Origin of the sequence: Lutimaribacter degradans (assembly GCF_023703375.1) — a bacterium.
Taxonomy (GTDB): Bacteria; Pseudomonadota; Alphaproteobacteria; order Rhodobacterales; family Rhodobacteraceae; genus Lutimaribacter; species Lutimaribacter degradans.
The window spans coordinates 1-57671 of sequence record NZ_JAMQGO010000013.1 but is presented as its reverse complement, the minus strand read 5'-3'; the positions used below and the strand labels follow the sequence as shown (position 1 = coordinate 57671).

The following is a 57671-nucleotide window of genomic DNA, read 5'->3' as shown; positions in this document are numbered from 1 at the left end:
CACGGCAAAACATACTTGATGCGGCTGCCGTGGTTGTGGGTCGGTACGGATACGGCAAAGCCTCGATAGGGCGCATCGCCGAAGAAGCAGGCGTGGCCCACGGTCTGATCTACCTGTATTTCAAGAACCAGCAGGATCTGTTCGACCAGTTGCTGCCTCATGTCGGCGAAGCCATGCTGCGTTTCATCGCCGAAGTGACGCTGGATGCCTCGACTTTCGCCGAGCGTGAACGCAAGGGCCTGGATGCCAACTTTGAATTCCTTCAACGGCATCCCGCCCTGCATCGTATCCTGAACGAAGCGGCTTTTTTCGCGCCTGCAGCCCACCAGCAATATCTGCGCCGCATGGCGGGCGGGTATACGCGGTCGCTGCAGCGCGGCTGGGCAACAGGCGAAATCCAAGGGTACGATGAGAGCGAGCTTGAAGTCATCGCCTACATGATGATCGGGGCGCGCGAATACTTGCTGGAACGCTATGCGGTCCAGGGCACCGTGATCACTGATCTGCCCGCCGAGGTTAAGAAAACATATCTGCGGATCGTGGCGCGAAGCCTTGGGTTGGATGACAGTTTGATGTTCCCAGACAGGGGCGCCCACTCCAAGTCGGCGCCACGCGCACAGCCATGACAAACAGGAATCTTCACTACCAGGGCCGTTTGGAGGATCAGGTTGATCATGATGGTTTGAGCGTTCCTGCGCTTTTGGACTTGCAGGCCCGCACGCGTGGCGACGCGCTGGCGCTGTCGGCGATGACATGCGGGGCCGAACGCCGACGCCTGACTTATGCTGAACTGAACACGGCAGGCCGACGCGCTGCCACGCGGTTGCAAGACACGGGGATGAAACCGGGCGATCGGCTCGGGATCTATCTGACCAATGACTGGGCGCTGGAGTGTTTCGTGGCCGCCCTTGGCGCACTGAGTTTCGGAGCAGTGGTGGTGCCGTTGAACACCCGCGGTTCGGTAGCGGAGCTGTCGCACGCGGTCGCTTTGACCGCACCATTCGCCATCCTCAGCAACGCCGATGGTCGCGCGCCCTTGGACGCGGCAGTTGCCAAGGCAAAAGCACGGGGCGCCATGTTACCCGCCAGGATGGATGCCAGGCACATCACGGCCCCCGGGGACGAACAGCCTCAGGTGCCGCCGGACGATCCGGGGGCAGATGCGCTGGGATGTCTGTTGTTCACGTCCGGCACCACGGGAAAGGCCAAGGCGGTGATGCACAGTCATCGCACGATGATCGCGACGGGCCACTGTAGCGGCGGTGCGTTGGGCCTGCGTTCGGATGACGTATACCAGGGCGCTTTCCCTTTCTTCACCAGTTCAGCGCTCAATCTTGCGGGCATGTCATGTTGGGTTGCCGGGGCCGGCCTGGTGATCGAAGATCAGATTGACACTGCCTCTCGGCTTGACCTGATCCGTAGCGAAGGCACGAGTTTCTACCACGGTGTGCCCTCGATCCTGAATTTCATGATACAGGCCCATGATACGGCGCGGCATGACCTGCGCGGGTTGCGCGTCATCGCGAATGGCGGCGCGACAATGCCGGGCGAGCTGACCGAGCGGATTGCGCGAACATGGCCCTGGGTGGATCAGGTTCAGATTTATGGCATGACCGAAAGTGGCCCGGCAGGCACGGTTCTGCCGTCTGATCGCCTTGCCGAAAAGGGCGGGTCCGTCGGGCGGGCCATGGCGGGAATGAACGTGGAAATACTGGATGACGCGGGCCGCACCTTGCCGGCAGGCACGATGGGCGAGATTGCCTTGACAGGTTCGCCCGTAGCCTTGGGGTATTACCGCAACGTGGCCGCCACCGCCGCGGCCTTTGATGGGCGGCGCATTCGCACGGGTGATGTCGGGCAGCTCGACCGCGACGGTTTCCTTTGGTTCGGGGATCGCAAGAAAGACCTGATCAACCGGGGCGGGTTGAAGATAGCCTCGGTCGCGGTCGAGAACGCGCTTTATCGCCACCCCGATGTGCTGGAGGCCGCGGCAATCGCCGTGCCGCATCCTGATCTGGGCGAAGATGTCGCCGCCGTTGTCACGGCGCGACCCGGGACGGAGGGCGATGCACTGGCGGTCGCCTTGCAGGATATGTGCCGCGAGGAACTGGCCGACTACGCCGTGCCGCGTCGTATCCTGTTTCGGGACAGCCTGCCACGCAATCCGATGGGCAAGATCCTGAAGGCCGATCTGCGCCGCATCGTGGCGGATGAAGTGGCAGCGCGCGATGCGACGGACCGGGCGAAAGACGATGGAAAAGAGGGCGGCACATGACCCCGGACGGGCAGGGTGCTATCCGCACGTCACTTGCGTTTCCCTTCACGGACCCGCCTGACTGCGGCGCCATTGTTACGGTGCGCGACGACATTCTTTGGGCGCGGGTGCCATTGCCGTATCAACTGGATCACGTGAACATCTATTTCCTGCGCGATGGCAACGGTTGGGCCGTCATCGACACGGGAATCCAGACAGACGAGGCCATTTCGGCGTGGGACATGCTGCTGAACGGTCCGATCCGCGGGGCAAGGATCACACGGGTGATCGTGACCCACTATCATCCCGATCATATCGGTCTGGCCGGGTGGCTGTGCCGACGGTTCGATGCGCCTCTTCTGACCAGCCTGTCTACCTACATGAGCAGCAAGGTCATTTCGCTGGCCCATGACGAAAAGGCCCTGCGCCAGCATTTCGATTTCTACATCAGCCACGGAATGACTGCCGAACTGGCAGGGGTTGTTGCAATTCAGGGCACGGAATACCTGAAAAGGGTGGCTGATCTGCCCCATGCATTCTTGCGTCTGCTGATGCCCGACACTCTTGAGATCGGCGGACGTATTTTTCGCGTTCTCAGCGGGGATGGCCATGCCCCCGAACAGATCATGCTATATAACGAAGAGGAGCGGCTTCTGTTTGCAGCCGACCAGGTGATCGAGAAGATATCGCCCAATGTAAGTGTCTATGCCGATGAGCCGCATGGCGACCCGTTGGGGCATTTCCTCCGATCCTTGCGGATGCTGCGCACCGAGATCCCGGATGACGTGCTGGTGTTACCGGGGCATCGCAGGCCCTTTATTGGCTTGCACCGGCGCTGCGCCGAGCTTGAGGCGCATCACGAAGACAGATGTGATCTGATCCGTTCTGCCTGCGCCGATGGTCCACGCTCGGCGGCCGATCTGGTGCCCATTCTGTTTCCTCGACCACTGGACCCGCACCAGATGAGCTTTGCCTTTACCGAGACATTGGCCCATGTGAACCGTCTTGTCAGACGCGGCGAGATCAGCACGATACGCAAGGATGAACGCGTGTTGCATATCACCGGCAGCCCGACCGATTAGCGCGGAATGGGCTGCGGCCTTATGCCCGCAGCCAATGGGTGGCCTTGTCGTTCGACCCCGGCCTCGCCGCGAAAGCGCGGATTGTCGATAATTCTTGAATGGCTGTCTCCATGATCGTCAGGGCGCGACGACGACCCGCGTTCCCCATGACTGACAGGCCGCTGCCAGATCTGGCGGCAGCGGTTCGTCGGTAAAGAATGTATCGATATTGGCAAGCGACGCGATGCATGCGGGCGCCGTTCGGGTCAGCTTGCTTTGGTCGGCGACCAGGAAGGTCTTGCGGGATTGGCGCAAGATTGCCCGGCTGACGCCGACTTCCTGAATGTCGAAATCCAGCAGGTCACCATCTTCGTCAAGCGCGGAGCAGCCGATCACGGCCAGATCGAACTTGAACTGCCGGATGGTCTCGGTGGCCAGCGTACCAACCAACCCGCCATCCGCGCGGCGCAGCTGGCCGCCGGTCAGGATGACATCGCAGCCTGCGTTCGCGGCAAGAATATTGGCAACGTTCATGTTGTTCGTGACCACCATGAGGTTCTCGTGCTGCAGCAATTCCATCGCTACCGCCTCGGTCGAGGTTCCGATATTCAGGAATAACGAGATATTGCCGGGAATCTCCGCCGCACAGGCGCGCGCGATTGCGCGCTTGGCCCCGGATTTCAGCGATCGGCGCTCTTTGTAGCCTATGTTGGTGGTCCCCGAGGACAAGACCGCCCCGCCATGCACCCGCTCCAGCCGCCCGCTTTCGGCCAGGTCGGTAAGATCGCGCCGGATGGTCTGAAGGGTGACGCCGAAATACTCGGCGAGCCCTTCAACGGTTACCTTGCCTTCACGCCGCGCGATTTCGAGTATTTCTGGGTGGCGAAACGTTTGAGACATGGTCGCCCCTTTGGAATGGCTGCGTGTTTTTGTTTCGACGGGTCTGTGCCTCGTGCGAAGTTATCGAAAACGAACGAAAAAGTAACCCGGAACCACCCGCCGCGCCGGAGTTTTGCGCAATTCTAGTGGTTCAATGCGAATAAAACGCACAAACACGCGTGAAAATCACCAGAAACGAATAAAAAAGAAAGTATGCCTTGCAAAACGCTGCGCCAATCGTCATGGAGCGGCCATCGCTCTTCGGGAGGGCCCGCATGGAACGTACGGCAAACGATGCGACAGTCGACCTTTTCATTATCGGCGGGGGTATCAACGGGTGTGGCATAGCGCGGGACGCGGCGGGCCGCGGAGTGTCAGTTGCTCTTGCTGAAATGAATGATCTTGCGTCTGCCACCTCCTCGGCGTCGACCAAGCTGTTTCACGGTGGGCTGCGGTATCTCGAGTATTTCGAGTTTCGCCTGGTCCGCGAGGCCCTGATCGAGCGCGAGACCCTTTTGAAGGCCATGCCGCATATCAGTTGGCCCATGCGCTTTGTTCTTCCCTATCATCAGGATATGCGGTTCGAGGCGGACACGCCGACCTCAAAGCTGCTTGGTCTTTTCATGCCTTGGATGAAGGGGCGCCGACCGGCATGGCTGATCCGGCTGGGGCTTTTCCTGTATGATCATCTTGGGGGACGAAAGATATTGCCCGGAACCAGAACACTTGATCTGGCAGGGAGTGAGGAGGGCGCACCTCTACAGGATCGCTTTGTCAAAGCCTATGAATATTCCGATTGCTGGGTCGAGGATTCACGGCTTGTCATCCTGAACGCCCGCGATGCCGAAGCGCGCGGTGCGCAGATCATGACCCGGACCAAGGTGGTCAGTGCATCATGCGAGAATGGGCTGTGGCGCGTGGAAACGCGCAATACCGAAACCGACCAGACGAAAACCTTTTACGCGCGGATGCTGGTCAATGCCGGTGGCCCCTGGGTGGGCGACATCATTCAAGCCAGGATCCGGCTCAATTCGCGTGACGGCGTTCGGCTGGTACGTGGCAGCCATATCGTGACGCGCAGGCTGTATGATCATGACAAGTGCTATTTCTTCCAGGGAACGGATGGACGCATCATCTTTGCCATTCCGTATGAAACCGATTTCACGCTGATCGGCACCACAGATGCCGAACACGGTGACCCGTCGCAAAAGCCCGAATGCACGCCCGAAGAACGCGATTACCTGCTGAACTTTGCCAACCAGTATTTCAAGCAACAGCTGACAGTCGACGATGTTGTCTGGACGTATTCCGGCGTTCGCCCGCTTCATGATGACGGGGCCAGCAGCGCCACGGCAGCCACCCGTGACTATACACTCAAGGTTGATACCAGCACTGGCGCGCCTTTGCTGAACATTTTCGGTGGCAAGATCACGACCTATCGCCGCCTGGCCGAAAGCGCGATGGAACAGGTGGGCGCCCATCTGTCGCTTGGCAAGGGTAACTGGACCGCCGGCGTGCCATTGCCGGGCGGCGATTTCCCGGTGGATGGCGTGCCGTCCCTGATCTCCGATCTGCGGGCGCGGTACCCGTTCCTGACGGAAGGCTGGGCCAGGCGACTTGTCCGCGCCTACGGCACTGAAAGTGGCAACATCCTGGGCGATGCCAGAGCCTCCGGCGATCTGGGCCAGGATTTCGGCGCGACCTTGACCGAAAGCGAGGTTGGCTGGCTGATGGCCAACGAGTATGCCCGCGTGGCAGAAGACGTGATCTGGCGACGCAACAAACTTGGCCTGCGGCTGAACGCCGACCAAGTCCGCGCGCTGGATGACTGGATGGCGCAACATCGGCTTTGACCATCCGGTTACGTTCTGGCAGCAAGGCTTGGGTCGGGGTGGCCGCTGGAAGGCCCGGACCGTCTTGTGTTTTCGTAGCCGATAAGCGCGTAATGAGCGCCACCGTGGTTCGATTTTAGGAGAGGCGATCATGACGCATATTCTTGCCATTGATCAGGGAACAACATCGACACGGGCCATTATTTTCGACACTGCGATGTCCGTCGTCGCCTCGGCGCAAGAAGAATTTGCCCAGCATTTCCCCCAAAGTGGCTGGGTCGAGCATGACCCCGCCGACCTGTGGGCGACCACGGCAGCCACCTGCCGTTCGGCACTCGAAAAATCCGGCGGTGCGCAAATTGCGGCAATCGGCATCACCAACCAGCGTGAAACCACGGTGGTCTGGGACCGCAAGACCGGCAAGCCCATTTACAATGCCATCGTCTGGCAGGATCGGCGCAGCTCGCCCCTGTGCCAGACGCTCAAGGCCGAAGGGTTCGAAGAAACCGTGACCGGCCGCACCGGGCTGCTGCTCGATCCTTATTTCAGCGGAACGAAGCTGGCTTGGCTGCTTGACAATATTGAAGGCGCGCGTGCCCGGGCCGAGGCCGGAGAGCTGGCTTTTGGCACGGTCGATAGCTGGCTGGTCTGGAACCTGACCGGCGGCAAGGTACACGTGAGCGACGCCACAAATGCCGCGCGCACGATGCTGTATGACATTCGCAAGGGCCGGTGGTCAAAGAGCATCTGCGACCGGCTGGGCATTCCGATGTCCCTGCTGCCCGAGGTACGCGACTGCGCCGCCGACTTCGGCGAAACCCGTCCCGACTTGTTCGGTCGTCCGATACCGATCCTTGGCATTGCCGGTGATCAGCAGGCCGCCACCGTGGGCCAGGCGTGTTTTTCGCCGGGCATGCTGAAATCCACCTATGGCACGGGGTGTTTCGCGTTGATCAACACGGGCGCCACCCCGGTGCGCTCTCAAAACCGGCTGCTGACAACCATCGCCTACCAGTTGGAGGGCAAGCCGACCTATGCGCTGGAAGGCTCGATCTTCATCGCGGGGGCCGTGGTGCAATGGCTGCGCGACGGGCTCAGGATCATTCGCGACGCCCAAGAGACGCAGCCCCTGGCGGAACGGGCAGACCCGACGCAGAACGTGGTTCTTGTTCCGGCATTCACGGGGCTGGGAGCGCCCTATTGGAACGCCGAGTGCCGTGGCGCGATCTTTGGCCTGACCCGCAACTCGGGGCCAGAGGAATTTGCCCGTGCCGCGTTGGAAAGCGTCGGCTTCCAGACCCGCGATTTGCTGGCCGCGATGCAGGCTGACATGGCCGGCGCAGATGATGCTGGCCTGCGCGATACCCCAGAGGCGACGCTCAGGGTCGACGGCGGCATGAGTGCATCCGGCTTCGCGATGCAGTTCCTTTCGGACATCATCGGTGCGCGCGTCGATCGGCCCAAGGTGCTTGAGACAACGGCCCTGGGCGCGGCCTGGCTGGCGGGGCACCGCGCCGGTGTGTACCCTGCGCAGGCGGAGTTTGCCGACCGATGGGCGCTGGACCGCAGCTTTTTGCCCGCGATGGATGACGCCACCCGTTCTGCCAAATATGCCGCGTGGCAACGCGCGGTCGATGCCACCATGAGGTTCTGAGCCATGACCCAAGCGATTACATTGAGAAATTTCCTGACCCATCACGCCGCGCCGGATGGCCTTGATCCTGACTTGATCTTCCTGATCGAAGATATTGCATCGGCCTGCCGCGTCATCGGCAACCGGCTGCGAAATGCCGCCTTCGAGGGCAATCACGGCCTGGCGGGGGAAACGAATGTTCAGGGCGAAGACCAGAAAAAGCTCGATGTCATCGCCGATGAAACCTTTGCCCGCATATGCGGAAACTCGCGTCGATTGGCGGCGCTCGTCAGCGAGGAACAGGAAGACGCGGTCTGGCTGAAACAGCCGGAAGCCGGGGATTACCTGCTTTTCTTTGATCCGCTGGATGGCTCGTCGAATATCGACGTGAACCTGTCGGTCGGGTCGATATTCTCGGTCTGCACGGTGGCGGCACCTGGCGAACGTGACATTCTCAAGCCAGGCCATACGCAACGCTGCGCAGGCTACGCGATTTATGGCCCGACCATGATGCTGGTGTTGTCGGTGGGGGACGGCGTGTTCGGATTTTCCTGCGAATACGGGACCGGCGATTTCCGACTGACCCATCCGGGTATGTCCATTCCCGAGAAAACGGCCGAATTTGCCATCAATACATCGCGTCATCGGCTGTGGGACCAACCCGTGCGGCGCTATGTCGAGGAATGCCTTGCCGGTGAAACCGGGCCTCGTGGACGCGATTTCAACATGCGCTGGACCGCCTCGATGGTGGCCGATGTGCACCGCATCCTGATCCGTGGCGGGGTGTTTCTTTACCCCGCCGACGAAGGGAACCGCGCGGCAGGCGGTAAGCTGCGCCTGCTATACGAGGCCAACCCGATGGCCTTTCTGGTAGAACAGGCCGGTGGTCGCGCGACCGTGGGGCGGACCCGCATCCTTGATGTGATGCCCGAAAACCACCATCAGCGCGTGCCGGTCATCCTTGGTTCGGCCGAAGAGGTCACCCGCCTTAGCGACTACCACGCGGCGTCGGAAAAGCCGGCAACCGCCCCCTGAGGAAACCGGGAATCGGCCAGGCAATTCCCCAGGTCAGTTCACGATAGCGGCAATATGGGCATGCGCGGCCTCGGCGGCGGCCAGCGCCCCTTCCAGGAAGCCGCCATCCTCGGGGGCGGCCTCGGTTCCGGCAAAGATCAGGCGCCCGTCCGGTGGCAGGGGAAGATAGGCCGGATGCCCGGTGGGCGGTGTTCGGTCGGCAGGGGAGGCGGTGGCGGGATCGGCGCTCCAATCCTTGAAGAACACGGCACCGGGTGCCGCGGCGTCCGCACCGAACAGGCGCGCCAACTGCGCAAGGCTCGCGTCTTGAAACCCCGGTTCGCGCGCGGCGCCGGGATGGGCAAAACCGAAAAGCGCCCCCTCGGCCGCATCGGCGGGAGAGGCGTCGTGTATTTCGGCCAGCGGCCCGCGATGCGAAATCGCGTCGCCGTTCAACCCCTGATCTCGCCAGAAGGGCGTTGAGTATGTTGCCACCAGCTTGGTGTGCCCCGCCATCCACGTGGGAACGTCAGGCACGGAAACGCCCAGCCCTGAAGCCAGGCGTGGCGGCAGGGCCAGCACTGCGTGCGCGGCGCGCAGGGGGCCATCATCCGTTGTGATGTCTACGCCGCCAGCGTCTTGCGCGATGCTGTGCACGGGGCATGAAAGGCGCAGCTTGTTGCCCAGACGTGTGGCCAAAACTTCGGCAACGCCGGCCAACCCGCCCGCGACACGCCACGCGCCGCCCATGGTGGCAAGGTCCAGATCCCGCCGGATCGCGCCCTTGGCATCTTCGAAGACCAGCCGCCCGGTAGCGTATTGTGGAAAGCGATGCAGGCCCAGCTTGTCCAGCAAGGCCTGCATCCGGCGGTTATGCGGCCAGATCCAGGACGGCCCCAGATCATGGCCTTGGGGCGAAAACACCCGTCCACCGGGCCGGTCGCGGGCCTCCAGCACGGTCACGTCGCGCCCCTCGGCCAACAAGGTGTTGGCCAGTGCTAGGCCCGACAGCCCCGCGCCGATGACGCAAATCTGGGTCTCGGGTTTCACGGGGCCGTCTTGGCAACGTGGCGCAGATGCCCTGTCTTGATCCAGATATGCGCACCCTCGGGGCCAGCTGTGGCATTAAATGTCGTGCCCATCGGCAGGCGCAGCCAATCCCAGGCGCCAAGGGTGTCGGTATCATCCGACAGCGACCCCGAGATCACGAAGACCTCAAGCCCGCCCGAGGCATCCAGTTGGTGCGCTGAGCCGGGGCCCCAGCGTTCCATCGACACGCGTTCGCGGGCGTCCTCGTGTAGCAGCAGTCCATCCACTCCGGGTGCGGTCTTTGCCCATGTTGCTGCGGCGGTATCGAGTTGGACCTGCCTGCGATCTTCGGGGTCGAACTGGTGCAGCTTTACCAGTATCGTTGCCCCGTCGCGGGCAGCCGGTGTGTGCGACGATGTCGGCGGGTTGCGCACGTAGTAGCCGGTAGGGAAATCCCCGTCTTCGTCCTGGAACGTGCCGTCGAGCACCAGGTATTCCTCGCCACCGTCATGGGTGTGGGGGGAAAAGGCGCTGCCAGGATCAAAACGCACGATGCTGGTGGCACGGGCGACCTCGTCGCCGATCCGGTCCAGCATCCGGCGACGGACACCGGGCATGGGCGAGGCGACCCAGTCGCCCTGATCGAAACGCACAAGCGCACGCTGCTTGAAATTGGCGTTCAGTTGCATCCGGGCGGCTCCTTTCGGCGTGTTGGAATCTTGCTTTGTCTAACTTGGGCCGGGCGCGCGCTGCTTCAACCATAAACGCCAGTTCAGCGGCTGACCTTTTCAGGCCCGGGTCAGGGCGTCCCGTGCCGGTTCGCGCCGATACGGTTGCGGTGTGGGCCGTAGAGACACGCAAGCCCGAGGATCAAGCCCGAAACCGTGGCGATCATGCCGGCGGCGCTGACCGCGTTTCGTGCGCCGAACCATAGCGGGCCGTATCCCGCCAGAACGTAGCCCAGGACGGCGGAAAGCGTTGCAAAGGCAACCGACCACCACAGTTGCGATTCCAGGCGGTTCGTCATGAGGCGCGCTGCGGCGGGCGGGCATATGAACATCGCGATCACGATGATCGACCCCACTGCATCAAAGGCGGCGACCGCGGCAAGAGCTGCGCACACCACCAGTCCGATTCCGACGGCAGCGGCAGGAATGCCCACGGCCCGCGCAAAGGCTTCGTCGAAAGTCGCGACCTTGAGCCAGCGCCAGAACACGCCAGTCAGCAAGGCGATCAGCGCGCAAACCGCCGCGATGCGAAACAACTCGTCCGGCAAGCCCGCCAGCGCCACCGGGTCGACCAGCGAGTGCCAGCCCTCGGCCCGGAACCAGATTAGCGACTCCAGGTTGCCCATCAGCGCATGTTCCACGTCGAGATGGACCTGGCTTGTATCTGTCTGCTCAAGGATGAGCACGCCCGCGGCGAACATCGTCGTGAATACCACGCCCATAGCGGCGCCCGGTTCGATCTTGCCAAGGCGTTTGACCGTCTCGATCAGGACCACAGCGACAATGGCCGCGCCGGCCGCGCCCGACAGCATCGGGATCGCGGCGACGACCCCGGTCAGCAGGAACGCCACCACGATGCCCGGCAGCACGACGTGGCTGATCGCATCGCCGATCAGCGCCTGCCGCCGCAGGATCAGAAAGTTGCCGGGCAGGGCGCAGGCGATGGCCGAGAATACCCCGATCAGGATCGGAGTCAGCGAAAACTGGACAAACTCGGCCCCCATCATTTGGCCTCAACGGCACGGGGCGGCCCCAGGCGATGATCGAATTCCGCGATCTCGTCGGGGGTGAACACCTCTTCGATAGGGGTAAGCCCGTCATAGCGCCCGGTCAGGCCGGCGTCTTGATGGATTTCGCGTGCGATTTTCCAACGGCTCTCGTCGCGCGCAACCTTGACTGCCTGCGCAAGCCCGGCCGGGGTCGGCACGCCATCGCGGCGGACAAGCCCCTCGCTCTGCAGCAGCCGCAGCGTGAAGGCTTCGTGTATGGGGTGGCGGGCCGCCAGTGCCAAAAGCCCCTGCCGCCGGTGCACACGTGCCTGGAACCGACGGTGGCGCAGGATCGCGGCCAGAACCCCGCGCCTCGGTGCGAAAAACAGCGAGATCACGAAAAGTGCGGCCGAAGCCAAAACGATGATGGGCCCGGTCGGCAAGGCCGGTGCAGTCGCCGACATCGCCGCCCCGATATAGCCCGCCGTACCGCCCAGGGCGCCGGCGATCCATATCACATGGGTTGATCGTTCGGTCCAGAAACGGGCGGTCACCGCCGGGATGATAAGCAAGGCCACGATAAGGATCAGGCCAACCAGCTTCAGCCCGATCACGGTGACGGCCATTACAAGCCCCATCATGATCAGGTCGATCCGCCGCACATCATAGCCCAGGGCGGCAGCATATTCGCTGTCAAATGACACCAGCGTCAACGGTCTGCGCATCAGCCAAGTGGCAAACACTGCAAGCGCGCCGCCAATGGCGATTACAATAACGTCTTCACGCAGCATCCCGGCAGTTGCGCCCAGAAGAAAGCTTTCCAACCCCGCCTGTCGCCCCGCGCTCATGGTTTGCACGACGGTAAGCAGCACGATACCGACGCCGAAGAAGACACCCAGAACCGCGCCGATGGCCGCATCTTCGGCCAGCCGCGTGCGTCGAGTGATCCATTCAATCATCAAAAGCCCAAGCCAGGCGGTCGCGGCCGACCCGGCAAGCAGGCCCAAAAGGTTGCGCCCGTCGCCGCCAAGCGCCACCATCATGATAAAGGCCAGGCCCACACCCGGCAACGTGGCATGTGCGACCGCATCCGAAACAAGGGCCCGTTTTCGCAGGAACAGGAACGTGCCCGACGCGCCGGCCGCAAACCCCAGAAGCCCGGCGCCTATCGCCACAAGCGCCGCGTTATAGCCCGCCTGGAGCGTTACTGCGTCGAAAAACGAGGTCATCTCCGGGTGCCCGGACTGGACAATTCATCGAGATGGGTGCTGGCCAATCGCCCGCCATAGGTGGCTTGCAAGACCTCGGGGGTGAAAGCGTCGTCGACCGGGCCCTCTGCAATGCGGCGCACGTTGATCAGAAAGGCATGGTCGAAATAGTCGCGCACCGTCGACAGGTCGTGATGTACCGCGACGATGGCCTTGCCTTCGGATTTCAGCAGTTTCAACACGTCGATGATCGCGCGTTCGGTCGCGGCATCGACGCCGGCGAATGGTTCGTCGAGCAAGTAGAGATCGGCATCCTGCGCCAAGGCGCGTGCCAGGAAAACACGTTGCTGTTGACCGCCCGAAAGCTGCCCGATCTGGCGCTTGGCGCAATCCGCCATGCCAACACGTTCAAGGCAGTCTTGCGCGTGGGCCTTCATCTGCCCGCCCAGACGCCCCAGCAGGCCAACCTTGCGATACAGGCCCATCTGGACGACATCCATGACCGTCGTTGGGAAATCCCAGTCGACGCTGGCGCGTTGCGGGACGTAGGCGATACGCGCGCGTGCCTTTGCAACGGGCTGACCGTAAACATACACCTCGCCCGAGAGGCGCGGGATCACGCCAAGCGCGGCCTTGAGAAGCGTGGATTTGCCGGCGCCGTTCGGGCCGATGATGGCCGACATGGATTGGGCCGGAAAGGTTGCATCGACCGAGAACACGGCCGGTTTTTCCCCGTAGGACACGGTCACGCCCCGGATCGCCAGCGGCGCGTGTGCCGGCACGGTTTCAACTTGCGCGTAGGGCCGTCCGTCGCGGCTGGCGAGGGTTGGCTGGCTTGATAGCGGGGTGGCGGGCCGGTTCAATTCAACAACCCCTGCATGCCTGTGTCGGGCGCGGTGCCGCCCAGGGCGCGGGCGACCGTCGTGGCGTTCGCGTCGATCATGCCAACATAGGTTCCCTCGTAGGTGTCGGGCTGGCCCATCGCGTCAGAGTAAAGCGCGCCACCTATAACAACCTCGTGGCCCCTGGCCTGTGCCCCTTCGATCAGGGCACGAATATTGCGGTCGGACACCGATGTTTCGACAAAGACCGCCCCGATATCGCGCGTGACAAGGAAATCGACAAGTTCTGCGATGCGCTGCAAACCGGCCTCAGATTCAGTCGATATGCCCTGGATGCCAACCACCTCAAAACCGTAGGCATTTCCGAAATAGCTGAATGCATCATGCGAGGTCAGAAGGATGCGACGTTCGGGGGGAATCGAGGTCAGCACCTTAGACGTATAACGCGCCAACTCTTGCAGTTGGGTCAGGTAGGCATCTGCATTGGCGATGAAGTTTTCGGTGCCCGCGGGATACGCCGCGATCAGGGCGTCGCGGATGGTGATGACAACGCGCGACCAGAGGTTTGGATCCATCCAGATATGCGGGTCGTGGCGCCCTTCATAATCGTCGGATCCGATCAAAAGGTTGTCCGGCATGGCTTCGGCAACGGCGACAACGGGGCGGTCCTGGCCGAGTTCCAGCAAGAATTCTTCCATCTGCGCTTCGAGGTATAGGCCGTTCCACAGCACCAGGTCGGAATTGGCCATTGCCACGATATCGGTGCGGGTCTGGCGATAGGCGTGCGGATCGACGCCGGGGCCCATCAATCCGCGCACCTCGATCAACTCACCGCCAACCTGCCGCGCCGCGTCGGCGATCATGCCTGTCGTCGCCACAACGGTCAGCCGTTCTTGCGTGGTGGCGCGACCCGCCGCCAGCGTCGTGACAAAGGCCGCGCCACCGGCCAGAAACGCTCTTTTCGTTACGATCATGCAAAGTGTTCCCGTCGGGCTGCGATGTTGTGAGGAAAGCGTGTAAAGAAATTGATAGTGCAAGTCATTCGCAAGGTCAATGTATTTGAGATCGATTCGCAATAAGAATGCGTTTCCACCGTTGGGCTGCCGTTGCGGCGCAAAAACTTTTTTCAATCACGGGATGTTCAGGCAGGTAGGGATGCGGGAAAGCGCAATAATTTGTCGCATCAACGCGCAAGTGCCTATTTTTTCGTCTGTTTGAATAGCTGGCTCGTTTGCTTCCCACCCTGAAAATGCGGTCATTTCGGGTTTCGGTGCAGCTTTTTCTTTACCCGTGTCTCGATCCTGATACGTTTTCCTGACGATGACCCGGGAGGGGGCGCCCATTTCCAAAGCCGTGCCAACAGCGGCGAGGTGTCCTAAAAACCCGGGCATTATAAAAAATAAAGACGTCCGTCTAACGGGAGGAAAAAAGATGGAAAGACGTAAGTTCCTTAAGGGGGCAGCCTTTGCTGGTGCGGGGTCGGTTGCCCTGGCGGCCCCGGCTGTTGCGCAAGGCGCCCGCCAGTTGACGATCGTGTCGACCTGGCCACGCGATTTCCCCGGCCTTGGCACCTCGGCGCAGCGCCTGGCGCAGCGCATCGGCGAAATCTCAGAAGGCCGTTTCAACGTGGAATACTTTGCGGCCGGCGAGCGTGTGGGCGCGTTCGACGTGTTTGACGAGGTCGCCTCGGGCAACAGCCAAGCCTATATCGGCGCCGATTATTACTGGGTCGGCAAGCATCCGAGCTTTGCATACTTCACCTCGGTGCCATTCGGTATGACCACGACCGAATGGAACGCCTGGATCAAGTATAAGGGCGGGCAGGCGCTGTGGGACAAGCTGGCAGGTGATTTCGGCCTCAAGTCGCTGCCATGTGGCGCGACCGGTACGCAGGCGGGTGGCTGGTTCAACAAGGAAATCGAAAGCCCTGATGATTTCAAAGGGCTCAAGATGCGCATCCCGGGCCTGGGCGGTAACGTGATGTCCAAGATGGGCGCATCGACCGTATCGCTGCCGGGTGGCCAGATCTATGAAAACCTTGTTTCCGGCTCGATCGACGCGACCGAGTGGGTCGGCCCCTACAATGATTACTTCATGAAGTTCTACGAAGCGGCCGAATACTACTACACCGGCGGCATGCACGAGCCCGGTGGTGGACTGGCCTTCGGCATGAACGCGAGTTGGTGGGGCGAACTTTCGGATTGGGAAAAAGACGTCCTGGTTGCCGCATGCAACGAAGAGCACGCCAACTCTTTCGACGAAGCTGCCGCGCTGAACGGCGAATACCTGCAACGTCTGATCGACGAACAGGGTGTCGAAGTCCGTAACTTCAACGAAGACGTCTGGGACGGTTTCGGAGAAGCCGCTGCAGAAGTTTTTGCCGAGGTGCGCGACCACTCGGCCCTGGCGGCTGAAATCGACGATGCTTTCCAAGCCAACCTCAGAGAGATCGGCAACGCCATGGCGCTGTTCGAGGGCACTTTCGTGAACCAGCGCAACCGGGTGCTTGGCATCGGCTGAGTCCGCTTTCGAGCTATGGAATATCAAGGGCGGGGCTGCGGCCCCGCTCTTTTGGCTACCTATAAAAAAACAATCATTCGGTCGGCGTGGCTGTTCTCGGCGGCGACCTGCCGATTGCAACAGGTGAGACAATGACCAGCGTCAGCGATCCGACGGACATTGCCCGCACAGGAGAACCCGCTCTTGCCATTCGAATCTTCGGATGGGGGATGCTGGGTGTTCTGGCGGCCTTCTTGATCAACAACATACTCGTGGTGGCATATGGATTTCCCGGCACGAGCGCCTTTCTTTCGGGCGCGGCGGGGCCCGCAGGCTGGGTGCATGCGGGTGTTTTCGTGGCGGCTGTCGCACTTGCTGCGATCTACGTGCTGCGCACGCCCTACCAGGCCCTGCGATGGGATGCCCGCCGCATCCACAGCTTCAACTGTTACCTGATCCGAAGCGTATTCTGGGCCGTGTTGTTGGTGGGCATCGTCGATGCGACCATCGCATTCATGCGGGTGGAACAGCTGTTCTTGTATTTCATGGATGAAGAAGCGGCACGCTTTTTTGCCCGAGCGCGCCAGGTGGGACCAAACATTCACGTGCCGCTGATCGTTGCAGGCTTTGTTATCGGCCTGTTTACCCGCACGCTGGGGTTCCAATGGCTGGCGCTGTTGATCGTGATGGCCGAATTGCTGATCGTGATCTCGCGCTTCGTTTTTTCCTATGAACAGGCCCTGATGGGCGACCTGGTGCGTTATTGGTACGCGGCGCTGTTCCTGTTCGCCTCGGCCTACACGCTGTTCGACGAGGGGCATGTGCGGGTCGATGTTCTGTATGCGGGCTTCGGACGCACGACAAAGGGATTTGTGAACGCGGCGGGTTCGATCCTGCTTGGCATGTCGACCGCATGGGTGATCCTGGCAGTCGGGTTGAACGGCAGGCAGTCGATCATCAACAGCCCGATCACGAATTTCGAAGTCACGCAAACCGGCGGCACGGGCATGTTCGTGAAATACCAGATGGCGGCGTTTCTTGGAATTTTTGCCGTCACCATGCTGATCCAGTTTGTCAGCTACCTGCTTGAGGCCGTGGCCGATTACCGGGATGAGCCCGGCCATCGCGACCACAACGCCGTGACCACGTAAGGGGCAGCGCATATGGAACTTTTTTTCCTACTCATCCTGGTTCTTCTCATGGCGACGGCGCTGGGTTCGGGCTATCCGGTGGCGTTTGCCTTGCCGGGGGCTGCGATCATTTCGATCGGGCTGGCGGCCGGCGCGGGCTACTTGTTTGCCGGCAATGCCGATGCCTATTTCCATTCCGGTGGGCCGTCACAGTGGCTGTCTGCGGGGGTTCTTAACCTTCGAGGCGTCTATTGGGAGGTCGAGCGAGATACGCTGATCGCCATTCCGCTGTTCATCTTCATGGGCCTGATGTTGCAGCGGTCGAAAATCGCCGAAGACCTGCTGGTTACCATGGCGCAGCTCTTCGGCCCGGTGCCGGGCGGGCTGGGCATTTCCGTGGTTTTCGTGGGCGCGCTGCTGGCCGCCACGACCGGCATCGTCGGCGCAACGGTGGTGGCGATGGGCCTTATCTCGCTGCCCGCGATGCTGCGAAGCAACTATTCTGCGCCCTTGGCAACGGGCACGATCTCGGCTTCGGGGACGTTGGGGCAGATCATCCCGCCCTCGATCGTGCTGATCATCCTCGCTGACCAGTTGGCCTCGGCCACCGACCAGGCCTCGACGGCACGCAAGGCGTTGCACAAGGCGGCAACGGGCGAAATTTCGATGCCCTCGGAATTCGACGTGAGTTCGACAAGCGCGGGCGAAATGTTCCTTGGGGCCTTCGTGCCGGGAATGGTGCTGGTGGGGCTTTACATGCTCTACATCCTCGTTTTCGCCATCATCCGCCCCAAGTCGGCCCCGGCCGTGTCCTACGAGGGCAAGTATGACCGGCGTTTCTGGGCCACCGTGGCGCTGACGCTGATTCCACCGCTGGCCCTTATCTTTCTGGTGCTGGGTTCGATCATCGCGGGCATTGCCACCGTGAACCAGGCGGGTGCCGTGGGTGCCGCCGGGGCGCTGGTGATGGCGGGGTACCGATTGTATGACAATGACAGGGGCAAATACATGCCCGCGTTGATGGCCATTGCCGGTATCGCGGTGATTGTCTTTGCGCTGTCCAACTACGAAATGAACATTAAAGCGGCCAACACGCCCGAGGATTTCACAGGAATTACCATCGGCGCCGTGGGTGCGGCGATCTTGGTGGCCTCTCTTTTGTGGAGTGGCGCGCGCACGCTGCGCATCGATAACACCCTGCAGGGCGTGATGTTGGAAACGGCAAAGACCACGTCGCTGGTGTTCATCATCCTGCTCGGGGCCGCGATGCTGACGGCGGCGTTCCGGGCCTTTGGCGGCGAAGAGCTGGTGCGCGAGTTCCTGAACTCTCTGCCCGGTGGGTTCTGGATGAAATTCGTTATCGTGATGACCGTGATCTTCGTTCTGGGCTTCTTCCTGGACTTCATCGAGATCGCGGTGGTCGTGGTGCCGATTGTGGCGCCGATCCTGCTGGCCGACCCGTCGGCCAATATTACCGCCGTCTGGCTGGGCGTGATGATCGGCCTGAACATCCAGACCAGTTTCCTGACGCCACCATTCGGCTTTGCGTTGTTCTACTTGCGTGGGGTGGCGCCGGCTTCGGTGCGGACGTTGCAGATATACAAGGGGGTAATTCCGTTCATCGCCTTGCAGTTGCTTGCGCTTGGCATCGTCGGTGCGTCACCGCAACTTGTGAACTACCTGCCCAACCGGGTCAGCCTTTTGTCGGATTCCGCGCCGCCACCGCGAAACCCGCGGTTCCAGTATTGTCTTGACGCCTATTCCGCCGAACAGGTGGCAGATGGGGCCGAACGGGGCGCGCTGGAGCGGATGCGCGCACAGCAACTTGCAGTGTTGCCGGACGATCTGGCCGATGACCTGGGCGACGCGCTGGAAAGCGCCGACACGGCGCTGACCAGCCTGGCCGAGATCGACACGACCTATGCCGCCGTGCGCGCGGCTGCGGGCGAGTTCCGCCCAAAGCTCGCCAATGTCCGCCGGATCGAGCGTGAAATTCGCGGTCTTGAGGAAGAAGCCGAAGAGCTGAAGACCATGATACAACGCATGCGCGACCCCGCCATGGACGCCCGCAAGGCCGAGCTTCAGGCGCTATTGGACAGCGATCTGGCCGAGATCGAGGCGCTGCGCGCCACCATTCCCGAAAGCTGGGGGGATGATTACGCAGCTTTCAGTGACCTGATCAACGCCGAGCTGAAAGCGCGTAACACGTATCGCAGGAACGCCGATGATGCGTATGAGGATGCCGCCGCGGTTCTCGCGGTGCTTGAATCGAACGCGGGCTTCGATGCGTTGCAGGCCGAACTGGAGAGCTTGCGCGAGGTAATCGAAACCGCCGATCCCGAAGAGGGTGAAGAGATCATCGACGTCTTCGAGGATCGCGTGGACGAGGTTGCTGGCACCCGCGACATCAAGCGGTCACTGTCAAGCGCGCGCCGGGCGCTGGGCGATGATGAGCGTGAAGAGGCATTGGCCGACCACCAAGACGCGGTGCAGGCCTACGCGGCACAACAGGAATGGCGCGCCGCTGCTGCGGCGCAGTTGCAAGAGCCGCTGTCGGCCTATGTGGCAGCCATTCGCGGGTCGCTGGGCGTGCGCGTGCAAGACAGCCTTACGCGCGAACAGGCCCTGTACCTGGCGCGCTGCCAGTCGGATCACCGCGACCTGTCGCTGAACTTCTGACGCAGGTCGAACAATGCGAAACAGGGCCTCGCCGCTCAGGGCGGGGCCCTGTTGTTTTTCGGGTGCCGGGGGTCAATAATCCTAGGCGCGGCGGATGCGGCCCATCTTTTCGCCGGCAGCCAGCGCGTCGCCCAGTGTGACGATGCCCGTGAGGGGCTGAAACTGCGCGGCAACGCCGTGTATAACGCCTTTTTCACGAATTACCTGGCCGCCGCGCGTGAAAAGACGTGGGAGCGGATGCGCGGCCTGATGGCCGAACACCCGATGGGCGACGGCATGTATGACGAGCTGATCGGCAAGTTCTACGATCTTGAGGCCGAAAAGTAAGGCCATCCGGCCCGAGACGGGCCGCCCGCATTTTCTTGGGCAAGGGGCAGGCAATGCAGGCGCTTATCCGCACATATACCATGTTTTTATACCTGATGGCGGGTGTCGCCGGCGCGATGCTGATCTGGTTGATGGTGTCGGTGATCGTGTCGGTCGCTATGCGCAATGCTGGAATCCAGCCCTTTGCATGGCTGTTCACCTCGTCGGAATACGCGCTTTTGTACATGACAATGCTGGGCGCGCCCTTGCTGGCGCGCGAAAAAGGCCATGTCCATATCGAACTGGTGACGGCGGCCCTGCCCGAAGCGCTGCGTCGCGTTGTCAGCCGAGCGGTCGCCGTTTTTTGCGTGCTGGTTTGCGTGGTCCTGGCGTGGAAAGGCGTCGAACTGGTGGCCACCAATCTTGAACGAAACGATTACGCCGTGCGTGCTTAGTACTTTCCGCGCTGGATCTTGACGATCTCGTTCCCTGTCAGTTTTGGCCTGATGGCAGTGGAATTCGCGCGCTTCGGTTTTGGGGAAGATCTTTTGCACTCGGGGCAAGCGGGGATACACGAATAATGGAGTGGTACGAGGCACTGGCCCTTTTGCTGGGGTCTATAGTGGGGCTGATGGCGCTGGGAATGCCCGTGGCGTTGGCCTTTCTTGCTGCCAATATCGTGGGGGCCTGGGTCTTCATGGGCGGGGATCGCGGTGTCTCGGCGTTGCTCAATAACGGGCTTGGGTCACTGACCAAGTTCGCCCTCGCGCCTATTCCGCTGTTTTGCTGATGGGCGAGATATTCTTTCACACCGGGTTGGGCGCGCGGATGTTCAACGCCATCGACCGGCTGATGGGCAAGCTGCCTGGGCGGTTGAGTTATGTCACCGTGTTGGGCGGCCCCGGGTTTTCCACCTTGTCTGGGTCTTCGATGGGCTCCACCGCGCTGCTGGGCAGCCTGGTGGTGCCGGAGATGAGCAGGCGCGGCTAAAAGAAACACATGTCGATCGGGCCGATACTGGGCACGGGCGGCTTGGCGATCATCATCCCGCCCTCCGCATTGGCCGTGCTGAAGGTGACGCTGATGGCGTATATCATCGTCTTCGGGTCGGCCACGTTCAGCCAGCTTCTGGCCTTTTCGGGCGCATCGCGCGGATTGATCGACTGGGCGACCAGCTACGACCTGGCCCCCATTGCCATGTTGTGCGTGATGTTCGCGGTGCTGCTCCTGGGGATGTTCATGGAGCAGATTTCCATGATGCTGCAGACCGTGCCGATCTTTTTCCCGCTGGCGCAATCGCTGGGGTTCGACCTGGTGTGGTTCGGCTTGATAATGCTGCTGGCGCTTGAAATCAGCTTTACCACGCCACCCTTTGGCTTTTTGTTGTTCGTTATGAAAGGCGTGGCCCCGCCCGAGACCGCGATGCGCGACATCTACGTATCGGCGTTTCCCTTTATGGGGTGTTCATTGATCCTGGTCGTGCTGTTGGTGGTCTTTCCGCAACTGCGTTGTGGTTGCCCGGACTTTAGCCATGATCCAGCGGTGTCGCTGGCGCGACGCTTGAAATCTCGGCCCCTTTCGGGCCTGGGGTGTGGGGGCGCTGCCCCCGTCCGCGTGACGCGGACGCCCCCGGGGTATTTCGGGCAAGAGGAAGATCAGGCCGGGACGCGAATTTCTGCCATCGCCGCGATCACCAACGGGTCGAGCCCGGCCCCACCCTGCGCCACGTGTTCGGATAGTTGTGCCCGCATGCGCGGATCCCAGAAATCGTTGATATGGGCGGCAATGCGCGATGGCTGATCGTCGCCCGGCTGCGACTTGAAGAAGGTGGCGATCTGGTTTGCCATCATGGTCATTTTCTCGGGTGTCATGTCAGGCTCCGTCGATGATGCGATGCGCGTGGGCGAAAATGTCGAAACCGCCACCGCGGGCGAAGGCCGCCAGCGTGAGCCCCGCGCTATCGGCGGTGTCGGCGGCCAGCGCGGTGGGGGCCGAAACGGCGATGAGCACCGGCGCGCCAGCGATCACGGTTTTCTGCACCAGGTCGATCGAGACGCGGCTGGTGAGCACGAAGGCGCCGGTGGACGGATCGGTGCCCTGGCGGGCCAGCGCGCCTATCAGCTTGTCGAGCGCGTTGTGGCGCCCCACGTCTTCGCGGGCGCAGGTGATGCCCATGCCCGGTTGCAAAAAGCCCGCTGCGTGGGTGGCGCGGGTGCGATCATGCAGTGGTTGATGGGCGCACAGCGCGTCGGTGGCGGTGGCAACCTCATGCGCGGTCAGGTGCAGCCCCGTATCGGGAAGGCGCGGCAGATCGCGCATGGCGGCATCCAGGCTGTCGATACCGCAGAGGCCACAGCCCACAGGGCCCAGCATCGCACGGCGGCGCTGTTTCAGCGCTGCGCCACGATCGGATGCGAGCCAGAACCGCGCCTCGATTCCGCGGTCGTGGTGAATGACCTCGAAGCCTTCAACCTCGTCGAGACCGCCGATCAGGCCTTCGCTCAGGGCAAAGCCATGGGCGAAATCGGCGATGCGATCGGGGCTGGCCATCATGACCGCCTGGGTCGTGCCATCGAAAACGAGCGCCACGGGCACCTCGTCGGGCAGGGCGCGGCCGATGGCGTGCTGTCCTCCGGGGTGTACCGAAACCCCGGCAAGCGATTTATGGGCGCGCACTGTCATCGCCATCATTCCGCTGCCGGCAGGATGCGGCGGGCCCGTTCGGCCTGCGCGGCATAGTCTTCCTGCCATTCGGATGGGCCGTTCGACGGGCTGACCTGCACCGCCGTTACCTTGTATTCCGGGCAGTTGGTGGCCCAGTCGGAATAATCGGTCGTGATCACGTTGGCCTGCGTGTCGGGGTGATGGAAGGTGGTGTAGACCACCCCGGGGCTGACACGGTCGGTGATTTTTGCGCGCAGCGCGGTTTCGCCGGAACGGCTGGCCAAGCGCACCCAGTCACCATCGCGCAGGCCGCGGTTCTCTGCGTCATGCGGATGAATTTCTAGCACGTCCTGGTCGTGCCAGATGATATTCTCGGTGCGTCTTGTCTGGGCGCCGACATTGTATTGCGACAGGATGCGCCCAGTGGTGAGCAGCAGCGGAAAGCGCGGGCCGGTGCGTTCATCGGTGGCCACGTACTCGGTGACGATGAAACGCCCCTTGCCCCGCACGAAACCGTCGACATGCATCAGCGGCGTGCCCTCGGGGTGGTCCGTGTTGCAGGGCCATTGCACGCTGCCCTTTTCTTCGAGCAGGTCATAGGTGACGCCGGCGAAGCTGGGCGTGGTGGCGGCGATTTCTTCCATGATCTGGGCCGGGTGGGTATAATGCCAGCCTGCGCCCATCGCGTTGGCCAAAAGTTGTGTCACCTCCCAATCGGCGTAACCGTTGCGGGGCTTCATCACTTCGCGTACGCGGTTTATGCGGCGTTCGGCATTGGTGAAGGTGCCGTCTTTCTCGAGGAAGGTCGAGCCGGGCAGGAAGACATGGGCGTAATTGGCGGTCTCGTTCAGGAACAGGTCGTGCACGATGACGCATTCCATGGCGGCAAGCCCGGCGGCCACGTGCTTGGTATCGGGGTCGGATTGCAGGATGTCCTCGCCCTGGCAATAAAGCCCCTTGAAGGTGCCATCGACGGCGGCGTCGAGCATGTTGGGGATGCGCAGGCCCGGTTCTGGGTCGATCGGCACGCCCCACGTTTTTTCGAATACTTCGCGCACGTCGGCGTTCTTCACATGGCGATAGCCGGGCAGTTCGTGGGGAAAGCTGCCCATGTCGCAGGAGCCTTGCACGTTGTTCTGGCCGCGCAGCGGGTTCACGCCCACGCCGGGCCGGCCGATATTTCCGGTGAGCATGGCGAGGTTGGCAATGCCCATCACGGTGGTCGAGCCCTGCGAATGTTCGGTCACGCCCAGGCCGTAATAGATGGCGCCGTTGCCGCCGGTGGCAAAGAGGCGCGCGGCGGCGCGCAGCTCATCCGCGGGAACGCCGGTCAGCATCTCGGTCGCCTCGGGGCTGTGACGGGCATCGCTGACGAAGGCGGCATAGTCCTGGAATTCATCCCAATCGCAGCGGTCCCGAATGAACGCTTCGTCGAACAGCCCCTCGGTGACGATGGTATGGGCCAGCGCGGTCACCACGGCGACGTTGGTGCCGGGGCGCAGGGGCAGGTGATGCGCGGCCTTTACATGGGCCGATTTCACCAGGTCGATGCGGCGCGGGTCGATCACGATCAACTTCGCGCCCGCGCGCAGGCGCTTTTTCAAGCGGCTGGCAAAGACTGGGTGCCCATCGGTGGGGTTGGCGCCGATGATGATCACCACGTCGGTGTGCTCGACGCTGTCGAAATCCTGCGTGCCGGCGCTGGTGCCGAATGTCTGGCCCAGCCCGTAGCCGGTGGGCGAATGGCAGACTCGCGCACAGGTGTCGGTGTTGTTGTTGCCGAACACCGCGCGGGTCAGTTTCTGGACGAGATAGGTTTCCTCGTTCGTGCAGCGCGACGAGGTGATGACGCCAATGCTCTTTTGCCCGTATTTTTCCTGCAGGCCGCGCAGGCGACTGGCGGCGAAAGTGATCGCCTCGTCCCAAGAAACCTCGCGCCAGGGTTCGTCGATGGTATCGCGGATCATCGGGTTGAGGATCCGGTCGCCATGGCTGGCATAGCCATAGGCAAAGCGGCCTTTCACGCAGCTATGCCCGCGGTTTGCCTTCCCATGCTTGTAGGGCACCATGCGCACGATCTGGTCGCCCTGCAACTCGGCCTTGAACGAGCAGCCGACGCCGCAATAGGCGCAGGTTGTCACCACGCTGCGATCGGGCGTGCCCATCTCGATCACCGATTTTTCCTGCAATGTCGCGGTGGGGCAGGCCTGCACGCAGGCGCCGCAACTGACGCAGTCGGAGTTCAGGAAATCGTCACTGAATGCGCCCGCCGACACGCGGCTGTCGAAGCCGCGCCCGTCGATCGTCAGGGCAAAGGTGCCCTGCACCTCTTCGCAGGCGCGCACACAGCGGTTGCAGACGATGCATTTGGCTGGATCGTAGGTGAAATAGGGGTTGCTGTCATCCTTGGGCAGGTACTCGGGGTTGGCCTGCCCGCTGGTGTCGCGCGCGGCAAAATGGTTGGCCAGTCCTGCGCCCTCCGGCGCTTCGTAGCGCACGTCGCGCAAGCCCACGGCGCCAGCCATGTCCTGCAATTCGCAATCGCCGTTGGCGGCACATGTCAGGCAGTCGAGCGGGTGGTCGCTGATATACAGTTCCATCACGCCCTTGCGGATTTTGCGTACCTTGTCTGACTGGGTGTGCACCGCCATGCCGTCGCTGACAGGCGTGGTGCAAGAGGCGGGCGTGCCGCGTCTGCCCTCGATCTCGACGACACAGAGCCGGCACGATCCGAACGCCTCGAGGCTATCGGTGGCGCAAAGCTTGGGCACCTGTACGCCGGCCTCGGCGGCGGCCCGCATGACCGATGTGCCCTCGGGCACAGTAACCGCGAACCCGTCGATGGTGAGCGTCACCATGACGTCCGATTTGGACGCGGGCGTGCCCATGTCACGGTCGTCGGGGATGATGAAATCCTTCATTCTGCGGCCTCCTTCGCGGTCGCGAACTCGTCGGGGAAGTGGGACAGGGCGGACATCACGGGGAAGGGGGTGAAGCCCCCCAACGCGCAAAGCGAGCCCTCTTTCATGGTCTCGCACAGGTCGGTCAGCAGCTCGACGGCCGCGCCGTCGCCTTGTGCAATACGGTCGATGGTTTCCACGCCGCGCACAGCGCCGATGCGGCAAGGTGTGCACTTGCCGCAACTTTCGATGGCGCAGAACTCCATGGCGAAACGCGCCATCTCCAGCATGTCGGCCCGTTCGTCGAACACGACCAGCCCGGCATGGCCAAGCAGCCCGCCTTCGGCGTCCAGCTCTTCATACCCCAGGGGTGCCTCGAATTTCGATGCGGGCAGATAGGCGCCCAGCGGCCCGCCCACTTGCACTGCCTTGACTGGGCGACCCGTGGCTGTACCGCCGCCGAGATCGTTCACTGCCTCGTCCAGCGTGATGCCGAACGCCGTTTCGAAAAGCCCGCCGCGTTTCACGTTGCCCGCGATCTGAAGCGTCACTGTGCCGCGCGACCGGCCCAAGCCGAAATCGGCATAATACTGCGCGCCTCGTTCGAAGATCACCGGAACGGTGGCCAGGCTGATCACGTTGTTCACGACCGTGGGGCGGCCCATGAAACCTTCGAGAGCGGGGAGCGGCGGCTTGGCGCGCACAACGCCGCGCTTGCCTTCAAGACTGTTGAGCAGCGATGTCTCCTCGCCGCAGACATAGGCGCCGGCCCCCGTGCGAATTTCCATGTCGAAGGCCCGGCCCGACCCCAACACATCGCCGCCCAGCACACCGGCGGCCCTGGCGGTTTCGACGGCCTTGTTCATCACCGTGATCGCATCAGGGTACTCGCTGCGCAGGTAGACATAGCCGCGCGTGGCGCCAACGGCCAAACCTGCAATAATCATTCCCTCGATCAGGGTAAAGGGGTCGCCTTCCATGATCATGCGGTCGGCAAACGTGCCGCTGTCGCCCTCGTCGGCGTTACAGACGATGTATTTCTGCGGCGCTTGTGCGTCATGTACGGTCTGCCACTTGATGCCGGTCGGAAAGCCGGCGCCGCCACGCCCGCGCAATCCGCTGGTTTTCACCTCGTCCACGATCTGTTGGCCGGTCATGCCAAGCGCGCGGCGCAGGCCGCTCAGCCCGCCATGTGCCCGGTAGTCATCCAGCGACAGCGGGTCGATCACGCCGCAGCGGGCAAAGGTAAGGCGGGTCTGGCGTTTCATCCAGTCCAGATCGTCCACCGGCCCCAACGCGCGCGGATGTACGGTGGGGTCATCGAACAGGGCGGGCACATCGCGTGGCAGCATCGGGCCGAACCCGTGGCGCTGCCCGTCGATCTCGATCTCGAGCAGCGGTTCCAACCAGATCATGCCGCGTGTTCCGGTGCGGATCAGCGTGACCTCGACACCGCGCTTGGCGGCTTCGGCCCCCAGGGCCTCGGCCACGGCTTCGGCCCCCAGGGCCTTGGCGGCGGCATCGCGGGGCAGGTAGATCTTCATCGTGCGGCCTCCGACAGGATGGTTTCGATCCGGTCGATGTCGGCACGGCCCAGCAAATCGCCATCGACCTGAACGGCGGGCGCGCAGGCACACAGGCCCAGGCAATAGACCGGTTCAAGCGTCACTGCGCCGTCGGGCGTGGTTTCGCCCCAGCCGATACCCAGCCTTTCCTGCAGTCGCTGCGCCAGTTCGTTCCCACCCATCGATTGGCAGGCCTCGGCGCGGCACACGCGCAGCACGCGGCGACCGGCAGGGGCTGCGCGGAAATCGTGGTAGAAGCTGATGACCCCCGCCACCTCGGCCTTTCCAAGGTTCAGCCGCTCGGCGATCAATGGCACGGCTTGTTGCGGAACAAAGCCGAATTCGTCCTGCAATGCGTGCAGGATCGGCAGAAGCGGGCCTTCAAGCCCTTCGAGGTCTGAAAGGATGCGATCGGTGCTGGTTTTCAGCACATCCTCGGCGACGTTGGCGGCGTCCATGCGCATTGGCGTCTCCCATGCTCAACGCCTTGGTTTCTGCGCATGTTTGGTTCAGCAATCAATATCGTTATTTCGTTCTTTGATAGATAAAATCTATCGTGTCGTCTGCGCGCTCTCATGCGTCGCAATCCGCCCCGCCACGCGGAAAAGCGCGGTCAGAACCGGTGTTCGGGTGTCCTGAAAGGGAGCGATCACCCCCACCGCGGGCGCGCCATGCGTCTCTTCGATCGGCACAACCGAAAGCGGATGGCCCTTGGCAAGGAAACGGGCATGATCCTCGGGCAGAATCGTTGCCCGCCCCCCGTTTATCACCGAGGCCACCAGCACGATGGTCGAGCCGCTTTCGATACGGGCGTGCGGCTCCACTCCGGCTTCCATGAAATTACGGTTGAGGATCCGGCGGTTCTGCATATCCGGTGTCAGCAGTGACAGCTCGATCCCGCCCAATTCGGACCAGGCCACATTGCTGCGCGCGGCCAGCGGGTGATCGTCGCGGCAAACCAGCGCGAAATGCTCATTATATAAAGGGGTCGAAGTCACACGGCCCAATGGTTCGTTATCCAGGTAGGAAATGCCTGCATCCGCATCGAGGTTTTCCAGCAGGTCGAGAATTTCAGTCGAGGCCCGCGACAGCACGGTAAACGACACGTTGGGATGCGCCTGCGCGAATTCCGTGGTCAACCGCGCGGCCCAGGTCAGTGCGGTCGGGATGACGGCAAGACGCAGGTGACCCGAGAGCCCTTCGCGCACCGAGCGCATCTCGTCGCGCAGCCGGCGGCTGTCGCCGACGATCTGCCGGGCCCAGACCAGTGCGCGCTGTCCTTCGGGCGTCAACCCGCCATAGCGCGAGCCGCGTTGCACCAGTTTGACGCCCAGCTGCGCTTCGAGTTGCTTGATGCCACTGGAAAGGCTGGGCTGCGTGATGCCGAGGCGTTCTGCCGCATGACCGAAATGTTTTTCCTTCGCCAATGCCAGCAGCATTTCCAGGTTCTTTATCATCGCCATGCCCCGTCGCGTCTGAAAACAACGATAGCGACGCAGGATGCCCCTGTCAGCCTGCCTTGTTCACCTCGTCCAGAATGGCCGCGAAGATCCGCACCCCGATCGGGATCAGATCATCGGGGAAATCGTAATCGGGGTTGTGCAGGGCGGGCATGTCGCGACCGGCACCCAGAAACAGCATGGCCAGTTCGCAATTGCCGCCGAAACGGCCGAAATCCTCGGACGGGCGCAGGGGCAGTCCGGCCTCGTCATGCGCAATTGCCAAACGGTCAAGCGCGGCGCGGGCAATATTCGTGGCACCGGGCGTGTTCTCGGTTGTCAGGAATACATCGTGATAGTCGATGTTTGCGTGCAGGCCATCCTGTCTGGCGGCCTGCTGCACCATCGTTTCGGCGGCGTGCACCAGGCGCTCCATCTGGTCATTGCGCAAGCTGCGCAATGTCACGAACAGCTCGGCCTCGCCAGGGGCCACGCCAAAGGCCGGTTCGCCCAGGCGCGCATGGCATATCGTGGCAAGCCGAAAATCGTCATCCATGTCGGGCTTTCCATGGCTCAGCCCGGCAAGGGCCGGCATCAGGCGAGCCAGGGCCGACATGGGGGATGTGCCCTTTTCCGGCTCGGATGCGTGGGCGGTGCGACCGCTCAGCCGTACCCGCATCCCACGCGAGCCACACATCACCGGCCCCGAGCCGAGCATGACATGGCCCAACGGCAAGCCCGGCAGGTTGTGGATGGCAAAGGCATGGCTGGGGCGTATATCGGCAAAGCGAGGGTCGGCCAGTACGCGGGCCGCGCCGGCTCCGTCTTCTTCGGCGGGCTGGAAAAGCAAGGTAACGACGCCGCGTTTCGGCCGCTGCCGGCCCAGCAGATGCGCAACGCCCATCAGCATGGCCATATGCCCATCATGGCCGCATAGATGCGCCACGCCGGGCATTGTCGAGCGATGCGGCACATCACCGATTTCCTGTATTGGCAAAGCGTCCAGTTCACAGCGCAGCAAGATATGTGGTCCGGGCTGGCCGCTGTCATAGGTGGCGGCCAAACCGTCACCACCAAGGCCCGTCAGCACCCGGTCGGGCGCGCTGGGTTGCAACATTTTCAGCACGCGCGCCGCTGTCTGCGTCTCGTGGCCCGAAAGCTCGGGGTGGCGATGCAGGCTGCGGCGCCAATCCGTCAGGGTGACGATCTGGGCATTGGTAAGCTGGGGCATGGGCTGCGTCATGAAGACAGGTTACCGATCAGCCGTGGCAAGCGACAGTGCTTTGTCATCAAAGTTTCACTTGCGACAGGTCAATATTTCGGTAATTCGAGAAATATGGAAAATCAGGTTATCCCCACGCTGGCCGCATTGGCGCATCCACAGCGCCTGGCGATCTTTCGTTTGCTCATGCGGCGTTTCCCCGATGCCTTGCCCGCGGGGGAAATCGCGGCCGTTCTGGCGCTGAAACCATCGACCCTGTCGGCCTATCTTTCTGCCCTTGCACAGGCGGGGCTGGTGACCCAGGCGCGGTCGGGCACGTCGTTGCGCTATGCGATCCAGATGTCGACGGTGCGGCAGACGCTCGATTTCCTGTTGACCGATTGCTGCCGGGGCCGCGCCGACCTGGGCGTGGCCTTGCCCCTTTCGCTAAAGGAGCCCGCCATGGCGAACGACAAATATAACGTACTGTTCATCTGCACGGGAAATTCGGCCCGGTCGGTTTTCGCGGAATCCGTCTTGCGCGCCACTGCCGGCGATCGCTTCAACGCTTACTCGGCAGGCACGGCGCCCTTTTCCGCGTTGAACCCGTTCGCGTTGGAGGTGTTGCAGGCCAAGGGGCATGATGTCTCGGGTCTGCGCGCCAAAAACATTTCAGAATTCCAGGACCCCGAGGCGCCACGTATGGATTTCGTGTTTACCGTCTGCGACCGCGCGGCGAACGAGGAATGCCCTGCATGGGAGGGCCAGCCCATAACCGGCCACTGGGGCGTACCCGACCCGGTGAAGGTCGAGGGAACCGATGCACAGAAATCGCTGGCGTTTCAGCAGGCCTACGGCGCGCTGGCAAATCGTATCCGCGCTTTTACCGCCCTGCCGTTCGCGGCGCTTGACCGTATATCCCTGCAAACGGCGGTCGATGACATTGCCAGCACAAACCCGAAGGAAACATCATGACCACCTACGCCATCAACGGCCTTGGCCGGATCGGAAAACTGGCGCTACGCCCGCTGCTGGAACGCGGGGCCCATGTCGCCTGGATCAACGATGCCGTGGGCGATTCCGAAATGCATGCGCATCTGCTGGAGTTCGACACGGTGCACGGCCGATGGCCGGCGAAATTCTCGCATGACGCCGATAGTGTGACGATCGATGGCACGCGCCTTCCGTTCATAGGCACGACCGATCTGAAAGCGTTGCCGCTCGACGGCGTCGACGTCGTGATCGATTGTACGGGGGCGTTCAAGACGCAGGCCAAGCTGGCCCCCTATTTCGCCGCCGGTGTGAAAAAGGTGGTGGTCAGCGCGCCGGTCAAGGACGGGCCGGCCGCCAATATCGTTTATGGCGTCAATCATGCCACCTATGACCCGGCGCAGCACCAAATCGTGACGGCGGCCAGTTGCACGACCAATTGCCTCGCACCAGTAGTGAAGGTGATCCATGAAAACCTGGGCATCAAGCATGGGTCTATCACCACGATCCACGATGTGACGAACACGCAAACCATTGTCGACCGCCCGGCCAAGGACCTGCGCCGTGCGCGTTCGGCCCTGAACAGCCTGATCCCCACGAGCACGGGCAGCGCCACGGCGATCACGCTGATTTACCCCGAGCTGACCGGGCGACTGAATGGCCACGCGGTGCGGGTGCCGCTGCTGAACGCGTCCCTGACCGACTGCGTCTTCGAGGTCGAGCGCGAGACCACCGCCGAAGAAGTGAACGCATTGTTCCAGGCCGCTGCCGAAGGGCCGTTGGCCGGCATCCTGGGATACGAAGAAAAGCCCTTGGTCAGCGCGGATTATACCAATGATGTGCGCTCTGGCATCGTTGATGCGCCCTCGACCATGGTTGTCAATGGCACGCAGGTCAAGGTTTACGCCTGGTACGACAACGAAATGGGCTATGCCCACAGGCTGGTCGACGTGGCGTTCATGGTGGGGGCCTCTCTTTGACCGATCGACCCGAGGGGCTGAGCGCCTATATCGCCGTCACCGCCGCCTACTGGGCCTTCATGTTGACCGACGGTGCATTGAGGATGCTGGTTCTGTTGCATTTTCACACGCTGGGGTTCAGCCCGGTGCAACTGGCGTATCTGTTCGTACTCTACGAAATCGCGGGCATGGTTACCAACCTGTCAGCGGGTTGGATCGCGGCCCGGTTCGGGCTGACCGCCACGCTGTATGCGGGGCTTGGTATCCAGGTGATGGCGTTGCTGGCGCTGGCGCAACTTGATCCGGGATGGTCGGTCGCGGCCTCGGTCGCGTTTGTCATGGCAGTGCAGGGGGCCAGCGGCGTGGCCAAGGACTTGGCCAAGATGTCTTCGAAATCGGCGGTCAAGTTACTGGCACCGGCACAGGGCGATGGGCTTTTCCGTTGGGTGGCGGTGCTGACCGGGTCGAAAAACGCGGTCAAGGGCCTTGGGTTCCTGCTGGGCGCGGCCCTGCTGGGGCTATTCGGGTTTACCGCGGCAGTTTTCGGGATGGCCGCCGCTCTGGCGGTGATCCTGGGCGCGGTGGTGGTGTTCATGCCCGCCGGCCTGCCGCGCGGGCGCAAGGGAGCAAAGTTTTCCGAGGTGTTTTCCGACTCGGCAAATGTCAATTGGCTGTCGGCGGCGCGCGTGTTCCTGTTCGGCGCGCGGGACGTGTGGTTCGTTGTGGGCATCCCTGTCTATTTCTACGCGGTTCTGTCGGATGGGTCCGAGGCGGGCGACCGCGCGGCTTTCTTCATGATCGGAACCTTCATGGCTGTCTGGATCATCCTTTACGGCGCGGTTCAGGCGGGCGCCCCTCGTATCCTGCGGGCGAAAGACCGGGGAGAGGCTGCACTTGTTCGCGCGGTGCGCGGCTGGGCATTGGCCCTGGCAGTGGTTCCCGTCGTTTTGACCGTGGCCGTGGCCCTTGCAGGCGGGGCCGCGCCTTGGCTTACGGCAACGCTGGTGGCGGGGCTTTTGGTGTTCGGCGCGTTGTTTGCCGTGAACTCTTCGCTGCACTCATACCTGATCCTGGCCTTCACCCGGGCCGAGCGTGTGACGATGGATGTCGGGTTCTACTACATGGCCAATGCGGGTGGGCGATTGCTGGGCACGGTGCTGTCGGGGCTGACCTATCAACTGGCCGGGTTGCCGCTGACACTGGGCACGGCGGCGGCGATGGTTGCGCTCAGCGCATTGATGGCCGGCCGGCTTGATGCCGTTGCGTCGGCCCCGGGCGGCTGACCCTCGGTTTCGCTGGACAAGGGCGCGCGGGCTGCGCTTCAATTCCCGTAAAAAGGGAGGGGTGCAATGCAGGCCGATTACGTGATCATTGGCGGTGGGTCAGCCGGGGCGAGCTTGGCCGCAAGGCTTAGCGAAGACCCGGCCACGACTGTTTGCCTTCTCGAGGCTGGCGGCGGTGGTAAGAGCATTTTCGTGCGCGCACCGGCAGGAACAGTGGCGATGCTGCCGGGATGGGGCAAGATCAACAACTGGGCCTTCAAGACCGCCCCGCAAGGGGGGTTGAACGGGCGGCGTGGCTACCAGCCGCGCGGGCGCGCCTTGGGCGGTTCCTCGGCCATCAACGCCATGCTTTACGTGCGCGGGCACCGGGCCGATTACGACCAATGGGCCGCCCTGGGTTGCGAGGGCTGGGACTGGGACAGCGTTCTACCCTATTTCAAACGCTCCGAGGGCAATGAACGCGGGGCCGACGCGGCGCACGGAGCCGATGGCCCCTTGCAGGTCAGCGACCAGAACGACCCGCGCCCGATCAGCCGTGCCTTTATCGAAGCGGCCAAGCAGATGCAGATCCGCGAGCGACAGGATTTCAATACCGGCGATAACGAGGGTGTGGGCCTATACCAGGTGACGCAGTTCCATGATGAAAAGCGTCGCGGCGAGCGGTGCTCGGCGGCTGCGGCCTATCTGCATCCGGTGATGGAAAAGCGCAAGAACCTGATCGTGCTGACCCATGCGCGGGCCACGCGCATCCTGTTCGATGGCAAACGCGCTGTCGGCGTCGCGTTTCGGCAAGGCCGGCGCGCGCAGACGGTGACCGCGCGGCGCGAGGTGATCTTGTGCGGTGGCGCCTTCAACTCACCCCAGATTCTGCAACTGTCCGGCATAGGCGCGGCCGATGACCTGCGGCCCCACGGGATCGAGCCGCTGCACGAACTGCCCGGTGTCGGGAAGAACCTCCAGGATCACCTGGATTTCACGCTTGCGTGGAAATCGAAGGATACCGACAATTTCGGCATCGGGCTGACGGGCGGGGCGAACCTGCTGCGTCACATGCTGCGTTGGCGCAAGGACGGCGGGGGAATGATCGCCTCGCCCTTCGCCGAGGGCGCGGCGTTTCTGAAAACCGCGCCGACGCTGGATCTGCCGGATATACAACTGCATTTCGTGATATCCATTGTCGATGATCATGCGCGCAGGCTGCACCCCGGCTACGGGTTCTCGGTACATGTCTGCGTGCTGCGACCGCGCTCGCGTGGCGTGGTGGGGCTGGAAAGTGCCGATCCGCTGGCGGCACCGCGCATCGACCCGCGTTACCTATCGGACAGGCGCGACCTTGATACGCTGATCGCGGGGGCCAAGCTGACGCGCCAGATCGTGATGCAGGAACCGATGGCGCGCTATCGCCACAAGGAAATGTTTGGGCTGCACGACGGGTTGAGCGATGCGGAGTGGGCGGCGCATATCCGCGCGCGCGCCGACACGATCTATCATCCGGTGGGCAGTTGCAGGATGGGCGTCGACGACATGGCGGTGGTTGGCCCGGACCTGCGCGTTCATGGGCTTGAGGGGGTGCGCGTCGTGGACGCCAGCGTGATGCCCACGTTGATCGGTGGAAACACCAACGCGCCCACGATCATGATCGCCGAGAAGGCCGCCGACATGATTTGTGACGTTGCGTAGGCCCGCGCCGGGGCGCAGGCCGGTGGACGCCTAAACTGCCGGAAGATCCAGGATCTGGCGCGCCTCGGCCGGGCTGGCAATGGCTCGGCCGGCGTTTTCCGCGCAGCCGGCCAGCGCCTCGATCAACTGACCGTTCGAGCGCGTTTTCCGGCCATCTGGCAGGTAGAACGTATCCTCGACCCCCGTTCGCAGCATGCCGCCCAACTCGGCCGCGCGTTGGTGGACAGGCCAAATTTCCTCGCGTCCTATCAGGGTGGCCTGCCAGGGCGCGCGGGGAATGAGATAGCCCATCAGCCAGTCCAGCAACGCTGCGTCCACCGGCATGCCCGAAGCGACGCCCATCACCAGGTTGTACTGCGCCGTTTCGGCCATGCCGTTTTGTACATACATGCCCACCGATCGCACGATGCCCGTATCGAAACATTCGAATTCGGGGCGGGTGCCGGTTTCGGACATGACATTCAGAAAATCCCCCACCTTTTGGGGCGTGTTGTCGAACAGCATGGGCGGCCAGGCCCAACTGCCGTCGCGGCGCAGTTTCAGATAGTTGAGCGACCCGGCGTTGCAGGCTCCGATCTCGGGGCGCAGGGCGCGCAGAACGTCGAGCGCGCCCTGGTAGTTCGGCCCCACGGTGCCGGTTGTAGAGTTTATCACGATACCGGGGCAGGCTGCGCGGATGGCATCGACGATGTCGCGCGCCATCTGCGTATCCCAACTGGGCAAGTGGCCCTTGCCGGGTGCCTGCTGGCGATAATGCACGTGTATGACCGAGGCGCCGGCGGCCATCGCCTCCTTTGCCGAGGCGGCGCAGTCTTCTGGCGTGACGGGCACGGGGTGCTTGGCAGGATCGGTCAGAACGCCGTTGAGCGCGCAGGTAAGGATTGCCTTGTCCATGTCAGACAGCCTTGCGATGCCGGTTGCCCGGTGCCGGGGGCAGGTTGGGTGGCCCGGCAAAGCATTGGGCATGGGCCATCCATTGCTGCGCCCCGTGGCCGTCTACCGTCAGCGCGGTGTCGGCCAGCGCGCGGGTTTGGGTGACGACCGCGGCAAAATCCGCGGCCGGGCCGCTGATTCGGCCCGCGGATGCGTCGCCGAAGTGCCAGCGTGCGCCCGAGGGGGCGGTCAGCTCAAGCGCGGGCATTGCCGCAGGCACGTCAAGCCCATGGACTTTGTGCGACCAGCCGAACGTGTTGACGCCCAACATCACGATGTTGCGGATGCGGTCGGTTTCCGTGCGCGCCTGGCCCAAGACGTCGAAGACCTCGAACCCGTGCGCCCAGGTTTCCATCTGACGCGCGGTAATGGAAGACCGCGCCGACATTGACGGCCCGGCCCAGGGCAGCCGTGCCTTCGGGTCCATACCGGCCCAGCGGTGAGCCATGTCGCGCGCATGGGTGATCCATGCCTCGCGCAGGGCAGGGCCGCGCAGCTCGATCGTGGCGTTTTCCGGGCCGCGCATTCCCTCGCCCCGCTGGAACGAGGCAACGACCGGGGCGATCATGCGCTGGAACGCGGGCTCATCGCGCGCCGAAAGATCGGCCGCGCGGTTCCAGAAATGCAGATGCACCAAGACATCGTCGATGGTCCAGCCCTTGAACTGTGTGGTGGTGTCAAATCCCGCCTCGGGCAGATCGGCCAAAAGCGAATGGAGCGTCTCGCTTTCTGCAAGGAAATCTTGTGCTTCGGTCAGGGTCATGCGGTAGTCTCCGTTTCCTCGATGATAGCGATGAGGGTGCCAGCCTCGACCTGCTGACCTGTGCGCACGTCAACCTGGCTGACAATGCCGCTGGTGCCGGCGCGTAGTTGGTGCTGCATCTTCATCGCTTCCAGAACAGCGAGAACCTGCCCCTTTTCGACGGGTTGGCCCTGTTGCACGTCCACCGAGATGACAAGCCCCGGCATCGGCGCCGTAACGCTGCCCGCAGCCCCGGCTTCGGACGCCTCGGCCCAGCTGCGGCGATGGCGTATGTGAAAGGCCCGGGACCCTGATTGCAGATACAGACCGCCATCGTCATCCAGGGCAAAACTGAACTTTCGCCGCCTGCCATCAATCTGCATCCTGGCGCGCGGGGGTGTTGCAAGCAACTTCACCTCGTGGCGCCAGCCCGGGCCGCTGATCTGCCAACACCCCGGCCCCTGCGCCAGGGCAAAAACCGTATGCCCACTGCCGCCAAGCTCAAGATCAAGCGGCACGGCCTGTCCGCCATCGGAGGCAAAGCCCATCAGGCTGTCGTCGGGCAGCGTCGACTCCGTTCTGGCCTGTTGCGCCCGGGCCTCGACGATCAGCGCCGCCGCGGCGGCCTGTTCGGCGCTGTCGGCATGGTCGGCGGGAATGCCGGTGCCATAGGTGCCAGCGATGAAGCCCGTGGTGGCCCGGCCTGCGACGAATGCGGGCTGTGCCAGGATATCGGCCAGATGCGCGGCATTCGTCGTCACGCCAAGAAGAACCGTTTGCTCCAGTGCAGACAACAGGCGCTGGCGGGCGACCTCGCGTGTGGGGCCGTGGGCGATAACCTTGGCCAGCAACGGGTCGTAATGGGGGCTGACGGCCTGGTTTGTGGCAATGCCGGCATCAACGCGTATGCCCTCACCCATGGCCGGGTCGAACGCGGCGATCCGACCGGTTGCCGGCAAGAAATCTTTCGCCGGGTCCTCGGCATAAATCCGAACCTCGATCGCGTGACCGTCAAGATTGATGTCTTCCTGTGCCAAACGCAGGGGCGCTCCTTTTGCGACGGCGATTTGAAGCGCCACCAGATCCAGCCCGGTGATCATTTCGGTCACCGGATGCTCCACCTGCAGCCGGGTGTTCATTTCAAGAAAATAATAGCTGCCATCGGCATCAAGCAGAAACTCCACCGTGCCTGCGCCAAGGTAATCCACGGTGCGCGCGGCTTGCACCGCGGCCCGACCCATCGCGGCGCGCAGCTCGGGGGTTAGAACGGGGCAGGGGGCCTCTTCGATCACTTTCTGGTGGCGGCGCTGGACCGAGCAATCGCGCTCGCCCAAGTGGAGTGCCGTGCCATGGCTGTCGGCGAAGACCTGGATTTCGACGTGGCGCGCGTCTTGCACCGCCCGCTCCAGGATCAGGGCGTCGTCACCGAAGGTCGATTGTGCCTCGGCGCGCGCGCGCGCCAGCGCATCGGGCAGCTCTGCCGCATGGGCGACCAGTCGCATTCCGCGTCCTCCACCGCCGGCGGCCGCCTTGACCATCAGTGGCAGGCCGATCCGTTCGGCTTCGGCCAACAGGGTCGCATCGGATTGATCCTTGCCCTGGTAGCCCGGCAGGCAGGGCACACCGGCCTCGATCATTGCGCGCTTGGCGGCGGCCTTGTCGCCCATTGTCTCGATCGCCCGTGGCGACGGCCCGATGAAGGTCAGCCCGGCCTCGCTCACGGCGCGGGCAAAGCCCGCATTCTCCGACAGGAAACCATAGCCGGGATGGATGGCTTGTGCGCCGCTGGCTTGCGCGGCGTCCAGTATGGCCGAAATGTTGAGATAGCTTTGCGTGACCGGGGCGGGGCCGATGCAGATCGCCTCGTCGGCCAGTGCCACGTGCGGTGCATCGGCGTCGGCCTCGGAATGGACTGCCACGCTACGCAATCCAAGCGCCCGGATGGTGCGCATGATGCGGCAGGCAATTTCACCGCGATTGGCCACAAGGATCGTTTCGGACGCCATGGTCACATCCTTGCCACGCCAAAGCTGTTGGGCCGCAGCTTGCGCTGCCGCCCCTCAAGGCAGGTCAGCAGGCACAACGCCAGGACCTTTCGGCTGTCGCGGGGGTCGATCACCCCGTGGTCAAGGCATCGCCCCGACGTGAAGAAGGGATCGGATTGGCGGTCGAAAAGCGCCTGTATCGTGGCCTCCTGTTGCGCGATCCGGTCCTCGTCCGGCGCGGCACCGCGGCGCTTTGCCCCGGCGCGGGCCACCATGCTCATGGTGCGGGCCGCCTGTTCGCCGCCCATCACGCCCGAGCGTGAATTTGGCCAGGCAAACAGGAAGTCGGGCTGATAGGCGATGCCGCACATCCCGTAATTGCCAGCCCCGAAACTGGCGCCGCAATAAAGCGTGATCTTGGGCACATCGGCGTTCGAGACGGCCTGGATCATCTTGGATCCATGCTTGATGATGCCCGCGCGCTCATACGCGGTGCCGACCATGTAGCCGGTCGTGTTGTTGAGAAAAATCAAAGGCGTGCCGGCCTGGTCGCAGGCCTGGATGAAATGTGTGGCCTTATTGGCGCCGTTCGGGTCGATAGGGCCGTTGTTGGCCAGAATGCCCACGGTGATACCGTGGATCTGTGCCTGCAGGCACAGCGTCGCGGGGCCGAAATCGGGCTTGAACTGGTCGAAATCCGAGCCGTCGACCAGCCGCGCCACGACCTCGCGCATGTCGTAAGGGGTTTTGGGGTCGGTCGGCACGATACCGGCAAGCTCATCCATGTCACGGGACGGCGGCGCAACGTCGCGTTTCTTGGGTGCTGGCACGTCGCGGTTCCAGTCAAGCCGCGCCATCACGCGCCGGGCCATGTCGATGGCGTGGGCGTCATTCTCGGCCAGGTACTCGACGAGGCCCGACACCGTGGCGTGCATTTCGGCGCCGCCCACTTCCTTGTCGGTGGTCGTTTCGCCCGTGGCAGCGTGGACGAGGGCCGCACCGGCCAGGGCCGCCATGCCGTTTTCCTTTACCGCGATCACGTAATCGGACAGCCCGGGCATATAGGCGCCACCTGCGGTTGATGGGCCGTGCAGCACCGCGACCGTGGGTAGCCCTGCCGCCGAGAGCCGGGCAAGGTTGCGAAAAACCGCGCCGCCATGGGCCCAATCCTCGACCCGGTAATTCATCAGGTTTGCGCCGGCGCTTTCCACCAGGTGGATGAATGGCAGTCTTTGGCGCAGCGCGATATCTTGCACCGACAGTATCGCCTGCAGTGCCATGGGGCTGAGCGCACCGGCATTTATGCCGCTGTCATCCACGATGATGGCCGCCCGCACGCCCGACACGTGGCCGATACCCGCGATGAAGGTGCTGCCGGGGATCGAGGTGTCTGGATCGTCGGTGTCAGCAAGATAGCCCGCAAGGCTGTGCAGACGCAAAAACGGCATGCCCGGGTCAAGCAGCCGGGCCAGCCTTTCACGCGGGGTGATCTGGCCGCGTTCATGAAAGCGCGCGCGCCGTTGTTCGGATTTTTCCGCGGCACGCCGTTCCAGCGCGCGCAAATGTTCGATGCCCTGCAGCATCCGGGCACGGTTGTCGTCAAAGCCGGGGCTGTCGGGGCCCAGCTGCGGTCCTGTCCACATCGCGCGCTCCTCCCTTGTGCGCGGCCCACCAAGGGGAACGTTACGAAGCGCGTGGCGCAAGCACAAATTCAATTTTCGGAGCGCGGCCACCGGGCTAGGTAAACTGTTGGGTGGGCTTGATTTTACCTCACGTCGTGCCACAGGGACACAGGGCAACTGCATGGTGCCGCTGTTTTGCCATCGTGTTGACGCGGTATGGTCGAAATTCCTTGCCAATGTCCGGGGCGATGATGCCAGCCGCGTTGCGGTGGATTTTTGTAGTGTGTTGCGAGGTGGGCATGACGAAACAGAATGACAAAACGAACCCTGACGAAGACCTTTTGGCCATTCGTGCGCTGATGGATGATGGCGATGCGCGACCGGCAAATCCGGCGCCAGCCCACGGGGGCATGGCCAATGAAGCGAGGCATGCCGAAACGAAGCGGGCCTCGGCGCCAGCGGCCAGAAATGCCCCGTTGCCACATGGTGTTGCCTCTCAAATCAAGGCCCGTATCCTTGCCTACCGACCGTCGCGCCGCCACATCGCGCTGGCGGTCCTGGCGGTCCTGGTGTTACTGGCGCTGTTCCGGCCGTGGTTGCTGGTGACGTTGACCCTGTTGCCGATCATCCTCGTGGTCGGGGTGTTCGCAGCGTCTGGGCGTGACCGGTTCTGGAACGGTGTTTTACGCCTTTACCGCGGCTACCATGCCCGCCGCCCGGCCCGGGCAGAACGGTTGCGGCAACGCATGGATGCCTTCGCCATGCGCTGGGACGCGTTTCTTGACCGTTTTCCAGAGGGCATGGTGGATGCGCTATATTTGCCCGACCTCGATTCGCTGCAGGCCCAGCAGGACCGCCACGCCGAGGCATTGAAACGCCGCTTCGAACGCTTGCAGGACGAGATGCAGGCTTGATTGCGGGCAAGGTGCCCTTGAAATCGCCGGCGACCCCCGATATGTGGGCTTCTGATCTGATCGAAAGGTGCAGGCATGGCGCGCACGAACCCCCTTCAATTCATTCAGCAGACCCGGGCCGAAGTGGCCAAGGTGGTTTGGCCGACCCGCCGCGAGGTGGTGTTGACCACCGTGATGGTGTTCATCATGGCCGCACTTACGGCGGTATTCTTCGGGGTGGTCGACCTGCTGATCCGCTCGGGGTTGTCGGCGGTTCTGACGGTTTTTGGCTGACATCTGCGCCCGCGCAGTTTCTTGCCCGTCAGGGTTGCCAATAGGCACTATTGTTTGTAACAGACAGAACTGATCCGGAAATGGCGTGCGGCGATTCGTGTTGCACGCCGATTTTTTGTTTCGGAAGACGTGCGTAAGCACATACAACCAAAAGATTTTTCGGCCTCCGGGTCGAGGGGACAAGGACTGAGGTCAAGATGGCGAAGCGTTGGTATTCGGTGAGCGTGCTCTCGAATTTCGAGAAAAAGATCGCCGAACAGATCAGGCAGTCCGTTGTCGAGAACGGCCTTGAGGACCAGATCGAAGAGGTTCTGGTGCCAACCGAGGAAGTGATCGAGGTGCGTCGGGGCAAGAAAGTCACGACCGAGCGTCGCTTCATGCCGGGCTATGTGCTTGTGCGCATGGAAATGTCCGACCAAGGGTATCACCTGATCAACTCGATCAACCGCGTCACCGGGTTTCTTGGCCCGCAAGGGCGCCCGATGCCCATGCGTGATGCCGAGGTCGAGGCGATCCTGGGGCGTGTCGCCGAGGGCGAAGAGTCGCCGCGCACGCTGATCCGGTTCGAAGTCGGTGAAAAGGTCAAGGTCAACGATGGGCCATTCGAAGATTTCGACGGCATGATCGAAGAAGTTGATGAAGACAGCCAGCGCCTCAAGGTGTCGGTGTCGATCTTTGGTCGGGAGACCCCGGTCGAACTGGAATTCACCCAGGTCACCAAGCAAACGTGATCTGAGTGGCGAACCGCGGGAGGCGAGGGCATCGCGATGCCCGGGCCGAACCGCGACAACGAAAAGCCCGCTGACGCGTCAACGGGCTGTTGGAAAGAAGGAGAGGCCAGATGGCCAAGAAACTCGTCGGCACGCTGAAGCTTCAGGTGCCCGCCGGTCAGGCGAACCCCTCGCCGCCCGTGGGCCCTGCCTTGGGTCAGCGCGGCATCAATATCATGGAATTCACCAAGGCGTTCAACGCCAAGACGGCAGACATGGAGCCCGGCGCCCCGTGCCCGACCGTGATTTCCTACTACCAGGACAAGTCCTTTACGATGGACATCAAGACGCCGCCGGCGTCTTACTACCTGAAAAAGGCTGCCAAGCTGAAATCGGGTTCGAACACGCCGGGCCGCGCGACCGCTGGGTCCGTGACCGTGGCGCAGGTTCGTGAGATCGCCGAGGCCAAGATGAAGGATCTCAACGCGACCGACATCGAAGCCGCGATGAAAATCATTCTGGGTTCGGCCCGGTCCATGGGCATCGAGGTGAAATAAGATGGCGAAGCTTGGAAAACGTACCCGCGCCGCCCGCGAGGCTGTTGCCGGCAAGGATAACCTGTCGGTCGAAGAAGCCGTTGCCCTGATCAAGGGTAATGCCAGCGCGAAATTTGACGAAACCATCGAAATCTCGATGAACCTGGGTGTTGACCCGCGTCACGCAGACCAGATGGTGCGCGGCGTTGTCGGCCTGCCGAACGGCACCGGCAAGGATGTGCGCGTTGCCGTTTTTGCCCGTGGCCCCAAGGCTGACGAGGCGAAAGAGGCCGGTGCCGATATCGTGGGCGCCGAGGACCTGATGGAAACCATCCAGGGCGGTAAGATCGATTTCGACCGTTGCATCGCGACCCCGGACATGATGCCGATCGTCGGCCGTCTGGGCAAGGTGCTGGGCCCGCGCAACCTGATGCCGAACCCCAAGGTTGGCACGGTGACGATGGATGTCGCCGACGCGGTGAAGGCCGCCAAGGGTGGCGAAGTTCAGTTCAAGGCCGAAAAGGCTGGCGTGGTGCATGCGGGTGTTGGCAAGGCATCGTTCGACGAGGCCAAGCTGGTTGAAAACATCCGCGCCTTCGTTGGTGCGGTGGCCAAGGCCAAGCCCACGGGCGCCAAGGGCACCTATATGAAGAAGGTGTCGTTGAGCTCGACCATGGGCCCGGGCGTCAGCATCGACGTGGCCAACGCCGCGAGCGAATAAGAATTCCGCGGGGCAACCCGCAGAATGGCAGGGCCGCAAGCGGCCCTGTCCTGTCCGAGACGGAGGGTTGGGTGTACGCCCTATAATTCCTTCCCGAGATGGGGAACGAGACAATTGACCGTCGGGTGTGAACCCCTCGGGCGATCTGGCCTCGGGACCCTGACTTTGGACCCGAACGGCGGGGTAACCCGCCAAAATTGAGCCGGGGGGCAACCCCCAAACTTGGAGTGAAACTGTGGATAGAGCCCAGAAAGAGAAAGTGGTCGAGGAACTCGGCCAGATCTTCGAAAGCTCTGGCGTCGTGGTGGTAGCACACTACGCGGGTATCACGGTTGCCGAGATGCAGGATCTGCGCGCGCGCATGCGCGAAGCGGGTGGATCTGTGCGCGTTGCCAAGAACAGGCTTGCCAAGATCGCCCTTGAGGGGAAGCCGTGCGAAAGCATTGCCGACCTTCTTTCGGGCATGACCGTTCTGACCTATTCCGAGGACCCCGTGGCAGCAGCCAAGGTGGCCGAGGGCTTTGCCAAGGATAACAAGAATTTCGAAATTCTTGGCGGCGCAATGGGTGAGAGCGCTCTGGACCGGGCCGGTGTCGAAGCCGTGTCGAAAATGCCCTCTCGCGATGAGCTCATCGCGCAGATCGCGGGCATGGTCGGCGCACCTGCTTCGAACATTGCCGGGGCCATTGGCGCACCTGCTTCGAACATCGCAAGCATCCTCTCGACCATCGAAGAGAAGGCCGAAGCGGCTTGAGCAACCTGAATACCCGCGTGTTGGCAATCGCTGCACGTTGGAACACATCTAGAAAGACGGAAACAGTAAAATGGCTGATCTGAAAAAACTGGCAGAAGAGATCGTTGGTCTGACGCTTCTCGAAGCACAAGAACTGAAAACCATCCTGAAGGATGAATACGGCATCGAGCCCGCTTCGGGCGGCGCCGTGATGATGGCCGGCCCCGCGGATGGCGGCGCAGGCGAAGCTGCCGAAGAGCAGACCGAATTCGACGTCATCCTGAAGTCGGCAGGCGCCTCCAAGATCAACGTGATCAAGGAAGTTCGCGCAATCACCGGCCTGGGCCTGAAAGAAGCCAAGGAACTGGTCGAAGCCGGCGGCAAAGCCGTGAAAGAAGGCGTCGACAAGGCCGAAGCCGAAGACATCAAAGCCAAGCTGGAAGCAGCTGGCGCAGAAGTCGAGCTGAAGTAATCAGCGCCGGGACACCCCGGAGACTATGAATTGGGCTGGGTCCGGGCATTTCCCGGGCCCAGCCGAACCTGTCTTGGCAAGGGCCCCGCAGCGGGGCGTTTTCCAAGGTGCGGTTCGCCGGATCGGGAGGGCGTTGGTGGGACAACGCCCGGGCATTGATCCAGAACCCCCTGTTTCGGATGGGCGCATGGCCGGGGCCCGACGGCCATGACGCTTGATGAGAAACGAAAGGTGACCACACATATGGCTCAGACCTTCCTTGGCCAAAAACGTTTGCGCAAGTATTTCGGCAAAATCCGCGAAGTGTTGGAGATGCCGAACCTGATCGAGGTTCAAAAATCCTCGTATGACCTTTTCCTGAAATCCGGCGACCAGCCCGATCCGACCGATGGCGAAGGCCTGATGGGCGTGTTCCAGTCGGTTTTCCCGATCAAGGATTTCAACGAAACCAGCGTGCTGGAATTCGTGAAATACGAGTTGGAAAAGCCGAAATACGATGTAGAGGAATGTCAGCAACGCGACATGACCTACAGCGCACCGCTGAAGGTGACGTTGCGGTTGATCGTGTTCGACGTGGACGAGGATACCGGCGCCAAGTCCGTCAAGGACATCAAGGAGCAGGACGTTTTCATGGGCGATATGCCCCTGATGACACCCAACGGCACCTTCATCGTCAACGGCACCGAGCGGGTTATCGTTTCCCAGATGCACCGTTCGCCGGGTGTGTTCTTTGACCATGACAAGGGCAAGACGCACAGCTCGGGCAAGCTGCTGTTTGCCTGCCGTATCATCCCCTATCGCGGTTCTTGGCTGGATTTTGAATTTGACGCCAAGGATATCGTGCATGCACGCATCGACCGTCGCCGCAAACTGCCGGTGACGACGCTGCTGTATGCCCTGGGGCTCGACCAGGAAGACATCATGCAGGCCTACTACGACGAGGTCGGCTATAAATTGGAGAAGGGCAAAGGTTGGGCCACCAAGTTCTTCCCCGATCGCGTGCGCGGCACGCGGCCGCCGCATGACCTTGTCGATGCGGCCACCGGCGAAGTGATCGCGGAAGCGGGCAAGAAGATCACCCCGCGCGCGGTCAAGAAGCTGAAGGATGAAGGCAAGGTCACCGACCTGCTGGTGCCCTTCGACATGATCGTGGGCAAGTTCGCGGCACGCGACATCATCAACGAGGAAAACGGAGCCATCTACGTCGAGGCGGGTGACGAGCTGACCGCCGAATACGACAAGGACGGCACGATGATCGGCGGTTCTGTAAAGGAACTTCTGGATGCCGGCATCACCGAGATTCCGGTGCTGGACATCGACAACATCACGGTCGGCCCGTACATGCGCAACACAATGGCGCAGGACAAGAACCGCAGCCGCGAAACCGCGCTGATGGATATCTACCGCGTCATGCGCCCGGGCGAGCCGCCCACCGTCGATGCGGCCAGCGCGCTGTTTGACACGCTATTCTTTGACAGCGAGCGGTATGACCTGTCGGCCGTGGGCCGCGTCAAGATGAACATGCGCCTGGCCCTCGAAAAACCGGATACCCAGCGCACGCTGGATCGTGATGACATCGTGGCCTGTATCAAGGCGCTGGTTGAGTTGCGTGATGGCAAGGGCGATATCGACGACATCGACCACCTGGGCAACCGCCGCGTGCGTTCGGTTGGCGAGCTGATGGAAAACCAGTATCGCGTCGGCCTCCTGCGTATGGAGCGCGCCATCAAGGAGCGGATGTCGTCGGTGGAAATCGACACGGTGATGCCGCAGGATCTGATCAACGCCAAGCCGGCTGCGGCCGCCGTGCGCGAGTTCTTTGGCTCGTCGCAGCTGTCGCAGTTCATGGACCAGACCAACCCGCTGTCGGAAGTGACACACAAGCGCCGCCTTTCGGCGCTTGGCCCGGGCGGTCTGACGCGCGAACGCGCGGGGTTCGAGGTGCGCGACGTGCACCCCACCCACTATGGCCGGATGTGCCCGATTGAAACGCCGGAAGGCCCGAATATCGGCCTTATCAACTCTCTGGCGACCTTTGCACGGGTGAACAAGTACGGGTTCATCGAAACACCCTATCGCGTGGTCAAGGACAGCCACGTGACGGATGAAGTGCATTACATGTCCGCGACCGAGGAAATGCGCCACACCATCGCGCAGGCCAACGCGACGCTGGATGATGGCGGCAAGTTCGTCAACGAAATGGTCAACACCCGCCAGTCGGGCGACTATACCCTGGCACCTACCGAGAATGTCGATCTGATCGACGTATCGCCAAAACAGCTGGTGTCGGTGGCCGCGTCGCTTATTCCGTTCCTGGAAAACGACGACGCCAACCGCGCGCTGATGGGCTCGAACATGCAACGCCAGGCGGTGCCGCTGCTGCGGGCCGAGGCGCCGTTGGTTGGTACCGGAATCGAAGGCAAGGTTGCCGTCGACTCGGGTGCGGCGCACCAGGCGCGCCGTTCGGGTATCGTTGACCAGGTCGATGCGCAGCGTATCGTGATCCGTGCCACCGAGGACCTGGAGCCGGGCGATCCGGGCGTTGATATCTACCGGATGCGCAAGTTCCAGCGTTCGAACCAGAATACCTGCATCAACCAGCGTCCGCTGGTCAAGGTGGGTGACACGGTTCAAAAGGACGAAGTGATCGCCGATGGCCCCTCGACCGACCTGGGTGAGCTGGCGCTCGGCAAGAACGTGATCGTCGCCTTCATGCCCTGGAACGGCTACAACTACGAAGACTCGATCCTGATTTCCGAGCGGATCGTGCGAGACGACGTATTTACCTCGATCCATATCGAGGAATTCGAAGTGGCCGCACGTGACACCAAGCTGGGTCCGGAAGAGATCACCCGCGACATCCCCAATGTTGGCGAAGAAGCGCTGCGCAACCTCGACGAGGCGGGCATTGTGTATATCGGTGCCGACGTGGAGCCGGGCGACATTCTTGTCGGCAAGATCACACCCAAGGGCGAAAGCCCGATGACGCCCGAGGAAAAGCTGCTGCGGGCCATCTTTGGCGAAAAGGCCAGCGATGTGCGCGACACCTCGCTGCGCGTCAAGCCGGGTGACTTCGGCACAGTGGTCGAGGTGCGCGTCTTCAACCGCCACGGCGTGGAAAAGGACGAACGCGCCCTGCAGATCGAGCGTGAAGAGGTCGAGCGACTGGCGCGTGACCGTGACGACGAGATGGCAATTCTCGATCGCAACATCTATGCGCGTCTCAAGTCGATGATCCTGGGCAAGGTGGCCGTGAAAGGCCCGAAAGGTGTAAAGGCGAATTCGGAAATCACCGAGGAGCTGCTGGGCAGCCTGACCCGTGGTCAGTGGTGGCAGCTTGCGCTCAAGGATGAGGCCGATGCGCAGATCGTCGAGGCACTGCACGAGCAATACGAGCTGCAAAAGCGCGCGCTGGATGCCCGTTTCGAAGACAAGGTCGAAAAGGTGCGCCGGGGCGACGACCTGCCGCCGGGTGTGATGAAGATGGTCAAGGTCTTCGTGGCGGTGAAGCGCAAGCTGCAACCGGGCGACAAGATGGCTGGCCGTCACGGCAACAAGGGTGTGATTTCCAAGGTGGTTCCGATCGAGGACATGCCGTTCCTCGAAGATGGTACACCGGTCGATTTCTGCCTCAACCCGCTGGGTGTGCCGTCGCGCATGAACGTCGGTCAGATCCTTGAAACCCATATGGGTTGGGCCGCGCGCGGCCTTGGCATCAAGATCGACGAGGCCCTGCAGGATTATCGCCGCTCTGGCGACCTGACACCGGTGCGCGAGGCCATGCGCCTGGCCTATGGCGAGGATGTCTACGAAGAGGGCATCAGCGACATGGACGAAGGTGCGCTGGTCGAGGCCGCGGACAACGTCACACGCGGTGTGCCGATTGCAACGCCGGTCTTCGACGGTGCGAAAGAACCTGACGTCAACGACGCGCTCAAGCGCGCGGGTTTCGACGAAAGCGGCCAGTCGGTATTGTTCGATGGGCGCACGGGCGAGCAATTCGCGCGTCCCGTGACGGTGGGTGTGAAATACCTGCTGAAACTGCACCACCTGGTGGACGACAAGATCCACGCGCGTTCGACCGGGCCCTACAGCCTGGTTACCCAGCAGCCGCTGGGCGGCAAGGCCCAGTTCGGCGGCCAGCGTTTCGGGGAGATGGAGGTTTGGGCACTGGAAGCGTACGGTGCGGCCTACACCTTGCAGGAAATGCTGACGGTCAAATCGGACGACGTGGCGGGCCGGACCAAGGTCTATGAAAGCATCGTCAAGGGCGAGGATAATTTCGAAGCGGGCGTTCCCGAGAGCTTCAACGTTCTTGTGAAAGAAGTCCGCGGCCTCGGCCTGAACATGGAACTCCTGGATGCGGAGGAGGACGAGTGACGCTGATGGCGGGATAAACCCCGCCCTATGCGACGCCGGTAGGGCGGGTTTACCCCGCCTTTCCACTCCCCCGCTTCCCTCTCAGACATGAGGACAAAATGAACCAGGAACTGACGAACAACCCGTTCAACCCGCTGACGCCGCCCAAGGTGTTCGACGAGATCAAGGTAAGCCTTGCCAGCCCCGAGCGCATCCTCAGCTGGTCCTTCGGCGAGATCAAGAAACCCGAAACGATCAACTACCGCACGTTCAAGCCCGAGCGTGACGGCCTGTTCTGCGCGCGCATCTTTGGCCCGATCAAGGATTACGAGTGTCTTTGCGGCAAATACAAGCGGATGAAATACCGTGGCGTTGTCTGCGAAAAGTGCGGCGTCGAGGTGACGTTGCAAAAAGTTCGCCGTGAACGCATGGGGCATATCGAGCTGGCCGCGCCCGTGGCGCATATCTGGTTCTTGAAATCGCTGCCGTCGCGCATCGGCCTGATGCTGGACATGACCCTGCGCGATCTTGAGCGGATCCTGTATTTCGAGAACTACGTGGTGATCGAACCGGGCCTGACCGACCTGCAATACGGCCAGTTGATGACCGAAGAGGAATTCCTGGACGCGCAGGACGCCTACGGCATGGACGCTTTCACCGCCAATATCGGCGCTGAAGCGATCCGCGAAATGTTGGCCAATATCGACCTTGAATCCGAGGCCGAGAACCTGCGCGCCGACCTGGCCGAAGCCACTGGCGAACTGAAGCCGAAGAAGATCATCAAGCGCCTGAAGGTCGTTGAATCCTTCTTGGAATCGGGCAACCGCCCGGAGTGGATGATCATGACGGTCATCCCGGTCATTCCGCCCGAGCTGCGCCCGCTGGTGCCGCTGGATGGTGGCCGTTTTGCCACGTCGGACCTGAACGACCTCTACCGCCGCGTGATCAACCGCAACAACCGTCTGAAGCGCCTGATCGAGCTGCGCGCGCCCGATATCATTGTGCGTAACGAAAAGAGGATGTTGCAGGAATCAGTCGATGCGCTGTTTGACAACGGCCGCCGTGGCCGCGTTATCACCGGCGCGAACAAGCGCCCGCTGAAATCGCTGTCTGACATGCTCAAGGGCAAGCAGGGCCGCTTCCGCCAGAACCTTCTGGGCAAGCGCGTCGACTTTTCCGGCCGTTCGGTCATCGTGACTGGCCCGGAACTCAAGCTGCACCAGTGCGGCCTGCCCAAGAAGATGGCGCTGGAGCTGTTCAAGCCCTTTATCTATTCGCGGCTTGAGGCCAAGGGTCTCAGCTCGACCGTGAAGCAAGCCAAGAAACTGGTCGAGAAAGAGCGCCCCGAGGTTTGGGATATCCTGGACGAGGTGATCCGCGAACACCCCGTGCTGCTGAACCGTGCGCCGACGCTGCACCGTTTGGGCATCCAGGCATTCGAACCCGTCTTGATCGAAGGTAAGGCCATCCAGCTTCACCCGCTGGTCTGTTCGGCCTTCAACGCCGATTTTGACGGTGACCAGATGGCCGTGCACGTTCCGCTGAGCCTTGAGGCACAGCTGGAAGCGCGCGTGCTGATGATGTCGACGAACAACGTGCTGTCGCCCGCCAACGGCGCGCCGATCATCGTGCCGTCGCAGGATATGATTTTGGGCCTCTACTACACCACGATCGAACGCGCCGGCATGAAGGGCGAAGGCATGGCCTTTGCCTCGATCGAAGAGGTCGAGCACGCCCTGACCGCTGGTGCGGTTCATTTGCACTCCAAGATCACCTGCCGGATCAAGCAGATCGACGAAGAAGGCCAGGAGGTCATGAAGCGCTACGAGACAACGCCGGGCCGTGTGCGCCTAGGCGCGTTGTTGCCGCTAAATGCCAAGGCCCCGTTCGAGCTGGTAAACCGTTTGCTGCGCAAGAAAGAGGTGCAGCAGGTGATCGATACAGTCTATCGCTATTGCGGCCAGAAAGAGAGCGTCATTTTCTGTGACCAGATCATGAGCCTTGGTTTCAAGGAAGCGTTCCGCGCCGGCATTTCTTTCGGCAAGGATGACATGGTTATCCCCGATACCAAGTGGACGATCGTCGACGAGACGCGCGAACAGGTGAAAGACTTTGAACAGCAGTACATGGACGGCCTGATTACCCAGGGCGAAAAGTACAACAAGGTCGTCGACGCCTGGTCGAAATGCAACGACAAGGTCACCGACGCCATGATGTCGACCATCTCGGCCGAACGTGTAGATGAAAACGGCGCCGTGGAGGAGCCGAACTCGGTTTACATGATGGCCCACTCGGGCGCGCGGGGTTCGGTCACGCAGATGAAGCAGCTGGGCGGCATGCGCGGCCTGATGGCCAAGCCCAACGGCGACATCATCGAAACGCCGATCATCTCGAACTTCAAGGAAGGTCTGACGGTGCTGGAGTACTTCAACTCCACCCACGGGGCGCGTAAGGGCCTGTCGGATACCGCGCTCAAGACGGCGAACTCGGGGTACTTGACCCGTCGCCTGGTTGATGTGGCGCAAGATTGCATCGTGCGCGAGCATGATTGCGGCACCGACCTTTCGATCACCGCAGAGCCGGCGATCAACGATGGCGAGGTGGTGGCCACCCTGGGTGAGCGTATCCTGGGCCGCGTCACGGCCGAAGAGGTGGTGAACCCCGCCACGGGCGAGGTGGTTCTTGCGCAGGGTACGCTGATCGACGAACGCATGGCGGACGCCGTGGAAGAAGCCGGCGTGCCGTCGGTCCGTATCCGCAGTCCGCTGACCTGCGAAGCCGAAGACGGCGTCTGTGCCATGTGCTATGGTCGTGACCTGGCCCGTGGCACGATGGTCAATACCGGTGAGGCCGTGGGCATCATTGCCGCGCAGTCGATCGGTGAACCGGGCACGCAGCTTACGATGCGGACGTTCCACATCGGTGGTGTGGCGCAAGGCGGTCAGCAATCGTTCCTCGAAGCAAGCCAGGAGGGCATCATCGCATACGAGAATGCCAGCACGCTGGTGAACTCGTCGGGTGAAATACTGGTGATGGGCCGTAACATGAAGCTCATCATCAAGGATGAAGCTGGGCAGGAACGTGCCAGCCACAAGGTTGGCTATGGTTCCAAGCTGTTCGTCAAGGATGGTGAAAAGATCGAGCGCGGTGCCAAGCTGCTCGAATGGGATCCGTACACCCTGCCGATCATCGCGGAAAAGGCCGGTACGGCCAAGTTCGTCGACCTCGTGACCGGTGTTGCCGTGCGCGACGAGACGGACGACGCAACAGGCATGACCCAGAAGATCGTGACCGACTGGCGGGCGGCGCCCAAGGGCAACGAGTTGAAGCCCGAGATCATCCTGGTGGGTGAAGATGGCGAGCCGGTGCGCAACGACGCGGGCAACCCTGTGACCTACCCGATGTCTGTGGATGCGATCCTGTCGGTCGAAGACGGACAGGAAGTTGTCGCGGGTGACGTTGTCGCGCGGATTCCGCGCGAGGGCGCCAAGACAAAGGACATCACCGGTGGTCTGCCCCGTGTGGCCGAATTGTTCGAGGCACGCCGCCCCAAGGATCACGCGATCATCGCCGAAATCGACGGTTACGTGCGCTTTGGCAAGGACTACAAGAACAAGCGCCGCATCTCGATCGAGCCTGCCGATGACAGCCTGACCCCGGTGGAATACATGGTTCCGAAGGGCAAGCACATCCCCGTGCAAGAAGGCGACTATGTCCAGAAGGGCGACTACATCATGGACGGCAATCCCGCGCCGCATGACATCCTTGCCATCATGGGTGTCGAGGCGCTGGCCAACTACATGATCGACGAAGTCCAGGACGTTTACCGCCTGCAGGGCGTGAAAATCAACGATAAGCATGTCGAAGTGATCGTGCGCCAGATGTTGCAGAAGTGGGAAATCTCGGACAGCGGCGAAACCACGCTGCTGAAGGGCGAACACGTGGACAAGCAAGAGTTCGACGCCGCCAACGAAAAGGCGATTGCCAAGGGTGGACGCCCGGCGCAGGGCGAACCGATCTTGCTTGGTATCACCAAGGCGTCGCTGCAAACTCGCAGCTTCATCTCGGCGGCCTCGTTCCAGGAAACCACCCGTGTGCTGACCGAAGCTTCGGTTCAGGGCAAGGTCGATACGCTAGTGGGCCTGAAGGAAAATGTCATTGTCGGCCGCTTGATCCCGGCTGGCACCGGTGGTGCCACGCAGCGCGTGCGCCAGATCGCGCAAAAACGCGACAACGTGGTGGTAGATGCGCGCCGCGAAGAAGCCGAGGCCGCTGCAGCGCTTGCCGCGCCTACGGATGATGCCGCCGGTGGCGACGCGTTTGACACCATGGTGGAAACGCCTGAAAGCCGCGACTGACCAGCATCCTGATATGCGATTGAAAGGCCCCGCCCCGGCGGGGCCTTTCTTTTGTCCGGGCTTGGGGCTTTCCTTTTGGCGCGATCCGGTGTTTCGTCTGGCCGATGCAGGAAACGGGACAATAGACATGGCCGCGGCCGCACTAACCGACAATTTCAAGGGTGCGCTCTTGATGATGGCCAGCATGGCTGCCTTCACGTTGAACGATACTTTCGTCAAGGCGTTGTCGGGAGATCTGCCTTTGAACCAGTTGTTGTTCCTGCGCGGTGCTCTGACCACTGTTTTCGTGGGCCTACTGGCTTGGCGCCTCGGGGCCTTTGGCCGCCGTATTCCGCGCCGCGATTGGCTGTTGGTTGGGCTGCGGCTGATGGCCGAGATCGGATCGGCCTATTTTTTCCTGACGGCGCTGTTCAACATGCCACTGGCCAATGTCACCGCCATTCTCCAATCCCTGCCATTGGTTGTTACGCTGACGGCGGCGTTGCTGTTTTCCGAACCGCTGGGGTGGCGGCGGCTCAGTGCAATTCTGATCGGATTGTGCGGGGTCCTGTTGATCGTGCGGCCGGGAACCGAGGGTTTCACGCTATATTCCGTCTACGCGCTGGTAGCGGTCGGCTTTGTCACGATCCGTGATCTGTCCACGCGGCGATTGAGCGCCGAGACCCCTTCGATGCTGGTCACCTTCCTCACATCGGCCGCGGTGATGATGTTCTTCGGGCTCGGCAGCCTGGCGGAACCCTGGGTGACTGTCACCCCCCAGGCGGGGCTTTTCATCTTGTGCGCCTCGGTCATGATCATTGGTGGCTACCTGTCATCGATCATGGTGATGCGGGTGGGCGAGATTTCCTTTGTCACGCCATTTCGGTACACGGGGCTGCTTTGGGCCTTGATGTTGGGCTGGGTGGTGTTCGGGGATTGGCCCCAGACGTTGACGCTGGTGGGGGCGGCCATCGTTGCCGGCAGCGGCATATTCACGCTTTATCGCGAACGCCAACTGGCCCGCGCGGGGCGGATACGGGCCCGCGTCTGACGGCGCAGAATGGGCGGTCTTGCCGACAGGCCTGATTGTATGGCATGTCAAAATGCATATGAGCGTAATGGCGCCGAGAAGGCCGTGTTGACAACCCCTCCGACTCCCCCTATACGCGCCACATCCGGCTCGGGGGCATCCCCTATGCCGATATCAGAACTGTAGTGGACACGATCCGGGCTAATGCTGCCCCGATCCTCTGGAAACCCACCGCGTCGTTCACCTCGGAATGGGAACGATGGCGGCTTTTTTGCTTTGCGGACGCGTAAGGCGAAGCTTGATAGAAACCTGCGGGGATGCCCGCGCTGACACATGTGTTGATAGACGGGGAAAGAGACCCAATGCCAACGATCCAACAGCTGATCCGCAAGCCGCGGCGGCCCAAAGTCAAACGTTCCAAATCCATGCACCTGGAGCAGTGCCCGCAAAAGCGCGGCGTCTGCACGCGTGTCTACACCACGACGCCGAAAAAGCCGAACTCGGCCATGCGTAAAGTGGCCAAGGTCCGCCTGACCAACGGTTACGAGGTGATCAGCTACATTCCCGGTGAAAGCCACAACCTTCAGGAACACTCGGTTGTCCTGATCCGTGGCGGCCGTGTGAAGGACCTTCCCGGTGTGCGCTATCACATCCTGCGCGGCGTTCTGGACACGCAAGGCGTCAAGGATCGTAAGCAGCGCCGTTCGAAATATGGCGCCAAGCGTCCGAAGTAAGAGGATTACGATATGTCCCGCCGTCACGCCGCTGAAAAACGCGAAATCCTGCCCGACGCCAAGTATGGCGACCGGGTTCTGACAAAGTTCATGAACAACCTGATGCTCGACGGCAAGAAATCCGTCGCCGAGCGTATCGTCTACGGCGCGCTGGATCGCGTCGAAGGCAAGATCAAGCGCGCACCCGTCGAGGTGTTCCACGAGGCGCTCGACAACATCAAGCCTTCGGTCGAGGTTCGCTCGCGCCGGGTTGGTGGTGCCACCTACCAGGTGCCCGTCGAAGTTCGCCCTGAACGCCGCGAGGCCTTGGCCATTCGCTGGTTGATCATCGCTTCGCGTTCGCGCAACGAGAACACGATGGAAGAACGCCTGGCCGGCGAATTGCTTGACGCGGTTCAGTCGCGCGGCGCCGCCGTCAAGAAGCGCGAAGACACCCACAAGATGGCCGACGCCAACAAAGCGTTCAGCCACTACCGCTGGTAAACCCTAAAGGCTTAAAACCATGGCACGCGATTATCCGCTCGAACGCTACCGCAACTTCGGCATCATGGCCCATATTGATGCCGGCAAGACCACGATGACCGAGCGTATCTTGTTCTACACGGGCAAGAACCACAAGATGGGCGAAACCCACGAGGGCGCCTCCACCATGGACTGGATGGAGCAGGAAGCCGAGCGCGGGATCACAATCACCTCGGCCGCGACCACGACGTTCTGGCAGCGCCAGGTCGACCCGACCGCCGATGGCACGTCGGAAACCAAGACCCGGTTCAACATCATCGACACCCCCGGACACGTCGACTTCACCATCGAGGTCGAGCGTTCGTTGGCGGTTCTTGACGGAGCCGTGGCCCTGTTGGACGGTAACGCGGGCGTTGAGCCGCAGACCGAAACGGTTTGGCGTCAGGCCGACCGTTACAAGGTGCCGCGCCTGGTGTTCGTCAACAAGATGGACAAGATCGGCGCCGATTTCTTCAACTGCGTGCGCATGGTCAAGGACCGCACCGGCGGGACCCCACTGCCGATCGCCCTGCCGATCGGTGCGGAGGACAAGCTGGAAGGGATCATCGACCTGATCACCATGGAAGAATGGGTCTGGATCGGCGAAGATCTTGGTGCCTCCTGGGAGCGTCGCCCGATCCGTGACGACCTGCAGGATCTCGCCAAGGAATGGCGCGACAACATGATCGAGCTGGCCGTCGAAATGGACGACGACGCCATGGAGGCCTACCTGGAAGGTGAAGAGCCCGACGAGGCGACCCTGCGGAGCCTGATCCGCAAAGGCACGTTGTCGCTGTCCTTCTTCCCGATGCTGGCCGGCTCGGCGTTCAAGAACAAGGGCGTTCAGCCGTTGCTCAACGCGGTTGTCGACTTCCTGCCCGGGCCCAAGGACGTTCCGACCCTGATGGGCTTCTCGCCTGATGACGAGAACGAAGAGCGCAATATCGCGCGTCCCGCGTCGGATGAAGAACCGTTCTCGGCGCTGGCCTTCAAGATCATGAACGACCCGTTCGTCGGCTCGCTGACCTTCACGCGGATCTATTCCGGCGTGTTGAAGAAGGGCGACGCGATGCTGAACTCGACCAAGGGCAAACGCGAGCGCGTTGGCCGCATGATGCTGATGCACGCGGTTGACCGTCAAGAGATCGAAGAGGCATTCGCCGGTGACATCATCGCCCTGGCGGGTCTCAAGGATACCACGACGGGTGACACGCTCTGTGATGCCAAGTCGCCGGTTGTTCTGGAAACCATGACTTTCCCCGACCCGGTTATCGAAATCGCGGTTGAGCCCAAGACCAAGGGCGACCAGGAAAAGATGAGCCAGGGCCTTGCGCGTCTGGCCGCCGAAGACCCTTCGTTCCGCGTCGAAACCGACCTCGAGTCAGGCCAGACCATCATGAAGGGCATGGGCGAACTGCACCTCGATATCCTGGTTGATCGCCTCAAGCGCGAATTCAAGGTCGAAGCCAATATCGGTGCGCCGCAGGTGGCCTATCGTGAAACCATCGGCCACGAGATCGAGCATACCTACACCCACAAGAAACAGTCGGGTGGTTCGGGTCAGTTCGCCGAGGTCAAGCTGATCATCTCGCCGACAGAACCGGGCGAGGGCTATTCCTTTGAATCGCGCATCGTTGGTGGTGCCGTGCCCAAGGAATACATCCCCGGCGTCGAAAAGGGCATCCAGTCGGTCATGGACTCCGGTCCGCTGGCAGGGTTCCCGGTCATCGACTTCAAGGTGGCGCTGATCGACGGTAAGTTCCACGACGTGGACTCGTCGGTGCTGGCCTTCGAAATAGCGGGACGCATGTGCATGCGCGAAGGTCTGCGCAAGGCCGGCGCCAAGCTGCTGGAACCGATGATGAAGGTCGAAGTGGTCACGCCCGAGGAATACACGGGTAACATCATTGGCGACCTGACCTCGCGTCGTGGCCAGGTTTCGGGTCAGGAGCCGCGCGGCAATGCCGTGGCGATCCAGGCTTTCGTGCCGCTGGCCAACATGTTCGGCTACATCAACACGCTGCGCTCGATGTCTTCGGGCCGTGCGCAGTTCACGATGCAGTTCGACCATTACGACCCGGTTCCGCAGAACATATCGGACGAGATCCAGGCGAAATACGCATAACCGCGGTGGGCAGGCTGCCCACCCTACCAACCCCGTAGGGTGGGCGATCCGCCCACCATCGCGACAGATAAGGAGGCCATCATGGCAAAGGAAAAGTTTGAACGCAGCAAACCGCACGTGAACATCGGGACTGTTGGTCACGTTGACCACGGCAAGACGACGCTGACGGCGGCGATCACG

At 62.1% G+C, this 57671-nt stretch carries 47 protein-coding genes and 2 pseudogenes (1 of these 49 running past the window's edge); 30 read left to right on the top strand and 19 right to left on the bottom strand.

Going from position 1 to position 57671, the window contains the following annotated elements:
- The 3 genes in view from M8744_RS15635 to M8744_RS15625 are tightly spaced (each overlapping or abutting the next) and all read left to right on the top strand, a layout consistent with a single transcriptional unit that may run on beyond the window.
- Window positions 1-626: the 3' portion of a TetR/AcrR family transcriptional regulator gene (locus tag M8744_RS15635; protein ID WP_251419484.1), read on the top strand. Its footprint begins 31 nt before the window's first position; the window shows 626 of its 657 coding nt (coding positions 32-657); the start codon falls outside the window, past its left edge; the stop codon is at window positions 624-626.
- Window positions 623-2275 carry a class I adenylate-forming enzyme family protein gene (locus M8744_RS15630; RefSeq protein ID WP_251419482.1) on the top strand — a complete coding sequence of 551 codons (1653 nt, stop codon included), beginning with the start codon at window positions 623-625 and terminating at the stop codon, window positions 2273-2275. Before M8744_RS15635 ends, M8744_RS15630 begins: the two co-directional genes overlap by 4 nt.
- Window positions 2272-3336: an MBL fold metallo-hydrolase gene (locus tag M8744_RS15625; RefSeq protein WP_251419480.1), complete on the top strand. Its 1065-nt coding sequence runs from the start codon at window positions 2272-2274 to the stop codon at window positions 3334-3336. The genes M8744_RS15630 and M8744_RS15625 overlap by 4 nt, the downstream gene beginning before the upstream one ends.
- A gap of 117 nt (window positions 3337-3453) precedes the next feature.
- Here M8744_RS15625 and M8744_RS15620 read toward each other — a convergent pair whose 3' ends face one another.
- Complete coding sequence (locus M8744_RS15620) at window positions 3454-4215, bottom strand: DeoR/GlpR family DNA-binding transcription regulator (RefSeq protein WP_251419478.1); 762 nt, start codon at window positions 4213-4215, stop codon at window positions 3454-3456.
- Window positions 4216-4469: 254 nt separating this feature from the next.
- Here M8744_RS15620 and glpD point away from each other — a divergent pair, with 254 nt between their 5' ends.
- The 3 genes from glpD to M8744_RS15605 all read left to right on the top strand — a co-directional run bounded on the left by glpD (window position 4470) and on the right by M8744_RS15605 (window position 8694).
- Window positions 4470-6047 (top strand): glycerol-3-phosphate dehydrogenase, encoded by a 1578-nt coding sequence (glpD, locus tag M8744_RS15615; RefSeq protein WP_251419476.1) that lies wholly within the window; start codon window positions 4470-4472, stop codon window positions 6045-6047.
- A gap of 130 nt (window positions 6048-6177) precedes the next feature.
- Entirely contained in the window at window positions 6178-7680 is a 1503-nt protein-coding gene (glpK, locus tag M8744_RS15610; protein ID WP_251419473.1) for a glycerol kinase GlpK, read from the top strand.
- 3 nt (window positions 7681-7683) lie between these two features.
- Window positions 7684-8694, top strand: coding sequence for a class 1 fructose-bisphosphatase (locus tag M8744_RS15605; RefSeq protein ID WP_251419471.1), 1011 nt, complete (start codon window positions 7684-7686; stop codon window positions 8692-8694).
- Window positions 8695-8727: 33 nt separating this feature from the next.
- Here the strand turns inward: M8744_RS15605 and M8744_RS15600 are convergent, their stop codons facing one another.
- The 7 genes from M8744_RS15600 to M8744_RS15570 form a co-directional block, all read right to left on the bottom strand.
- The gene (locus tag M8744_RS15600; protein WP_251419470.1) at window positions 8728-9723 is read right to left on the bottom strand and encodes a flavin monoamine oxidase family protein; all 996 of its coding nucleotides are present in this window, start codon (window positions 9721-9723) and stop codon (window positions 8728-8730) included.
- A complete protein-coding gene (locus M8744_RS15595) occupies window positions 9720-10391 on the bottom strand; it encodes a cupin domain-containing protein (RefSeq protein ID WP_251419468.1) in 672 nt (223 codons plus the stop codon). Before M8744_RS15595 ends, M8744_RS15600 begins: the two co-directional genes overlap by 4 nt.
- Before the next feature lie 110 nt (window positions 10392-10501).
- The gene (locus M8744_RS15590) at window positions 10502-11437 is read right to left on the bottom strand and encodes a metal ABC transporter permease (RefSeq protein ID WP_251419466.1); all 936 of its coding nucleotides are present in this window, start codon (window positions 11435-11437) and stop codon (window positions 10502-10504) included.
- Window positions 11434-12648 (bottom strand): metal ABC transporter permease, encoded by a 1215-nt coding sequence (locus M8744_RS15585; RefSeq protein ID WP_251419464.1) that lies wholly within the window; start codon window positions 12646-12648, stop codon window positions 11434-11436. The genes M8744_RS15590 and M8744_RS15585 overlap by 4 nt, the downstream gene beginning before the upstream one ends.
- The gene (locus M8744_RS15580) at window positions 12645-13490 is read right to left on the bottom strand and encodes a metal ABC transporter ATP-binding protein (protein WP_434481381.1); all 846 of its coding nucleotides are present in this window, start codon (window positions 13488-13490) and stop codon (window positions 12645-12647) included. Before M8744_RS15580 ends, M8744_RS15585 begins: the two co-directional genes overlap by 4 nt.
- Window positions 13487-14443 (bottom strand): metal ABC transporter solute-binding protein, Zn/Mn family, encoded by a 957-nt coding sequence (locus tag M8744_RS15575; RefSeq protein WP_251419461.1) that lies wholly within the window; start codon window positions 14441-14443, stop codon window positions 13487-13489. Before M8744_RS15575 ends, M8744_RS15580 begins: the two co-directional genes overlap by 4 nt.
- Before the next feature lie 156 nt (window positions 14444-14599).
- Complete coding sequence (locus M8744_RS15570; protein ID WP_251419459.1) at window positions 14600-14860, bottom strand: hypothetical protein; 261 nt, start codon at window positions 14858-14860, stop codon at window positions 14600-14602.
- A gap of 40 nt (window positions 14861-14900) precedes the next feature.
- On the opposite strand from M8744_RS15570, the gene M8744_RS15565 reads away from it, so the two are divergent.
- The 6 genes and pseudogenes from M8744_RS15565 to M8744_RS17870 all read left to right on the top strand — a co-directional run bounded on the left by M8744_RS15565 (window position 14901) and on the right by M8744_RS17870 (window position 21612).
- Window positions 14901-15989: a TRAP transporter substrate-binding protein gene (locus tag M8744_RS15565; RefSeq protein WP_251419457.1), complete on the top strand. Its 1089-nt coding sequence runs from the start codon at window positions 14901-14903 to the stop codon at window positions 15987-15989.
- A 131-nt stretch (window positions 15990-16120) separates the two neighbouring features.
- A complete protein-coding gene (locus M8744_RS15560; protein ID WP_251419455.1) occupies window positions 16121-17119 on the top strand; it encodes a TRAP transporter small permease subunit in 999 nt (332 codons plus the stop codon).
- Window positions 17120-17131: 12 nt separating this feature from the next.
- Window positions 17132-19777 carry a TRAP transporter large permease subunit gene (locus tag M8744_RS15555; protein ID WP_251419453.1) on the top strand — a complete coding sequence of 882 codons (2646 nt, stop codon included), beginning with the start codon at window positions 17132-17134 and terminating at the stop codon, window positions 19775-19777.
- Between the two features lie 177 nt (window positions 19778-19954).
- A complete protein-coding gene (locus M8744_RS15550; protein ID WP_251419451.1) occupies window positions 19955-20104 on the top strand; it encodes a hypothetical protein in 150 nt (49 codons plus the stop codon).
- A 53-nt stretch (window positions 20105-20157) separates the two neighbouring features.
- Window positions 20158-20664 (top strand): annotated as a pseudogene (locus tag M8744_RS15545) (TRAP transporter small permease).
- Window positions 20664-21612 (top strand): annotated as a pseudogene (locus tag M8744_RS17870) (TRAP transporter large permease subunit). Before M8744_RS15545 ends, M8744_RS17870 begins: the two co-directional pseudogenes overlap by 1 nt.
- A gap of 126 nt (window positions 21613-21738) precedes the next feature.
- On the opposite strand, the gene M8744_RS15525 reads toward M8744_RS17870, so the two are convergent.
- The 7 genes from M8744_RS15525 to M8744_RS15495 form a co-directional block, all read right to left on the bottom strand.
- Window positions 21739-21954, bottom strand: a complete 216-nt coding sequence (locus M8744_RS15525; RefSeq protein ID WP_251419445.1) for a formate dehydrogenase subunit delta — start codon at window positions 21952-21954, stop codon at window positions 21739-21741.
- A 1-nt stretch (window position 21955) separates the two neighbouring features.
- Window positions 21956-22774, bottom strand: coding sequence for a formate dehydrogenase accessory sulfurtransferase FdhD (gene fdhD, locus M8744_RS15520; protein ID WP_434481380.1), 819 nt, complete (start codon window positions 22772-22774; stop codon window positions 21956-21958).
- Window positions 22771-25668 (bottom strand): formate dehydrogenase subunit alpha, encoded by a 2898-nt coding sequence (gene fdhF, locus M8744_RS15515; RefSeq protein WP_251419443.1) that lies wholly within the window; start codon window positions 25666-25668, stop codon window positions 22771-22773. The genes fdhD and fdhF overlap by 4 nt, the downstream gene beginning before the upstream one ends.
- The gene (locus tag M8744_RS15510) at window positions 25665-27191 is read right to left on the bottom strand and encodes a formate dehydrogenase beta subunit (RefSeq protein WP_251419441.1); all 1527 of its coding nucleotides are present in this window, start codon (window positions 27189-27191) and stop codon (window positions 25665-25667) included. The genes fdhF and M8744_RS15510 overlap by 4 nt, the downstream gene beginning before the upstream one ends.
- A complete protein-coding gene (locus tag M8744_RS15505) occupies window positions 27188-27676 on the bottom strand; it encodes a formate dehydrogenase subunit gamma (protein WP_251419439.1) in 489 nt (162 codons plus the stop codon). The genes M8744_RS15510 and M8744_RS15505 overlap by 4 nt, the downstream gene beginning before the upstream one ends.
- Window positions 27677-27763: 87 nt before the next feature.
- Window positions 27764-28669 carry a LysR family transcriptional regulator gene (locus M8744_RS15500; protein WP_251419437.1) on the bottom strand — a complete coding sequence of 302 codons (906 nt, stop codon included), beginning with the start codon at window positions 28667-28669 and terminating at the stop codon, window positions 27764-27766.
- Between the two features lie 52 nt (window positions 28670-28721).
- Complete coding sequence (locus M8744_RS15495; RefSeq protein WP_251419435.1) at window positions 28722-29894, bottom strand: amidohydrolase; 1173 nt, start codon at window positions 29892-29894, stop codon at window positions 28722-28724.
- Between the two features lie 93 nt (window positions 29895-29987).
- Here M8744_RS15495 and M8744_RS15490 point away from each other — a divergent pair, with 93 nt between their 5' ends.
- The 4 genes from M8744_RS15490 to M8744_RS15475 all read left to right on the top strand — a co-directional run bounded on the left by M8744_RS15490 (window position 29988) and on the right by M8744_RS15475 (window position 34764).
- Complete coding sequence (locus M8744_RS15490; RefSeq protein WP_251419433.1) at window positions 29988-30827, top strand: arsenate reductase/protein-tyrosine-phosphatase family protein; 840 nt, start codon at window positions 29988-29990, stop codon at window positions 30825-30827.
- On the top strand, window positions 30824-31822 hold the full coding sequence (locus M8744_RS15485) for an ArsJ-associated glyceraldehyde-3-phosphate dehydrogenase (RefSeq protein ID WP_251419431.1): 999 nt from the start codon (window positions 30824-30826) through the stop codon (window positions 31820-31822). The genes M8744_RS15490 and M8744_RS15485 overlap by 4 nt, the downstream gene beginning before the upstream one ends.
- A complete protein-coding gene (arsJ, locus tag M8744_RS15480; protein ID WP_251419429.1) occupies window positions 31819-33084 on the top strand; it encodes an organoarsenical effux MFS transporter ArsJ in 1266 nt (421 codons plus the stop codon). The genes M8744_RS15485 and arsJ overlap by 4 nt, the downstream gene beginning before the upstream one ends.
- Window positions 33085-33150: 66 nt before the next feature.
- Complete coding sequence (locus tag M8744_RS15475; RefSeq protein ID WP_251419427.1) at window positions 33151-34764, top strand: GMC family oxidoreductase; 1614 nt, start codon at window positions 33151-33153, stop codon at window positions 34762-34764.
- A 30-nt stretch (window positions 34765-34794) separates the two neighbouring features.
- Here the strand turns inward: M8744_RS15475 and M8744_RS15470 are convergent, their stop codons facing one another.
- Genes M8744_RS15470 through M8744_RS15455 form a run of 4 tightly spaced genes read right to left on the bottom strand, consistent with a single transcriptional unit; the run spans window position 34795 to window position 40067 of the window.
- Window positions 34795-35658, bottom strand: coding sequence for a beta-keto acid cleavage family enzyme (locus M8744_RS15470; RefSeq protein ID WP_251419425.1), 864 nt, complete (start codon window positions 35656-35658; stop codon window positions 34795-34797).
- Between the two features lies 1 nt (window position 35659).
- Window positions 35660-36460 (bottom strand): TIGR03084 family metal-binding protein, encoded by an 801-nt coding sequence (locus M8744_RS15465; RefSeq protein ID WP_353049796.1) that lies wholly within the window; start codon window positions 36458-36460, stop codon window positions 35660-35662.
- Window positions 36457-38445 carry an acetyl/propionyl/methylcrotonyl-CoA carboxylase subunit alpha gene (locus tag M8744_RS15460; protein WP_251419423.1) on the bottom strand — a complete coding sequence of 663 codons (1989 nt, stop codon included), beginning with the start codon at window positions 38443-38445 and terminating at the stop codon, window positions 36457-36459. Before M8744_RS15460 ends, M8744_RS15465 begins: the two co-directional genes overlap by 4 nt.
- Window positions 38446-38447: 2 nt before the next feature.
- Window positions 38448-40067 (bottom strand): acyl-CoA carboxylase subunit beta, encoded by a 1620-nt coding sequence (locus M8744_RS15455; protein WP_251419422.1) that lies wholly within the window; start codon window positions 40065-40067, stop codon window positions 38448-38450.
- 278 nt (window positions 40068-40345) lie between these two features.
- Between M8744_RS15455 and M8744_RS15450 the strand changes: the two genes are divergently transcribed.
- The 14 genes from M8744_RS15450 to M8744_RS15385 form a co-directional block, all read left to right on the top strand.
- The gene (locus tag M8744_RS15450; RefSeq protein ID WP_251419420.1) at window positions 40346-40960 is read left to right on the top strand and encodes a hypothetical protein; all 615 of its coding nucleotides are present in this window, start codon (window positions 40346-40348) and stop codon (window positions 40958-40960) included.
- A 75-nt stretch (window positions 40961-41035) separates the two neighbouring features.
- Window positions 41036-41233 carry a preprotein translocase subunit SecE gene (gene secE, locus M8744_RS15445; RefSeq protein ID WP_251419418.1) on the top strand — a complete coding sequence of 66 codons (198 nt, stop codon included), beginning with the start codon at window positions 41036-41038 and terminating at the stop codon, window positions 41231-41233.
- 197 nt (window positions 41234-41430) lie between these two features.
- Window positions 41431-41964 (top strand): transcription termination/antitermination protein NusG, encoded by a 534-nt coding sequence (nusG, locus tag M8744_RS15440; RefSeq protein WP_251419416.1) that lies wholly within the window; start codon window positions 41431-41433, stop codon window positions 41962-41964.
- A gap of 110 nt (window positions 41965-42074) precedes the next feature.
- The gene (rplK, locus tag M8744_RS15435; RefSeq protein WP_251419414.1) at window positions 42075-42500 is read left to right on the top strand and encodes a 50S ribosomal protein L11; all 426 of its coding nucleotides are present in this window, start codon (window positions 42075-42077) and stop codon (window positions 42498-42500) included.
- A 1-nt stretch (window position 42501) separates the two neighbouring features.
- The gene (rplA, locus tag M8744_RS15430; RefSeq protein WP_251419412.1) at window positions 42502-43200 is read left to right on the top strand and encodes a 50S ribosomal protein L1; all 699 of its coding nucleotides are present in this window, start codon (window positions 42502-42504) and stop codon (window positions 43198-43200) included.
- Between the two features lie 235 nt (window positions 43201-43435).
- Entirely contained in the window at window positions 43436-43954 is a 519-nt protein-coding gene (gene rplJ / locus M8744_RS15425) for a 50S ribosomal protein L10 (protein ID WP_251419410.1), read from the top strand.
- A gap of 70 nt (window positions 43955-44024) precedes the next feature.
- Window positions 44025-44405, top strand: coding sequence for a 50S ribosomal protein L7/L12 (rplL, locus tag M8744_RS15420; protein WP_251419408.1), 381 nt, complete (start codon window positions 44025-44027; stop codon window positions 44403-44405).
- A gap of 243 nt (window positions 44406-44648) precedes the next feature.
- Window positions 44649-48785, top strand: coding sequence for a DNA-directed RNA polymerase subunit beta (gene rpoB, locus M8744_RS15415; RefSeq protein WP_251419406.1), 4137 nt, complete (start codon window positions 44649-44651; stop codon window positions 48783-48785).
- Between the two features lie 98 nt (window positions 48786-48883).
- Window positions 48884-53122 (top strand): DNA-directed RNA polymerase subunit beta', encoded by a 4239-nt coding sequence (rpoC, locus tag M8744_RS15410; RefSeq protein ID WP_251419404.1) that lies wholly within the window; start codon window positions 48884-48886, stop codon window positions 53120-53122.
- 127 nt (window positions 53123-53249) lie between these two features.
- Window positions 53250-54152: a DMT family transporter gene (locus tag M8744_RS15405; protein ID WP_251419402.1), complete on the top strand. Its 903-nt coding sequence runs from the start codon at window positions 53250-53252 to the stop codon at window positions 54150-54152.
- 341 nt (window positions 54153-54493) lie between these two features.
- Window positions 54494-54865 carry a 30S ribosomal protein S12 gene (gene rpsL, locus M8744_RS15400; RefSeq protein WP_251419400.1) on the top strand — a complete coding sequence of 124 codons (372 nt, stop codon included), beginning with the start codon at window positions 54494-54496 and terminating at the stop codon, window positions 54863-54865.
- A 12-nt stretch (window positions 54866-54877) separates the two neighbouring features.
- Entirely contained in the window at window positions 54878-55348 is a 471-nt protein-coding gene (rpsG, locus tag M8744_RS15395) for a 30S ribosomal protein S7 (protein ID WP_251419398.1), read from the top strand.
- 19 nt (window positions 55349-55367) lie between these two features.
- Entirely contained in the window at window positions 55368-57491 is a 2124-nt protein-coding gene (gene fusA, locus M8744_RS15390) for an elongation factor G (protein WP_251419396.1), read from the top strand.
- A gap of 81 nt (window positions 57492-57572) precedes the next feature.
- Window positions 57573-57671: GTP-binding protein (locus M8744_RS15385; RefSeq protein WP_251415865.1), on the top strand; the 99-nt coding region annotated here is incomplete at its 3' end.

Coding starts and splice junctions, on each gene's coding strand:
- M8744_RS15630 (WP_251419482.1), top strand. CDS start 623: ATGACAAACAGGAATCTTCACTACCAGGGCCGTTTGGAGGATCAGGTT.
- M8744_RS15625 (WP_251419480.1), top strand. CDS start 2,272: ATGACCCCGGACGGGCAGGGTGCTATCCGCACGTCACTTGCGTTTCCC.
- M8744_RS15620 (WP_251419478.1), bottom strand. CDS start 4,215: ATGTCTCAAACGTTTCGCCACCCAGAAATACTCGAAATCGCGCGGCGT.
- glpD (WP_251419476.1), top strand. CDS start 4,470: ATGGAACGTACGGCAAACGATGCGACAGTCGACCTTTTCATTATCGGC.
- glpK (WP_251419473.1), top strand. CDS start 6,178: ATGACGCATATTCTTGCCATTGATCAGGGAACAACATCGACACGGGCC.
- M8744_RS15605 (WP_251419471.1), top strand. CDS start 7,684: ATGACCCAAGCGATTACATTGAGAAATTTCCTGACCCATCACGCCGCG.
- M8744_RS15595 (WP_251419468.1), bottom strand. CDS start 10,391: ATGCAACTGAACGCCAATTTCAAGCAGCGTGCGCTTGTGCGTTTCGAT.
- M8744_RS15590 (WP_251419466.1), bottom strand. CDS start 11,437: ATGATGGGGGCCGAGTTTGTCCAGTTTTCGCTGACTCCGATCCTGATC.
- M8744_RS15585 (WP_251419464.1), bottom strand. CDS start 12,648: ATGACCTCGTTTTTCGACGCAGTAACGCTCCAGGCGGGCTATAACGCG.
- M8744_RS15575 (WP_251419461.1), bottom strand. CDS start 14,443: ATGATCGTAACGAAAAGAGCGTTTCTGGCCGGTGGCGCGGCCTTTGTC.
- M8744_RS15570 (WP_251419459.1), bottom strand. CDS start 14,860: ATGCCCGGGTTTTTAGGACACCTCGCCGCTGTTGGCACGGCTTTGGAA.
- M8744_RS15565 (WP_251419457.1), top strand. CDS start 14,901: ATGGAAAGACGTAAGTTCCTTAAGGGGGCAGCCTTTGCTGGTGCGGGG.
- M8744_RS15560 (WP_251419455.1), top strand. CDS start 16,121: ATGACCAGCGTCAGCGATCCGACGGACATTGCCCGCACAGGAGAACCC.
- M8744_RS15555 (WP_251419453.1), top strand. CDS start 17,132: ATGGAACTTTTTTTCCTACTCATCCTGGTTCTTCTCATGGCGACGGCG.
- M8744_RS15525 (WP_251419445.1), bottom strand. CDS start 21,954: ATGACACCCGAGAAAATGACCATGATGGCAAACCAGATCGCCACCTTC.
- fdhD (WP_434481380.1), bottom strand. CDS start 22,774: ATGATGGCGATGACAGTGCGCGCCCATAAATCGCTTGCCGGGGTTTCG.
- fdhF (WP_251419443.1), bottom strand. CDS start 25,668: ATGAAGGATTTCATCATCCCCGACGACCGTGACATGGGCACGCCCGCG.
- M8744_RS15510 (WP_251419441.1), bottom strand. CDS start 27,191: ATGAAGATCTACCTGCCCCGCGATGCCGCCGCCAAGGCCCTGGGGGCC.
- M8744_RS15505 (WP_251419439.1), bottom strand. CDS start 27,676: ATGCGCATGGACGCCGCCAACGTCGCCGAGGATGTGCTGAAAACCAGC.
- M8744_RS15500 (WP_251419437.1), bottom strand. CDS start 28,669: ATGATAAAGAACCTGGAAATGCTGCTGGCATTGGCGAAGGAAAAACAT.
- M8744_RS15495 (WP_251419435.1), bottom strand. CDS start 29,894: ATGACGCAGCCCATGCCCCAGCTTACCAATGCCCAGATCGTCACCCTG.
- M8744_RS15490 (WP_251419433.1), top strand. CDS start 29,988: ATGGAAAATCAGGTTATCCCCACGCTGGCCGCATTGGCGCATCCACAG.
- M8744_RS15485 (WP_251419431.1), top strand. CDS start 30,824: ATGACCACCTACGCCATCAACGGCCTTGGCCGGATCGGAAAACTGGCG.
- M8744_RS15475 (WP_251419427.1), top strand. CDS start 33,151: ATGCAGGCCGATTACGTGATCATTGGCGGTGGGTCAGCCGGGGCGAGC.
- M8744_RS15470 (WP_251419425.1), bottom strand. CDS start 35,658: ATGGACAAGGCAATCCTTACCTGCGCGCTCAACGGCGTTCTGACCGAT.
- M8744_RS15465 (WP_353049796.1), bottom strand. CDS start 36,460: ATGACCCTGACCGAAGCACAAGATTTCCTTGCAGAAAGCGAGACGCTC.
- M8744_RS15460 (WP_251419423.1), bottom strand. CDS start 38,445: ATGGCGTCCGAAACGATCCTTGTGGCCAATCGCGGTGAAATTGCCTGC.
- M8744_RS15455 (WP_251419422.1), bottom strand. CDS start 40,067: ATGTGGACAGGACCGCAGCTGGGCCCCGACAGCCCCGGCTTTGACGAC.
- M8744_RS15450 (WP_251419420.1), top strand. CDS start 40,346: ATGACGAAACAGAATGACAAAACGAACCCTGACGAAGACCTTTTGGCC.
- secE (WP_251419418.1), top strand. CDS start 41,036: ATGGCGCGCACGAACCCCCTTCAATTCATTCAGCAGACCCGGGCCGAA.
- nusG (WP_251419416.1), top strand. CDS start 41,431: ATGGCGAAGCGTTGGTATTCGGTGAGCGTGCTCTCGAATTTCGAGAAA.
- rplK (WP_251419414.1), top strand. CDS start 42,075: ATGGCCAAGAAACTCGTCGGCACGCTGAAGCTTCAGGTGCCCGCCGGT.
- rplA (WP_251419412.1), top strand. CDS start 42,502: ATGGCGAAGCTTGGAAAACGTACCCGCGCCGCCCGCGAGGCTGTTGCC.
- rplL (WP_251419408.1), top strand. CDS start 44,025: ATGGCTGATCTGAAAAAACTGGCAGAAGAGATCGTTGGTCTGACGCTT.
- rpoB (WP_251419406.1), top strand. CDS start 44,649: ATGGCTCAGACCTTCCTTGGCCAAAAACGTTTGCGCAAGTATTTCGGC.
- rpoC (WP_251419404.1), top strand. CDS start 48,884: ATGAACCAGGAACTGACGAACAACCCGTTCAACCCGCTGACGCCGCCC.
- M8744_RS15405 (WP_251419402.1), top strand. CDS start 53,250: ATGGCCGCGGCCGCACTAACCGACAATTTCAAGGGTGCGCTCTTGATG.
- rpsL (WP_251419400.1), top strand. CDS start 54,494: ATGCCAACGATCCAACAGCTGATCCGCAAGCCGCGGCGGCCCAAAGTC.
- rpsG (WP_251419398.1), top strand. CDS start 54,878: ATGTCCCGCCGTCACGCCGCTGAAAAACGCGAAATCCTGCCCGACGCC.
- fusA (WP_251419396.1), top strand. CDS start 55,368: ATGGCACGCGATTATCCGCTCGAACGCTACCGCAACTTCGGCATCATG.